This window comes from Streptomyces sp. NBC_00986, assembly GCF_045162565.1.
Taxonomy (GTDB): domain Bacteria; phylum Actinomycetota; class Actinomycetes; order Streptomycetales; family Streptomycetaceae; genus Streptomyces.
This window is the reverse complement of record NZ_CP108733.1, coordinates 2,063,514-2,120,402: the sequence shown is the minus strand read 5'-3', so window position 1 is coordinate 2,120,402 and position 56,889 is coordinate 2,063,514. Positions and strand designations below refer to the sequence as shown.

At 70.0% G+C, this 56,889-nt stretch carries 50 protein-coding genes, 1 tRNA gene and 1 pseudogene (2 of these 52 running past the window's edge); 24 read left to right on the top strand and 28 right to left on the bottom strand.

Annotation, left to right across the window (positions count from 1 at the left end; genetic code table 11):
• Together OG504_RS09290 and OG504_RS09285 are read right to left on the bottom strand one after the other, a co-directional pair.
• A protein-coding gene (locus tag OG504_RS09290) for a hypothetical protein (RefSeq protein WP_405989344.1) crosses the window boundary here: on the bottom strand, window positions 1–870 show its 5' portion. The gene continues 21 nt to the left of window position 1, outside the view; 870 of the gene's 891 nt are visible here — the first part of the coding sequence; its start codon is at window positions 868–870; the stop codon falls past the left edge of the window.
• Window positions 871–1,022: 152 nt separating this feature from the next.
• Entirely contained in the window at window positions 1,023–1,361 is a 339-nt protein-coding gene (locus OG504_RS09285; protein ID WP_405989343.1) for a hypothetical protein, read from the bottom strand.
• 192 nt (window positions 1,362–1,553) lie between these two features.
• Between OG504_RS09285 and OG504_RS09280 the strand changes: the two genes are divergently transcribed.
• On the top strand, window positions 1,554–2,027 hold the full coding sequence (locus OG504_RS09280; RefSeq protein WP_405989342.1) for a potassium channel family protein: 474 nt from the start codon (window positions 1,554–1,556) through the stop codon (window positions 2,025–2,027).
• A gap of 192 nt (window positions 2,028–2,219) precedes the next feature.
• Here OG504_RS09280 and OG504_RS09275 read toward each other — a convergent pair whose 3' ends face one another.
• The 4 genes from OG504_RS09275 to OG504_RS09260 all read right to left on the bottom strand — a co-directional run bounded on the left by OG504_RS09275 (window position 2,220) and on the right by OG504_RS09260 (window position 7,803).
• Complete coding sequence (locus OG504_RS09275) at window positions 2,220–3,773, bottom strand: carboxylesterase/lipase family protein (RefSeq protein ID WP_405989341.1); 1,554 nt, start codon at window positions 3,771–3,773, stop codon at window positions 2,220–2,222.
• 106 nt (window positions 3,774–3,879) lie between these two features.
• A complete protein-coding gene (locus OG504_RS09270; protein WP_405989340.1) occupies window positions 3,880–5,361 on the bottom strand; it encodes an MFS transporter in 1,482 nt (493 codons plus the stop codon).
• Window positions 5,362–5,445: 84 nt separating this feature from the next.
• Window positions 5,446–6,663 (bottom strand): sensor histidine kinase, encoded by a 1,218-nt coding sequence (locus tag OG504_RS09265; protein ID WP_405989339.1) that lies wholly within the window; start codon window positions 6,661–6,663, stop codon window positions 5,446–5,448.
• A gap of 102 nt (window positions 6,664–6,765) precedes the next feature.
• Window positions 6,766–7,803, bottom strand: coding sequence for a zinc-binding dehydrogenase (locus tag OG504_RS09260; RefSeq protein ID WP_405989338.1), 1,038 nt, complete (start codon window positions 7,801–7,803; stop codon window positions 6,766–6,768).
• A 252-nt stretch (window positions 7,804–8,055) separates the two neighbouring features.
• Here OG504_RS09260 and OG504_RS09255 point away from each other — a divergent pair, with 252 nt between their 5' ends.
• Window positions 8,056–8,559, top strand: coding sequence for a MarR family winged helix-turn-helix transcriptional regulator (locus OG504_RS09255; RefSeq protein WP_405989337.1), 504 nt, complete (start codon window positions 8,056–8,058; stop codon window positions 8,557–8,559).
• A gap of 32 nt (window positions 8,560–8,591) precedes the next feature.
• On the opposite strand, the gene OG504_RS09250 is transcribed toward OG504_RS09255, so the two are convergent.
• Window positions 8,592–9,404: an SAM-dependent methyltransferase gene (locus OG504_RS09250; RefSeq protein ID WP_405989336.1), complete on the bottom strand. Its 813-nt coding sequence runs from the start codon at window positions 9,402–9,404 to the stop codon at window positions 8,592–8,594.
• Between the two features lie 90 nt (window positions 9,405–9,494).
• Window positions 9,495–10,319 (bottom strand): alpha/beta hydrolase, encoded by an 825-nt coding sequence (locus OG504_RS09245; RefSeq protein WP_405989335.1) that lies wholly within the window; start codon window positions 10,317–10,319, stop codon window positions 9,495–9,497.
• Between the two features lie 116 nt (window positions 10,320–10,435).
• On the opposite strand from OG504_RS09245, the gene OG504_RS09240 reads away from it, so the two are divergent.
• Window positions 10,436–11,227, top strand: a complete 792-nt coding sequence (locus tag OG504_RS09240) for a sulfite exporter TauE/SafE family protein (protein ID WP_405989334.1) — start codon at window positions 10,436–10,438, stop codon at window positions 11,225–11,227.
• A 33-nt stretch (window positions 11,228–11,260) separates the two neighbouring features.
• Window positions 11,261–12,010 carry a cobalt-precorrin-6A reductase gene (locus OG504_RS09235; protein WP_405989333.1) on the top strand — a complete coding sequence of 250 codons (750 nt, stop codon included), beginning with the start codon at window positions 11,261–11,263 and terminating at the stop codon, window positions 12,008–12,010.
• Here the strand turns inward: OG504_RS09235 and OG504_RS09230 are convergent.
• The 4 genes from OG504_RS09230 to OG504_RS09215 form a co-directional block, all read right to left on the bottom strand.
• Complete coding sequence (locus OG504_RS09230) at window positions 11,994–12,458, bottom strand: hypothetical protein (protein ID WP_405989332.1); 465 nt, start codon at window positions 12,456–12,458, stop codon at window positions 11,994–11,996. The genes OG504_RS09235 and OG504_RS09230 overlap by 17 nt on opposite strands.
• 43 nt (window positions 12,459–12,501) lie before the next feature.
• Window positions 12,502–14,580, bottom strand: a complete 2,079-nt coding sequence (locus OG504_RS09225) for an MDR family MFS transporter (protein ID WP_405989331.1) — start codon at window positions 14,578–14,580, stop codon at window positions 12,502–12,504.
• 74 nt (window positions 14,581–14,654) lie between these two features.
• Window positions 14,655–15,428 carry a precorrin-6A synthase (deacetylating) gene (cobF, locus tag OG504_RS09220; protein WP_405989330.1) on the bottom strand — a complete coding sequence of 258 codons (774 nt, stop codon included), beginning with the start codon at window positions 15,426–15,428 and terminating at the stop codon, window positions 14,655–14,657.
• Between the two features lie 78 nt (window positions 15,429–15,506).
• Complete coding sequence (locus OG504_RS09215) at window positions 15,507–16,028, bottom strand: DUF309 domain-containing protein (RefSeq protein ID WP_405989329.1); 522 nt, start codon at window positions 16,026–16,028, stop codon at window positions 15,507–15,509.
• 99 nt (window positions 16,029–16,127) lie between these two features.
• Between OG504_RS09215 and OG504_RS09210 the strand changes: the two genes are divergently transcribed.
• Together OG504_RS09210 and OG504_RS09205 are read left to right on the top strand one after the other, a co-directional pair.
• A tRNA-Pro gene (locus OG504_RS09210) sits at window positions 16,128–16,201 on the top strand.
• A 552-nt stretch (window positions 16,202–16,753) separates the two neighbouring features.
• Entirely contained in the window at window positions 16,754–17,974 is a 1,221-nt protein-coding gene (locus OG504_RS09205; RefSeq protein ID WP_405989328.1) for a cytochrome P450, read from the top strand.
• Between the two features lie 97 nt (window positions 17,975–18,071).
• On the opposite strand, the gene OG504_RS09200 is transcribed toward OG504_RS09205, so the two are convergent.
• From OG504_RS09200 to OG504_RS09190, 3 genes are all read right to left on the bottom strand, one after another.
• On the bottom strand, window positions 18,072–18,887 hold the full coding sequence (locus OG504_RS09200; protein WP_405989327.1) for an SAM-dependent methyltransferase: 816 nt from the start codon (window positions 18,885–18,887) through the stop codon (window positions 18,072–18,074).
• 62 nt (window positions 18,888–18,949) lie between these two features.
• On the bottom strand, window positions 18,950–19,186 hold the full coding sequence (locus tag OG504_RS09195) for a DUF397 domain-containing protein (RefSeq protein ID WP_405989326.1): 237 nt from the start codon (window positions 19,184–19,186) through the stop codon (window positions 18,950–18,952).
• A 1-nt stretch (window position 19,187) separates the two neighbouring features.
• Entirely contained in the window at window positions 19,188–20,063 is an 876-nt protein-coding gene (locus tag OG504_RS09190; RefSeq protein WP_405989325.1) for a helix-turn-helix domain-containing protein, read from the bottom strand.
• Window positions 20,064–20,390: 327 nt separating this feature from the next.
• On the opposite strand from OG504_RS09190, the gene OG504_RS09185 reads away from it, so the two are divergent.
• The 8 genes from OG504_RS09185 (at window position 20,391) to OG504_RS09150 (ending at window position 32,779) form a co-directional block, all read left to right on the top strand.
• Entirely contained in the window at window positions 20,391–20,915 is a 525-nt protein-coding gene (locus tag OG504_RS09185) for an ATP-binding protein (RefSeq protein ID WP_405989324.1), read from the top strand.
• Window positions 20,916–20,982: 67 nt separating this feature from the next.
• Window positions 20,983–21,477 (top strand): hypothetical protein, encoded by a 495-nt coding sequence (locus tag OG504_RS09180; protein ID WP_405989323.1) that lies wholly within the window; start codon window positions 20,983–20,985, stop codon window positions 21,475–21,477.
• A gap of 396 nt (window positions 21,478–21,873) precedes the next feature.
• On the top strand, window positions 21,874–24,972 hold the full coding sequence (locus OG504_RS09175; RefSeq protein ID WP_405989322.1) for a carbohydrate-binding protein: 3,099 nt from the start codon (window positions 21,874–21,876) through the stop codon (window positions 24,970–24,972).
• A 256-nt stretch (window positions 24,973–25,228) separates the two neighbouring features.
• Window positions 25,229–28,789 (top strand): choice-of-anchor D domain-containing protein, encoded by a 3,561-nt coding sequence (locus tag OG504_RS09170; RefSeq protein ID WP_405989321.1) that lies wholly within the window; start codon window positions 25,229–25,231, stop codon window positions 28,787–28,789.
• A 72-nt stretch (window positions 28,790–28,861) separates the two neighbouring features.
• A complete protein-coding gene (locus OG504_RS09165; RefSeq protein WP_405989320.1) occupies window positions 28,862–30,835 on the top strand; it encodes a discoidin domain-containing protein in 1,974 nt (657 codons plus the stop codon).
• Between the two features lie 135 nt (window positions 30,836–30,970).
• Window positions 30,971–31,624, top strand: a complete 654-nt coding sequence (locus OG504_RS09160) for a hypothetical protein (protein ID WP_405989319.1) — start codon at window positions 30,971–30,973, stop codon at window positions 31,622–31,624.
• A gap of 44 nt (window positions 31,625–31,668) precedes the next feature.
• On the top strand, window positions 31,669–32,085 hold the full coding sequence (locus tag OG504_RS09155) for a DUF6153 family protein (protein WP_405989318.1): 417 nt from the start codon (window positions 31,669–31,671) through the stop codon (window positions 32,083–32,085).
• A 73-nt stretch (window positions 32,086–32,158) separates the two neighbouring features.
• Window positions 32,159–32,779, top strand: a complete 621-nt coding sequence (locus tag OG504_RS09150) for a DUF305 domain-containing protein (RefSeq protein ID WP_405989317.1) — start codon at window positions 32,159–32,161, stop codon at window positions 32,777–32,779.
• Window positions 32,780–32,827: 48 nt separating this feature from the next.
• Here OG504_RS09150 and OG504_RS09145 read toward each other — a convergent pair whose 3' ends face one another.
• A complete protein-coding gene (locus OG504_RS09145) occupies window positions 32,828–33,955 on the bottom strand; it encodes a DUF5954 family protein (protein ID WP_405989316.1) in 1,128 nt (375 codons plus the stop codon).
• Between the two features lie 165 nt (window positions 33,956–34,120).
• Between OG504_RS09145 and OG504_RS09140 the strand changes: the two genes are divergently transcribed.
• Window positions 34,121–34,783: an NUDIX domain-containing protein gene (locus tag OG504_RS09140; RefSeq protein ID WP_405989315.1), complete on the top strand. Its 663-nt coding sequence runs from the start codon at window positions 34,121–34,123 to the stop codon at window positions 34,781–34,783.
• 87 nt (window positions 34,784–34,870) lie between these two features.
• Window positions 34,871–35,856, top strand: a pseudogene (locus OG504_RS09135) (aldo/keto reductase).
• A 1-nt stretch (window position 35,857) separates the two neighbouring features.
• Here OG504_RS09135 and OG504_RS09130 read toward each other — a convergent pair.
• From OG504_RS09130 to iolC, 6 genes are read right to left on the bottom strand one after another with little or no spacing between them, the layout of a single operon-like run.
• Complete coding sequence (locus tag OG504_RS09130; protein WP_405989314.1) at window positions 35,858–36,643, bottom strand: GntR family transcriptional regulator; 786 nt, start codon at window positions 36,641–36,643, stop codon at window positions 35,858–35,860.
• A 33-nt stretch (window positions 36,644–36,676) separates the two neighbouring features.
• Window positions 36,677–38,170: a CoA-acylating methylmalonate-semialdehyde dehydrogenase gene (locus tag OG504_RS09125; protein WP_405989313.1), complete on the bottom strand. Its 1,494-nt coding sequence runs from the start codon at window positions 38,168–38,170 to the stop codon at window positions 36,677–36,679.
• Between the two features lie 29 nt (window positions 38,171–38,199).
• A complete protein-coding gene (gene iolD, locus OG504_RS09120; protein WP_405989312.1) occupies window positions 38,200–40,077 on the bottom strand; it encodes a 3D-(3,5/4)-trihydroxycyclohexane-1,2-dione acylhydrolase (decyclizing) in 1,878 nt (625 codons plus the stop codon).
• On the bottom strand, window positions 40,077–40,973 hold the full coding sequence (gene iolB, locus OG504_RS09115) for a 5-deoxy-glucuronate isomerase (protein WP_405989311.1): 897 nt from the start codon (window positions 40,971–40,973) through the stop codon (window positions 40,077–40,079). The genes iolD and iolB overlap by 1 nt, the downstream gene beginning before the upstream one ends.
• Before the next feature lie 14 nt (window positions 40,974–40,987).
• Complete coding sequence (locus tag OG504_RS09110; RefSeq protein ID WP_405989310.1) at window positions 40,988–41,866, bottom strand: deoxyribose-phosphate aldolase; 879 nt, start codon at window positions 41,864–41,866, stop codon at window positions 40,988–40,990.
• A gap of 39 nt (window positions 41,867–41,905) precedes the next feature.
• Window positions 41,906–42,874: a 5-dehydro-2-deoxygluconokinase gene (gene iolC, locus OG504_RS09105; protein WP_405989309.1), complete on the bottom strand. Its 969-nt coding sequence runs from the start codon at window positions 42,872–42,874 to the stop codon at window positions 41,906–41,908.
• A 288-nt stretch (window positions 42,875–43,162) separates the two neighbouring features.
• Between iolC and OG504_RS09100 the strand changes: the two genes are divergently transcribed.
• The 6 genes from OG504_RS09100 (at window position 43,163) to OG504_RS09075 (ending at window position 49,947) form a co-directional block, all read left to right on the top strand.
• Entirely contained in the window at window positions 43,163–44,182 is a 1,020-nt protein-coding gene (locus OG504_RS09100; protein WP_405989308.1) for a sugar ABC transporter substrate-binding protein, read from the top strand.
• Window positions 44,182–45,258, top strand: a complete 1,077-nt coding sequence (locus OG504_RS09095; RefSeq protein WP_405989307.1) for an ABC transporter permease — start codon at window positions 44,182–44,184, stop codon at window positions 45,256–45,258. Before OG504_RS09100 ends, OG504_RS09095 begins: the two co-directional genes overlap by 1 nt.
• Before the next feature lie 5 nt (window positions 45,259–45,263).
• Entirely contained in the window at window positions 45,264–46,178 is a 915-nt protein-coding gene (locus tag OG504_RS09090) for an ATP-binding cassette domain-containing protein (RefSeq protein WP_405989306.1), read from the top strand.
• A 1-nt stretch (window position 46,179) separates the two neighbouring features.
• Window positions 46,180–47,088, top strand: a complete 909-nt coding sequence (locus OG504_RS09085; protein WP_405989305.1) for a sugar phosphate isomerase/epimerase family protein — start codon at window positions 46,180–46,182, stop codon at window positions 47,086–47,088.
• A 19-nt stretch (window positions 47,089–47,107) separates the two neighbouring features.
• Window positions 47,108–48,133, top strand: coding sequence for a Gfo/Idh/MocA family protein (locus tag OG504_RS09080; protein ID WP_405989304.1), 1,026 nt, complete (start codon window positions 47,108–47,110; stop codon window positions 48,131–48,133).
• A gap of 104 nt (window positions 48,134–48,237) precedes the next feature.
• Entirely contained in the window at window positions 48,238–49,947 is a 1,710-nt protein-coding gene (locus OG504_RS09075; RefSeq protein WP_405989303.1) for a hypothetical protein, read from the top strand.
• On the opposite strand, the gene OG504_RS09070 is transcribed toward OG504_RS09075, so the two are convergent.
• From OG504_RS09070 to OG504_RS09055, 4 genes are all read right to left on the bottom strand, one after another.
• A complete protein-coding gene (locus tag OG504_RS09070) occupies window positions 49,896–50,918 on the bottom strand; it encodes a Gfo/Idh/MocA family protein (RefSeq protein ID WP_405989302.1) in 1,023 nt (340 codons plus the stop codon). The genes OG504_RS09075 and OG504_RS09070 overlap by 52 nt on opposite strands.
• Window positions 50,915–51,919, bottom strand: coding sequence for a Gfo/Idh/MocA family oxidoreductase (locus OG504_RS09065; protein WP_405989301.1), 1,005 nt, complete (start codon window positions 51,917–51,919; stop codon window positions 50,915–50,917). Before OG504_RS09065 ends, OG504_RS09070 begins: the two co-directional genes overlap by 4 nt.
• A 79-nt stretch (window positions 51,920–51,998) precedes the next feature.
• Window positions 51,999–52,811, bottom strand: a complete 813-nt coding sequence (locus OG504_RS09060) for an SDR family oxidoreductase (protein ID WP_405989300.1) — start codon at window positions 52,809–52,811, stop codon at window positions 51,999–52,001.
• Window positions 52,812–52,819: 8 nt separating this feature from the next.
• Window positions 52,820–53,995 carry a phytanoyl-CoA dioxygenase family protein gene (locus OG504_RS09055; protein ID WP_405989299.1) on the bottom strand — a complete coding sequence of 392 codons (1,176 nt, stop codon included), beginning with the start codon at window positions 53,993–53,995 and terminating at the stop codon, window positions 52,820–52,822.
• Between the two features lie 107 nt (window positions 53,996–54,102).
• On the opposite strand from OG504_RS09055, the gene OG504_RS09050 reads away from it, so the two are divergent.
• On the top strand, window positions 54,103–55,134 hold the full coding sequence (locus OG504_RS09050) for a LacI family DNA-binding transcriptional regulator (protein WP_405989298.1): 1,032 nt from the start codon (window positions 54,103–54,105) through the stop codon (window positions 55,132–55,134).
• A gap of 23 nt (window positions 55,135–55,157) precedes the next feature.
• On the opposite strand, the gene OG504_RS09045 is transcribed toward OG504_RS09050, so the two are convergent.
• Window positions 55,158–55,502, bottom strand: a complete 345-nt coding sequence (locus tag OG504_RS09045) for a cupin domain-containing protein (protein ID WP_405989297.1) — start codon at window positions 55,500–55,502, stop codon at window positions 55,158–55,160.
• A 122-nt stretch (window positions 55,503–55,624) separates the two neighbouring features.
• Here OG504_RS09045 and OG504_RS09040 point away from each other — a divergent pair, with 122 nt between their 5' ends.
• Complete coding sequence (locus OG504_RS09040) at window positions 55,625–56,137, top strand: hypothetical protein (RefSeq protein ID WP_405989296.1); 513 nt, start codon at window positions 55,625–55,627, stop codon at window positions 56,135–56,137.
• A 49-nt stretch (window positions 56,138–56,186) separates the two neighbouring features.
• Here the strand turns inward: OG504_RS09040 and OG504_RS09035 are convergent, their stop codons facing one another.
• Window positions 56,187–56,889: the 3' end of a helix-turn-helix domain-containing protein gene (locus OG504_RS09035; protein ID WP_405989295.1), read on the bottom strand. The gene runs 1,430 nt beyond the window's last position; only the last 703 of its 2,133 coding nucleotides appear in the window; its start codon lies off the right edge, out of view; it ends in the stop codon at window positions 56,187–56,189.

The following is a 56,889-nucleotide window of genomic DNA, read 5'->3' as shown; positions in this document are numbered from 1 at the left end:
GGCCGGAGGCGTCCGTCCCGCCAGGACGTCCTTCAGGTGCGAAGTGCCGGACTGCACGGCAGCCTTGGTCGTGTCGGTCTCCGTGCCGTCGAGGCCGCCCGACGTGACGGTGATCGCGTCGGTACCGACCCGGACGACGGCCAACTGCAGCGTGAGCGTGGTGGGTTCGTCGCCGCTCATGCCCGTGACGGTGACCTGGAGACCCTGGCGGGCGTCGCCCACGGAGGGCAGCGGGTCCTCGATGACCTGGACCGTCCGATGGCCGCCCTTGGAGTCCGTCGCGGTGAACTGGTCGCACTTCACCGGCAGTGTCTTCAGCCAGTTCAGGGAGGTGCCGAGCTTGGCCCGGTCGTAGGCGGCGACCTGGTACAGCAGCCGCGAGTTGCTCTCCTCGAACCCGGTCAGCGCGGACGCGCCGGACGGCTTGCCGAGAAGGGTGTCGTCGTAGAGCGCGTCGAGCAGTTTCTGGCAGTCGGCGGCGTTGGTCTTCGCGGTGAGGAAGTCGGCGACGTCGACCTTGCCGATGACCAGCTTGTCGCGCCAGACGTCGGCGCCCTTGACCTGCGTCCAGCTGTCCTCGAGATCGGCCTCGGTGATGAGCGCGGCTTTGGCTCCGGCCGGGGTGAGGACGGGGGCGGCGGATTTCGTGGCGCGGGGCGAGGCGGATCTCCCGGTACGGGCTGAGGCGAGCGGGGACTCGGCGGCGAGGGGGGAGGCGGCCACGTCCGAGGCGCTGTCGTGGACCGTTCCACTGCCCTCGCTGTCGCCTCCGCCGGAGCAGGCCGCGCAGGTCAGCAGGGCGCCCGCCGAGAGGAACGAGGCGAGGACACGGAAGGGACGGGCGGCTCGGGAGGGCGGGCGACGGTGCATGGCGGGGCCTCCGGGGGAGTGGCAGGTGTGTCCCCAGCGCACCATCGGGGCGCCGGGGCCTCCAGTGCAGGGGGCCGTTCGGGTGAGTCACGGGGGGTTAGGGGGCGCGTCTTCTCGGGTGAGAGGCCCTCCGGAGGTGAGGGCGCGGCGCGTCAGCGGGTCTCGTCCTCCGGCGGGCCGGAATGCCGGTGCGGCAGATGGAGACGGTGCTCGTGCGGTGGCTGGGGTTCGTGCTCCGCGCGGCGCGCCCGTGCCGCGAGTCCCGCCTCCAGCACGTGCACCGTGCGCCCGTCGCACTTGGGGCAGATCGCGTCGGCGAGGGGTGACCTGAGGGCCTTCCCCTCCTCGTCGACGTACTCCTGCGTGGTGAGGCCGGAGGCGTCCGTCGGGTTGGTAAAGAACATCACCTGGAAGGTGGCCTCCCAGCAGTGGCCGCAGTCACCACAGGTGAACGCGAAGGTCTCCGGCACGGCTCGGGGTTCCGCGGTCATGGCAGGGTCCTCCGTCGTGTGGGGCGGTCGGGGTCGGGCGGCGGGGCAGTGCCCCCAGCGCACAACGCCGCACGTCGTACGGCAACTCGAACGCCCCGCCCCGCGTGCCCGCGCCCCCGCCCGCCCCGACACTGGCCCCAGGCCGGGACGGGCTCCGGCCACCCGCCGGCACCCCCACGCGAAGGAGTGACCATGCTGCCCGGATTCCTCACCAGGGCGGTCCAGTTGCTGCTCGGCAAGGAGGGCCGCTCGCTCCACCTGAAGACGGCGGGCGCGGCGACGGCGGTACTCGGCGTGGTGATGCTCGTCGGCTCCTGGGCGGTGGTCGCCGCCGAACAGGGAGCGCGCGGCGCCAATCTGACGACGTACCCGAGGGCCCTGTGGTGGTCGATCGAGACGGCGACCACCGTCGGATACGGCGACTTCTACCCGGTGACCCTGTGGGGCCGCGTAGTCGGCTCGGTGGTGATGGTCAGCGGCATCACCACCTACGGCCTTGTCACGGCGGCGCTGGCCACGTGGTTCGTCGGGCGGGAACAGCGGCGCCGGCATCATCTCGCCCACGGGGTGGAGGAGTTGGGCGAGGAGACGGTACGGGCTCTGCACGAGCGCTTCGACCGGCTGGAGCGGATGGTGGCCGGGAAGGGCGAGGACTCGGGCAGGTGAGGTGACGGGTGTACCGCCAGGTGGGGCGAGGAACTGCTCGCCGACCGGGCCCGGGTGTGGCGCCCTCCGGGCATGGGCGTGGTCCTCACGACTGTCCACGCCCGCGTGGCGCCACCGACCGCAGCACCTCACCCCGAGTTCCCGCCGATCACGGGCGACCCCGCGCCCACCGAGGCAGACGTGTTGCTCGGGTTACTTGGCCAACGTCACCGCACCGAAGGCGTACCCCTCCCACAGCCGCCGCGAGGCCTCCTCCGGATACGCCGTGACCACCGGCTCCGCGTCGAGCACCTGCACTGCCCGCCCCTCGGTGTCGTACGCGGGCCACCCCGGGTCACCCGTCCGCGCGAACGCCGTCCAGGACGCCCGGAAACGGGACGACAGGGCCAGCGCCTCGGGCGAGGGCACCACATCGGCGAACAGCAGATTGCCCAGGTCGGCGGTGAACGTGCCGAACAGCAGCGGGATGTCGAGGCCGTGGCAGGAGCCCAGGACTCCGCCCAACCCCGGGGCGGGCCAGGTGAGTTCGTAGACGTGCACGCGTCCGCCCGCGGCGACCTGCGCATCCGCGAGGTGGAGGCACGGCATGCGGAACACCCGGTCGGAGTGGACGAGTTCGTACAGTTCACCCGGGGAGGCGTCCGGGAAGGCGGTGCGATAGGCCTGTTCGGCGTCGGGGCCCGGGCCGAACCAGCGCAGTGCGGACGACGCGTCCTCCTCGGTGATCTTCCCGAGCTGGCCGCCGAGGGCGGTGAACAGGCGGAACTCGTCCCGGTTGTGACCGAGGATCAGCTCCACGTCCCGGGCGGCGCCCGCCGCGACACCCTGCCAGGGCGTGGTGGGCAGCACCTCGCCGTCGACGACGGGTGCGAAGGGGCTCAGTGTGTGGGCGAGGCCGCCCCACCGGTCCTCGTACTGGTGCATCTTGCTGGTCAACGTCTCGCCCGCCGTGGGCAGTTGACGCGGGTCCACGGTCGCGAGGTCGGCGGCCGTGGGGCGCAGTCCCGCCTCGGCGGCGATCGCGGTCGCGATGTCCTTGGCCAGTGGGTCGGAGAAGATCGGGCTCGGCACGCTCTGCGCGATGGCCCGGCGGAACAGTCCGGCAGCGCTCGGCATCACCAGCAGCGAGGCCACCGACCCGGCACCGGCCGACTCGCCGAAGACGGTGACCTGTTCGGGGTCGCCGCCGAACGCCGTGATGTTGTCCCGCACCCACTCCAGCGCGGCGACCTGGTCGAGCAGCCCGCGGTTGGCGGGGGCGCCGTCGATCCGGGCGAACCCCTCGATCCCGACACGGTAGTTGAAGGTCACGACCACCAAGTCGCCGTCCCGGGCGATGTGTTGGGCGTCGTAGCCGGGGCTGCCCGCGTGTCCCAGCTTGTAGGCGCCGCCGTAGATCCACACCATGACCGGCCGGCGGGCCGCCGGATCGGGAGCGGGTGTCCACACGTTGACGGTCAGCCAGTCGTCACCCGTCGCCGCCTCCAACACGCCTCGGCGGCCCTGGAATCCGGACTCCTGCGGGGGTGGCGGGCCGAAGTCGAAGGAGTCCCGCACGCCGTCCCAGCCGCGCACGGGTCGCGGTGCCTGGAACCGGGCTTCCCCGACGGGCGGTTCGGCGAACGGGATGCCGCGGAAGACCGCCAGCCCGTCCTCCAGCCGCCCGCGCACCGCACCGGCGCCGAACCGCACCACGGGTGCGTCGGCCGAACCAGCCGCCGTGTCACGGGAGTTGGGTGTCGTCATCGTGGACTCCTCGTTGGGTGCCGGGGAAGTGCGGGTACGCGGAGGGCGGTCGCCGTCCCACGTCACGCGGGACGGCGACCGCCGTGTGCTCGATGGCCAGAATGCCTTAGGCCTTGGCCTCGGCGACCTCGGGAGCCGGGGTCGGCTCCCCGTCGGCCGGTGCCTCGACTGCCTTACGGGCCTTGGGGATCAGGCTCGCGAGGAAGAAGGCCAGCAGCGCGGCTCCGGCACCGATCGCCATGACCACCTTGAAGCCGTTCTCCGACGGGAGGGCGGAGCCGCCGAAGTCCGTGGTCATCTGGGCCAGGATCACTCCGGCGATGGCGCTGGCGAAGGAGGTGCCCAGGGACCGCATCAGGGTGTTGAGGCTGTTCGCCGCGCCGGTCTGGGACGGGTCGACCGCGCCCATGATCAGGGCGGGCAGGGCGCCGTAGGTGAAGCCGACACCGGCACCGATGATGCAGGACACCAGGACGAGGTGCCAGACCTCGGACATCAGCAGGATGTTGAGGGCGTAGCCGGAGGCCACGATCAGTGCGCCGATCATCAGGGTGACCTTCGGGCCCTTGGCCTTGGTGACGCGGGCGGACACGGCGGACATGGCCATCATGACCAGGCCCTGCGGGGCGAGCACCAGGCCGACCGCCAGCATCGACTTGCCCAGGCCGTAGCCGGTCTGCGAGGGCAGTTGCAGCAGCTGGGGGAGGACCAGGGACATCGCGAACATCGAGAAGCCGAGGGCGATCGAGGCCAGGTTGGTGAACAGCACCTGCGGCTTCGCGGTCGTCCGCAGGTCGACCAGCGGTTGCGTGCTGCGCAGCTCGTACCAGCCCCAGGAGAGCAGGATCGACACGGCGGCGATGCCGAGGATCAGGGTGGTCGCGCTGGTCCAGCCCCAGTCGGAGCCCTTGGAGATCGCGAGCAGCAGGGAGATCAGTCCGGCGGAGAGCCCGAGGGCGCCGACCAGGTCGAAACGGCCGCCGGTGCGGACCTTGGACTCGGGCACGACCAGCAGGACCAGCAGGAAGGACACGGCGCCGAGGACGGCGGAGACCCAGAAGAGGAGGTGCCAGTTGTAGTGGTCGGCGATGAAGGCCGCCGAGGGCAGGCCCAGGGCGCCGCCTACGCCGAGCGAGGCGCTCATCAGGGCGGTGGAGCCGGCCAGCCGGTCGCTGGGCAGCACATCGCGCATGATGCTGATGCCGAGCGGGACGACCGCGGCGGCCAGACCCTGGAGCGCGCGGCCGATGACCATCGGGACCAGCGAGTCGGCCAGGGCGCAGACGACCGAGCCCGTCACCAGCAGGATGATGCTGGTCAGCAGCATGCGGCGCTTGCCGAACATGTCGCCCAGGCGGCCAACGACCGGAGTGGCCACGGCGGCGGCCAGCAGTGTGGCGGTGACCGCCCACGCCGTGTTCGACGCGGAGGCGTTCAGGTACTTCGGCAGCTCCGGGATGATCGGGATGACCAGGGTCTGCATCAGCGAGACGACGATTCCGGCGAGGGCCAGCACCGCGACGACGGCGTTCGACCTCGGCGGAGCGGAGGAACCCGCTTCGGCGGGTCGGGCAAGGGCGTCGGACATGGCAGTGCCTCCATCTGGAACGAGCATGACGATCTGGACGAGTCGACTTGCTTGACTCACTCAACCATAATGAGATTGATTGACTTACGCAAGTGAATTCTGGGTGCGGGGCAGCAGCGGCAGTTCGGTGACGACCTCGAAGCCGCCCTCGGGCCGGTGCCCGGCCCGGAGCCGGCCACCGGCGGACAGGGCACGCTCGCGCATGCCGATGACGCCGTAGCCGTCGGCCGGAACGGGGGAGGAGGGCCGCGCGGGGGAGGCGGGTGTCGCCGTACCGCCGTGATCGGTGACGGTGATGCCCAGCCGGTCGTGCGCGTAGCTGAGCCGCACCTCCGCCGAGCCGGTGCCCGCGTGCTTGGTCACGTTGGTGAGCGCTTCCTGCACGATGCGGTACGCCGTGAGATCCGCACCGGCGGACAACGGCCGTGGCCTGCCTTCGGTGTTGATGGTGACGGACAGTCCGGCGGGCTCGAACGAGGCTGCCAGCTCGGCGAGTTGGGCCAGTCCGGGCGCGGGCCCCGACGGGGTCTCCGAGTCGTCGGCGTGGCGCAACAGGCCGACGGTGGACTTGAGTTCGCGTACGGCCGACAAGGTGGTGCCCGCGAGTTCACCGGCGATTCGCTCGGCCTCCTCGGGCCGGCTGCGCATCAGCCGTACGACCGTGCCCGCCTGGAGATTGGCCAGGACGAGGTGATGGGCGACGACGTCGTGGAGGTCGCGGGCGATCCGCATGCGTTCCTCGGTGACGCGGTGCCGTGCCTCGTTCTCCCGGGTCCGTTCCGCGTGCTCGGCACGGGCCTGCACCGCCTCCAGATAGGCCGCGCGGAGCCGGGTCGTGGTGCCGAGGGAGGTCGGCAGCAGCAGCCAGAAGGCCGGCCCGACCAGCTTCAGGACCAGCGGTTCGGTGTCGGGTCCCACGACCAGGGACGTGCCCAGGAGCAGGGTGATGCCGGAGACGGTGAAGAGGTTCGCGGTGGTCCGGTCGGAGCCGCGGGCCAGTGTGTAGAGCGCGACCATCAGCGGTCCGATCACCAGGACCGTGAGGATGTAGCCGAGCGCGGCCACGGCCATGGCACCGCAGAGGGTGACCACCACCGTGGTGCGCGGCAGGGTGCGCCGCCACAGCAGGGCGAGGGAGGAGATGCCCGCGACCAACACGCCTGGCCACCAAGGGACTTCGAGGTCGCGGCCCGGGAGCGTCATCACGCTGCCCGGGAAGGAGCCGGCGAAGAGCGTGGCGGCGACGACCAGGTCGACAGTGCGGGGATGGCAGCGCAGCAGCCGCCGCAGATTGTGGATCATGGGGTGGGGATCATGACGTGGGGGTTCCCGTCCGAGAGGGCAGGCCGTCCGCGGGTTCCCGCCGCCGACCGCGGCCGACGCTGGGAACCCGCGCGCCCGCGGCTACTCGTCGAAGGTGACGACGATCTTCTCCGCCGCGCCCGGCGTCAGCGCGAGCTCGAAGGCCCGGTCGACCTCGGCGAAGGGCACCCGGTGGCTGATCAGCTTGGCGAACCGCTCGTGGTGCTCGACGATCTCCCGCGTGACCTCGAAGATCTCGGTGGGGTAGCCCTGCGAGGCGATCAGCGTCAGCTCGCTGCGCAGCATCCCGCCGAGGTCGATGTCGGCGCCCTTCTTCTGTACGGCGACCATCACCAGCTTCGCGCCCCACTTCGCGGAGTCGACCGTGGTGTTGACGACCGCGGCGACACCGGCGGCGTCGATGTAGATGTCCGTACCGGGACGGGGCTGGCCCAGCGCGTTCGCGGCCCGGCCGTGCAGCTCGGTCAGCCGGGCGGTGACGTTCTCCTCGGCGGAGTTGATCACGGCGTCCGCGCCGACGGCGAGCGCCGTCTCCAGGCGCGAGGCGATGACGTCCGCGACGACGACGTGCTCGACCCCGCGCAGCTTCAGCCAGATCGCCGCGCCGAGACCGATCGGCCCGGCACCGAAGATGACGACCCTGTCGCCGGGCTCGGCCCCGGAACGGTTCACGGCGTGCCGGGCCACGGCCATCGGCTCGTTGAGCGCGGCGACGTCGAACGGCACGGTGTCCGGGAAGACCGTGACGCTCTTGCCGATCTCGCAGTCCTCCAGGATCAGGTAGTCGCTCATGGCGCCGTGCCTGCCGCCGCAGCCGATGATCCCGGTGGGGGCGCCCTGCGGGTTGACGACCACCCGGTCGCCGACCTTCAGGCCGTCGACCTCCGCGCCGACCTCGACGATCTCACCGGCCGGCTCGTGACCGAGGGGGACCGGGGCCATGGCACCGCCGGGCCCGAAGGGGCCGCCGCCGAGGTGCAGGAAGAAGGTGTCGGTGCCGCAGATCCCGCAGGCGCGGATCTTCATGAGGGCGTCCTTCGGCCCGGGCACCGGACGCTCGACGTCCACCACGTCGATCTTGTCTACGGCGCCGGTCTGCACGGACTTCATCGTGGCCATGAGGGGACTCGCTTTCCATGTGCGTGAGGGGTGTCACCGGCCCGGCGGCGGACAGGGGGGAGTACTCCGCTCGCCGGGCCGGTGGCTGCGCCGTACTCCGTCCCCACGGCGTACGGCGCGACGGGGACGCCTCCGCTTGGGCGGCCCCAGCTCTGGACTTGCTTGAGTTAGGCAACCATAAATGCATTACTTAAGTCAAGCAACCGTTTCCGACCTTGCTTAACTCAGGCAAGTAGCTGTTACGGTGGACGCATGTCCACACTGCCACCCGTAACAGCGCCCGTTCCGGAGGACGTAGCCGAGATCGAGCGGGTTCTCACCCGTATCGCCTACCTGGCCGGACGGGCCCGGCAGCACGAGCGTCTGATGGCGCTGGCCGGGCTGCCGCTGGACCGGGCCGCCGTGTCGATCCTCCGCTACATCGCCGAGAGCGAGCCGCTGCGCCCCGGTGTGCTGGCGGTCCGGATGTCCGTGGAGGCATCCCATGTCACGCGCCAGCTACGGCAGTTGGAGCAGCTCGGCCATGTGGTCCGCATCCCGGACCCCGACGACGGTCGCGCCCAGCGCGTCCAGCTCACCGACAGCGGCCTGGCCGCCGTCAACCGCATCCGGGACGCGAGCCGCCGCGGCATCGAGATGGCACTGATCCACTGGTCCGCCGAGGATCTGCGGCACCTCGCGGGACTCTTCCACCGGCTGGTCGACGACTTCGTCACCCACGCCGAGGCGGCCGTGGATCCCGCGCCGTCCGCCTGACGGCTAGGGAACCCGGCCGCTCCGGGGGAACCTCAGACCTTGAAGCCGACCCCGCCGTACAACGAGACCGGCCCCTCGCCGAGCGGGGTCTCGCCCTCCGCGAGCTCGGGATGCCACTCGGACACGGACACGATGCCGGGGTCCATCGGCTCAAGTCCCTTGAAGATGCTGCTCACTTCGGTGTGCGAGCGGGCCACCAGGGTCACCCCGCCCGCCGCGTAGGCGGCGATGCCCCGCTCGACCTTCTCCCGTTCGAGGTCGGCCGTCATCGCCGACAGCACGAGGCAACTCCCCGGCGCCAGCGCGTCGAGGAGGGTGTCCACCAGCTCGTGGGCGCCGTCCTCGTCCGGGATGAAGTGCAGCAGGGCGATCAGGGACAGGGCGATCGGGCGGTCGAAGTCCAGGACGCGGGCCGCCTGTTGGAGGATGGTGAGCGGTTCGCGGGCGTCGGCCTGGATGTACTCCGTCGCACCCTCGGGCGTACCGCGCAGCAGCGCCGCCGCGTGGGCGAGCACGATCGGGTCGTTGTCGACGTACACGACCCGCGCGTCCGGCGCGGTGGACTGGGCGATCTGGTGGAGGTTGGGCGCGGTCGGTATGCCGGTGCCGACGTCCAGGAACTGGCGGATGCCCGACTCCCGGACGAGCATCCGCGTCGCCCGCTGCATGAACCAGCGGTTGGCACGCGCGGTCCGCGGGGCACCCGGGTCAAGTGACGTGATCTGCCTGCCGAGTTGCTCGTCGACCGGGTAGTTGTCCTTGCCGCCGAGGAACCAGTCGTACACCCGCGCCGGATGCGGCTTCGACGTGTCGATCCGTCGGACGGCCGGCTCTGTCCCGGTCACGCGAGACTCCTCTGCTCGACTGTGCGCTACGACGACCCGCACGGGCTGGGTACGGCGGCTCCCGCGGGCTGTGCGAGAAGTTTGGCACGGTCATGCCGACCGGGTGACGCCGTTCGACACCTCGTCCAGGAAACGGATCAGGTCCCCGAAGACCTCCGCCCGGTTCGTCTCGTGGAACACCTCGTGCCGGGCGCCGGCGTAGACGCGCTCGGTCAACTCGCCGCCGCTCAGCCGCTCCACGCCGACCCGGCTGCCGTCGAGCGGGACGAGCCGGTCGTCGGCGCCGTGCAGCCAGAGCAGGGGAAGCCCGCCGATGTCGCCCGACTCGCCCACGGTCTTGAGGGTTTGGACGAAGGCCTCCAGCGTCGGCCGCTTCATCGGACCGTGCCAGACCAGCGGATCCGCCGCGTACGCCGCACCGACGCCGGGGTCGCGGGACAGCGCGGCCGGGCTGATCGGGATGTCGGGGATCTCGTCGAAGGCGAGCAGTCGGCCCGGCAGTTCCCAGGTGCCGATCACCGGCCCGGACAGCACTAGCGCGGCCAGTTCGTCGCCGTACCGCTGTGCGAAGCGGGATGCGATCAGCCCGCCCATGGAGTGGCCGATCAGGACGAGGGGGACACCCGGGTGTGTGGCGCGGGCCAGGTCCGCGACGGCGTGCAGATCCGTGACCACGTCCTCGAAGTCCTCGATCAGCACACGCTCGCCGGCCGATGCGCCGTGGCCCTGGTGGTCGGGGCCGAACACGGCCGCACCGTGTGTCCGCAGTACGGCGGCCAACTCGGCGTAGCGGCCGAGGTGTTCGCCGTATCCGTGCGCGACGAGGGCGATGCGGCGGGGGAGTTCGTGCGGCCACTCGTGTGCGGTGACCGCGCCTCGGGTGCCGGAGAGGACATGCTCGCGGGTGTCGTCCACACCCGAAAACTAGCATCGCTCATCTGGTGCCCCGGTACGCCGAGGTGTGGTGCAGGGGCCATCTGACGAGACACTCCTTACGCGGGCAGATGTAAGGACATACCATCGGTCCTCGCATGAACACGATGACTCTCTGGCACATATCCGGCTGGGAATTCGCCGCCCTCGCCGCCGCGGCCCTGCTCGTCGGCTTCTCGAAGACCGCCGTGAGCGGGGCCAACACGGTCAGCCTGGCGATCTTCGCGGCCGTCCTGCCCGCCCGTGCCTCCACCGGCGTCCTGCTCCCGATCCTGATCGTCGGCGACGTCCTCGCCGTCCTCACCTACCGGCGGCACGCCCACTGGCCGACCCTGTGGCGGCTGTTCCCGGCGGTCGCGGCGGGAGTCGTGATCGGGACGCTGTTCCTGGTGTGGGCCGACGACGCGGTCGTACGGACGTCGATCGGGGCGATTCTGCTGTTCATGGCGGGGGTCACGCTGTGGCGCCGGCGCAAGGCGGAGGCCGGGGCCGAGGCAGGGGACGGTGACGAGCCGGACTCCGTCACCACGAGGTCCGGGCGGGCGAAGGCGCGCTCGTACGGTGTGCTCGGCGGATTCACCACGATGGTCGCGAACGCGGGCGGCCCGGTGATGTCGATGTACCTGCTCTCCGCCGGTTTCCGGAAGCTGGGCTTTCTCGGCACGTCGGCGTTCTTCTTCCTGATCGTCAACGTGACCAAGGTGCCGTTCAGCGTCGGGCTCGGCCTGATCGACGGGCACTCGCTCCTCCTTGACGCGGCGCTCGCGGCATTCGTCGTGCCCGGTGCGTTCATCGGCAAATGGGCTGTGAACCGAATCAACCAGCGATTGTTCGAGCAACTGGTGATCGCGGCGACGATCATCGGCGGACTGCAACTGCTCCTCCGCTGATCCCTCGGCCCCCTGACCTCGTACGCTCGCTGCATGTCCCCGCACATCCTGATCCTCGGCGGCACCACTGAGGCACGTGAGCTGGCCACCGAGCTGACGGCACGTCCCGAGGCGAGGGTGACCACGTCCCTCGCCGGGCGGGTGTCACGGCCTGGGGCGCTCGCCGGGGACGTACGGATCGGCGGGTTCGGCGGAGCCGAGGGGCTGGCCGCATGGCTGCGGGAGCACCACGTGGACGCCGTCGTCGACGCCACCCACCCCTTCGCCGAGACGATCACCGCGAACGCGGCGCGGGCCGGTGCGGCGACCGGAGTGCCCGTGGTCGTGCTGCGCCGACCGGGCTGGCAGCCGGGGCCGGGGGACCATTGGCACCTGGTCGCTTCGCTGGAGGAGGCCGCGGACGTGCTCCCCGGACTCGGGCGGCGCGTCCTGCTCACCACCGGCCGGCTCGGACTCGCCGCCTTCGCCCACCTCGCCCAACTGCACTTCGTCGTACGGTCGGTGGAGCCGCCCGAGCCACCGATGCCGGCGGACGCCGAGGTGCTGCTGGCCCGCGGGCCCTTCACCGTGGCCGATGAGGCGGCGCTGCTCCGCGAACACCGGATCGACGTGGTCGTGACGAAGGACAGCGGAGGAGCGGCGACCGCGGCCAAACTCACGGCCGCGCGGGAGGCGGGCGTCCCCGTCGTGGTCGTACGACGGCCGCCGTTGCCGGACAGGGTGAGCGCGGTGCCCGATGTGGCAGGGGTGCTGGAGCGGCTTGGGCTCAGCCCGGGGCGATGACCGTGGCCCGGAGGCGGTCCACCGCGCGCAGTATCTCGTCGCGGTTCTTGGCGCTCTTCATCCAGGCCGGGAGCCGGGCGACCAGCGACATCCTCTGGCCGGTGTCGTAAAAGGGCGCGCGTTCGCGCAGGTCGGCAGCGACGAACCGCCTGATCAGGTCCAGGTGTTGGAGGTTGTACGCCCACAACTCCCCGTGTCTGGTGCCGGTCCGCAGCCACAGGGACGGCCGAGGGCTCGTTGAGGGGCCCGTGTCGATCCGGCACAGGCCGCAGGACCGGCAGACCAGGCGGGTGTGCGGATACCTCTTGCCGTCGGCGTCCGGAGGGGTGCACGGGCGCCGCTCGAAGTGGGCGATCCGTTCGCAGCGCGGGCAGCGGACCAGTACCGACGACGCGAAGTCGGCGCGGGTGGCGCGCGGGTCGTGGAAGCGCACGGGCGTCGGGGACATGCCGTGAGTATGACCACCGGCCCACTCACCCGGCATCCGGTTTTCAGGAGGCGGTGCTTCCCTCCAACTCCGCCGCGCGCTGCGGCAGTCCGGAGGAGAGGTCCTCCACCAGGAGGCGCTTGGCGATGGAGTCGACCGCGGCGCGCAGGTCCGTGCCCGAGGGGCGGCCGATGTCCTGCTGGACCCGGTCCTCCAGCCAGCTGCCCCACGCCTTGCCGATGACCTCCGCCTCGCGTTCGCCCGCCGCGGTGTGGGAGAGGAGGTAGCCGTCGCGGGTCAGATAGCCCTCCTCGACCATGCGGTCGAAGACCGGGAGGAGTACCTCCGGCGGCATGTGGCGGCGGGCGGCGATCAGGCCGAGGCTCGCGTGGCCGACCATCCTGCTGAACAGTTCGACCTGCATCACGGCCCAGGCACCGGCGATGTCCAGCCGGGTGTCGGAGCCCGTGATGATCCGCCGGGCGGTGTCCAGGTCGGTACTGCCGATGACCTTGCCCACGGCCGTTTCGAGGAGCCGTTGCGAGTCCCCGCCACGAGGTTGCGCGAAGCCCTCGCCCATGTCGGTGGAGCCCTTCCGCGCGCTGTCCCGCAGTTCGACCTGCTTGAGGAACAGGGCGACGACGAAGCCGACCACGGCGACCGGGACCGTCCACCGGAACACCGTGTGGATGGTGTCGGCGTACGCGTTGATGATCGGCGCGGCGGCGGCGTGCGGCAGCTTGTGCAGGCCCTCGGGGCTGGTCGCGGCCTTGGTGATGACGGCCGGGTTCAGCGCGCTCGTCCGCACGGCGGACGCGATCCCGTCCTTGAGGTTGGGGGCCAGACTGTTGGCGTAGATCGTGCCGAAGACTGCGGTGCCGAACGAACTGCCCAGCGTACGGAAGAAGGTGACGCCGGAGGTCGCGGTGCCGAGGTCGGTGTACTCGACGGTGTTCTGCACGGCGATCGTCAGCACCTGCATGCACAGCCCGATGCCGGTGCCGAGCACGAACATGTACACCGATTCCAGGAACGCGCCGGTGCCCGGGCCCATGAGGGACATCAGATACAGCCCGACGCCCATCACCGCGGAGCCGATGATCGGGAAGATGCGGTACTGGCCGGTCTTGCTGACCACGTTGCCGCTGAAGACGGACGCGATCAGCAGCCCGATCACCATGGGCAGCGTCCGCACCCCGGAGACGGTGGCCGAGTCGCCGTCGACGTACTGCAGATAGGTCGGCAGATACGTCAGCGCGCCGAGCATCGCGAAACCGACGATGAAGCTGAGGATCGAGCAGACCGTGAACACCGGGTTGCTGAACAGCCGCATGGGCAGCATGGGTTGGGCCGCCCGGGTCTCCACCCAGCAGAACAGGCCGAGCGCGATCACACCGCCCACGAACAGGCCGATGATGGTCGACGAACCCCACGCGTACTCGTTGCCGCCCCAACTCGTCGCCAGGATCAGCGAGCTCGCGCCGATTGCGACGAGCGCGATGCCCAGGTAGTCGATGACGGGCCGCACCGCCGACTTGACCACGGGGATGGTGCGGGCCGCCGCGATGACGACGATGATCGCGATGGGCACGTTGACGTAGAACGCCCAGCGCCAGGTGAGGTGGTCCGTGAACAGGCCGCCGAGCAGCGGTCCGATGACCGTGGCGACGCCGAACACCGCGCCGATCGCGCCCTGGTACTTACCGCGTTCCCGCAGCGGGATGACGTCGGCGATCAGCGCCATCGCCGTCACCATCAGGCCGCCCGCGCCGATGCCCTGCACCGCGCGCCAGGCGATCAGCAGCGTCATGTTGGTGGACAGACCGCACAGGAACGAGCCCGTGATGAACACGATCGCCGAGACCTGGAAGACCACCTTGCGGCCGAACAGGTCGCCGAACTTGCCGACCAGCACGGTCGCGACGGTCTCCGCGAGCAGATAGGCGGTGACCACCCACGACATGTGCTCGGCACCGCCCAGGTCGGACACGATGGTTGGCAGGGCCGTGCCGACGATCGTCTGGTCGAGGGCCGCCAGCAGCATGCCCAGCATGATCGTCACGAAGACGACGTTGCGGCGGCGGGAGTCCAGCACGGGGGGCTGCTGCGCGGAAGGCAGCGCGGTTTCCTCGGCGACTGTCACGGGGTCACTTTCACACCGGTAGGCCCCTCCTGCATACGGGGCGGTCCACTCGGGTGCCCCGCTGCCCCTGCCCGCTACTCGTTCCTCGGATGCCGGCGCAGCAGATACGTGTCCATGATCCAGCCCTTGCGCTCACGGGCCTCCGCACGCAGCCGCTCGATGCGCGGGGCGGCCTCGGCTATCGGACCGGAGGCGAGGATCTCGTCGGGGGTGCCCAAATAGGCGCCCCAGTAGATGTCGATGTCCTGGTCCGCGTACCGCCGGAACGCCTGGTGCGCGTCCAGCATCACGACCACGTCGTCCACGTCTTCCGGGAACCCCTCGGACAGCCGCCTGCCCGTGGTGATCTGCACCGGCCGGGCGACCCGGTTCAGCCCCGTGCGGTGCCGGGCGACGAGCGCCGAGACACTGCTGATGCCGGGCACGACGTCGTACTCGAAGGCCACCGCGCCCCGCTCCAGGATCTCCTCCAGGATGCCGAGCGTGCTGTCGTACAGCGAAGGATCGCCCCACACCAGGAACGCGCCGCTCTGGTCCTCGCCCAACTCCTCGGCGATGAGCCGCTCGTAGATCTCCGCGCGGGCACTGCGCCAGTCCCCGACCGCCGGCGAGTACGCGGCGCCCCCGGCCTTCCGGTCCCGCTCCGGGTCGCGCGCCTCGACCAGGCGGTACGTCCCCTCCGGTATGTGCGCGTCGAGCATGTCCCGGCGGAGCTGCGTGAGGTCCGACTTCACCTCGCCCTTGTCGAGGAGGAAGAACACGTCCGTGCTCCGCAGCACCCTGATCGCCTGCAGGGTCAGCTGCTCGGGGTCGCCCGCGCCGATACCGATGACATGAATCTTTCGCACACCCCCGAGTCTGCCCCACGCCACTGACAGTCCGTACACCGCACCGGCACGGACCGGGACGATTCCGTGCCGGCTCGGCTACGACGTCCCGCGCAGCCGAGGTGCCCGCGCCCGCGCGTCGACACTCCCGCCGCCCCGCTCCACGTCGTCCCCGAGCCTCCGCGCCCAGGCCGCGACCCCCGCGAGATCCATCCCGTACGGCCGCTCCCGCCCCGACCGGGACGCCCACTCCTCGACGCCCCCGGCGCCGCGCCGCAGCAGCCGGGCCCCGCCGGTGATGTTGCCCCGGGCCGCGTGCGTGAGGCCCACGGCGAGCTGGGCGAGGCCGCGCCACAGGGCACGTTCCTCATCCGGCCCCGACTTCCAGGCGTCCTCGAAGACCTCGTGCGCGTGGAACGGTTTCCCCTCGTCGAGCAGCGCCTGCGCCTCGACGACGGTCACCTCCGGCGCGCGCACGACCCCCTCGGGCTGCCGTGCCACACCGTCCGCGTCGTACGGCAACGGCCGCCCGAGCCCGTCCCGCGGCCGGGCGTTGCGTGCCCGCCCCTCGCCGTCCCGGTCCCGCGCGCCGGCCGTACCGCCTGAGGTCGTGTCGCTCATACGACGATTGTCCCGCGCCCGGCACCGGCTTCGGCGCACCCCCGGGCGTGGGGTAAAGTGCTGTTCGCGCGATCACACGGTTTTCTGTGGGAAGCGCATCGGGACGTGGCGCAGCTTGGTAGCGCACTTGACTGGGGGTCAAGGGGTCGCAGGTTCAAATCCTGTCGTCCCGACTTTTCGAAGTCGCAGGTCAGAGGCCGTTTCAGAGGAGATCTGAAGCGGTCTCTTGATCATTTCTGGGGACCGTTTGGGGACCAGGGCGCGGCTCCCTGAGGAAGCGCTTGGTTGGCGGCGCACCCCGGACTACTCCCGTCGTCGGTGCGGGACGCAGGCCGAACACGACCGCCGGTCATCCGGGAACCGGTGCCGGCGCCGCGGCCGCCGCTCACACGTAATAAAGCACCTGAGCAGTCACCCTCGATCCACCGCGTGAACTCCGGTGATCCTCTTCGGTCGGTTTCCGGATACTTCTCCAGTCCGAGGCGGCGCGAGTCGCCGGGTGGCCGAAATGCCGACCTTGTCGAGACTCCACTCGCGCCTCCCAGCTTGGCGAGGACGAATCGGGCATCGCCGAGGCGCGCTTCGGCCGCCTTGCCCGGCGGTTCCTTGGGGATCTCAACAGGAAGTGCCGGAGCCTTGCGCATCACGCTGAATCTCTGGAGGATCTGGAGAGTTGACGCTCCATCAGATAGTTCCGGCCCGAGTATCTACCTGGGAGGAGCTCCATGGTGCCGGACACCACCGAGACGACCAGCGGCGAGGCCACGTTCCCGTTCCCGCCGGGACCTCATGGCAGTCCGCCCGGAGCGTACGAGAGCAGACGGCGTGGCTGCCCACTGGCACCCGTGGTATTGCCCAGCGGCGACGAAGTCCTCCTGGCCACCACCTATGACGATGTGCGAGAGGTCTACGCGGACCCGCGCTTCAGCCGGAACCTGCGCTACGCCGGCGCTCCGCGCATGCTGCCTGACGCCGACTTCTCCGACGATCCGAGCGCACTGGTCAACATGGACCCGCCGGATCATGCCCGGCTTCGGCGCATAGTGCAGGCGGCGTTCACTCCCCGGAGATCGGAGAGTTGGCGGCCCCGGATCCAAGCCGTCGCGGACCAACTGCTCGCGGAGACGCGTGGCGGGTCGCGTCCGGCGGACCTGATGGCCGCCTTCGCCTTTCCGCTGCCGATCAACATCATCTGCGAATTGCTCGGTGTCCCGGCTGAGGACAGTCCTTACTTCCGCAGCTGGTCGGACACGTTCCTGTCCACCAGCACCGCTTCCGCACCGGAGCGCTCCAAGACCGCCACGGAGTTCATCACCTACGTCGATGACCTCATCGCAGCGCGCCGCGGAAACCCGGGCGAAGATCTGCTGGACGACCTCATCAACGCACACGACGAGGACGACCGGCTCAGCTCGGACGAACTGGCCCGCATGGTACGGGGGTTGATTGTCGCGGGCCACGAGACCACCGGCAACGTCATCGGCCGCGGCATCCTCACTCTCCTGCGGCACCCGAACCAACTCGCCGCGGTCCGCCACGATCCAGGACTCGTGCCTGTTGCCGTAGAAGAGATCCTTCGCATGGAAGTTCCGGGCCACGGAGGGTTGTTGCGAGTGGCCACCGAAACCGTGTCGCTTCCCTCAGGGGCCACCGTCGAGCAAGGCCAAGGTGTTCTCGCCCCTGTCGTGGCCGCGAACTTCGATCCGCGGCATTTTCCCGACCCCGATACGTTCGATATTCACCGCGTCGACGACAAGCATCTCGCTTTCGGGCACGGCCCTCACTACTGCCTCGGAGCCAACCTCGCTCGCGTCGAGTTGCAAGTGGCCATCGGTTCGGTGATTCGGGAATTCCCTGCCCTCGCCCTCGCGGGTGCGGTGCAGGATCTCGCCTGGACCAACGGAAGTCGGGTGTGCGGTCTTCTGAGTCTCCCTGTCACCTGGTAGCGGGGAACTCGTGGGTCAGATTCGAAGGCCCGTCGGTGCCGGACTGACGGGCCGTGTGCCGGGAACGGCTGTGCGGCCGGCCCCGGCACCGGGATGGTCACGGCTTGCGCGCGACCGCCCCGTACATCGCGATGTCCTCATCGCGTATGTTCTGCTCGCCCGTGCCGTCCGGGTGCCACTTGTGGACCTGGACGATGCCGGGTTCGACAAGCTCGAGCCCCTCGAAGAACTCGTGGGCCTCGTCGATGGTGCGCAGCCGCATCGGCATGTCGCGGGCCGCGTACTCGCGGGCGACGCGGCCCACCTCCTGCGGCGCGAACTCGGCGGTGCCGATCGACATCGCGAGGTAACTGCCCGAGGGGAGAGGCTCCAGCAGGCGCCGTACGACACCCACCGCGTCGTCCGCGTCGAGCATGAAGTGCACGATGGCGATCACCGTCAGGGCCACCGGCCGGGAGAGGTCCAGGGTCTCGCGCAGCTCCGGCGCGTCGAGGATCGTGGCCGGTTCACGGAAGTCGGCCTCGATGTACGACGTCCTGCCCTCGGCCGTGCTGGAGAGCAGACCCTGGGAGAGGGTGAGGACGATGGGGTCGTTGTCGACGTAGACCACCCGTGACTCGGGAGCCACCTGCTGGGCGATCTCGTGCAGGTTCGGGGAGGTGGGGATGCCGGTGCCGACGTCCAGGAACTGGCGCACGCCCGCCTCTTCGGCGAGCCAGCGCACGGCCCGGTTCATCCAGTCCCGGTTGGCGACCATGTGGATCGGGAGCGCGGGCCACTCCCGGGACATGGCGTCGCCCGCCTCCTTGTCGGCGGGGTAGTAGTCCTTCCCGCCCATGATGTAGTCGTAGATCCGCGCGGAGTGCGCGTGTTCGGTGTCGATGCGGTCGGCCGGCCATCCGTTGTCGGGCAACGCCGTCTCTCCCATTCGAGTGGTGGAGGTTCGGGATGAACGCTCAGTAAAAACAATGGAGTTCACAGAAGGAAGTCGGCGTCACCCGCCTTCACGCCCGAAACGAAGCTCGTCATCTCATGGGGTGTGAAAACCAGCGCCGGGCCGTCGGGGTCGGTCGACTGACGTACGGCGACGCGGCCGTCGGCGAGCTTCTTCACTTCCACACAGGCGCCGCCGGCGTCGTCGCTCCACGGCTTGGTCCAGCCGCGTGCGCCCAGGTTCCGGGACGGTATGCCGTTGCGTATGTGGTGGTGCACGTCAGAGCTCCTTGCGAATCGCACCGAGGAGGGCCTCGGTCTTGCGGGCGGGCGCCGCCTGGGCACCCAGCCGGTCCAGGGCCTCGCGGTACACCACGACGTCGTCGCCCTTGTCCAGGTAGACAGCGCCCACCAGGCCGTTGAGATAGACGACGTCGGGCAGCTCGGCAGCCCGGAACCGGAAGAGGTGGAACGCCCCGGCTCGCATGGCCGGGTGCGGGCCGTTGGCGAACGGCATGATCTGCAGCGTCACATGAGGCAGCCGGTTGACCTCGATCAGGTGGTCGATCTGGGCGCGCATCACCGCGGCACCCCCGACCGGCCACTTCAGCACCGTCTCGTCCATCACGACCCACACCCGCGGTGGCGCTTCGCGGGTCAGCAGTTCCTGGCGGCGCATACGAAGGGCGACCCGGCGCTCCGTGGCCTCGGAGGGGGCGTGCGGGTTGCCCGCGCCGAGCAGGGCCCGTGCGTACTCCTCGGTCTGCAGCAGCCCGTGGACGAACTCGTTCTCGTAGGCGCGGACCTGCAACGCCGCCTGCTCCAGGCTCAGATACGCGGCGAACCAGTCCGGCATGACGTCGCGGTACGTGTGCCACCAGCCGCGCTTGCTGGCCTCGCGGACCGACTTCAGGAAGGTGTCGATCTCCTGACGGTCCGTCACCCCGTAGACCTGCAGCAGCTTTTCCGCATCCGGCAGGCGCAGCCGGGCCACCTTCGCGGCCTCCATCCGGCGGATCGTGGAGTGGCTGACACCGATGGCATCGCCCGCCTGCTCGTACGTGAGTCCCGCGCGGGTCCGCAGTTCCTCCAGCTGGCGGCCGAGGATCATGCGCAGGACGGAGGGGACGCCACCCCAGTCGGTCTCTGCGGTCACGGTCTACCTCCCTTGCGCCTCCAGCTCCGGGCGGCAGTCTGGCAGGCTTTCGCTCTTCACAGACTCTTTCGATCACTTCCTGGCGGAAGCAGCATGCACTTCGCTACGTGCAATTTTCAACTTGCCGGTTGCGATGGGTTGTTGGCAGGTGCCACAGTAAGCAGGTCGTCACAGCTCGTCCAAGAGTGAGACGGCGCAGCCCAGTTGGGGGAAACGGGCTACGACCTGCGTTGGCCCGGCAGGGCCGCCATCCGCGCCTCGTGCGCGGCCGGTCGGCGCGGTACCGGCACCGCCCAGGGTGCGAAGGCACACGAAAGGCGTACGGCGATGGCTCCGCCCTCCTTCCCCCAGCCGTTGGACCGACCTCCCGGAGGCGGGCGTCATGGCCGACTCCCTGGGCCCCAAGGCCCCGGCCGGCTCGCCTCCGGGAACCAACACCCCCGCCACAGCCATCTGTTCGGCCTGCCGGCGACCCCGGCGTCAGTCGGTCTGGCCCGCAGAACCGTGGACGAACTGCTCATCGCGTGGGGCGTCCGCGAAGTCGTCCGGGACAACGCTGTCGTCGTGACCTCAGAACTCGTCACCAACGCGCTCACACACTCCGCGAGTGACTGGATCGTCTGTGAGGTGCGGAGCGCGGACGGAGTCCTCCGGATCGAGGTCGAGGACCAGAACCGCGGTTCCACGCTCCCGGTACCCGGTCGGCCCGGTCCCGACGACCAGGGCGGGCGCGGTCTCCTGCTCGTCGCAGAGCTCAGCAGCGACTGGGGAACGGCGGACATCCCACACCGGTCCGGGCGGATCGTCTGGGCCGAACTCGCCACGGACGCCGACGAACCCGTCCCGCCCTGACGCCCACCTGGCCGGCCCCGGCTCCCCGCCCGGCCCATCCCCCCACTCGGCCGAAGGGTCCCCCCCCATGTACCTATCGCGCAGCCGCGATCCGATCCCGTCCCCCTCCGAGCCGTTGGCTCACAGCTTCACTCCGCCCCCGAATCCCGCCGAGCCGCCGACGCACGACCGCATCCGGTCCGGACGCCTGGTGATCCCCGCGCCGTTACGCGCGAGCCTCGGATACGACGCCGTGGGCATGCCCCGGGAACACGGGGAACGCATCCTGGACCATGTGCAGCGTGTCGGCTGCATCTTCGCCGACGCCCGGCGCTGGTGGTGGATCGTGCCGGCCGGCTCGCACATCGGCGTCATCTGGCCGCCGTCCATCAGCTATGCGATCGGCGCCCAGGTGGCCGACCCCTCCTGGACGAGCACCCGCCCGAAACCGGGCCTGGAGCATCCCCGTCTGATCCATTCCCCCGAGACCGGGCAGCCCTACACGCCGCCGATACCCCTGTACTTCCTCACCTGCCGTGTCGCCGGCAGCACTCCGCTCTGGTCACTGGACGAGCCAAACTGACCAGCCGCATCCGGCAGGCCCCGCCGAGTCGGTCTCTTGTCCTGGCGGCGACCGTTGGATGCGCATCACGGACGTGCCCCATGATTTCTGGCCGAATGTGCGGATGAGGAAATCCTGTCGTCCCGACTCGACAGAGTCGCAGCTGAGGGGCGGTTTCGGAGAGATCCGAAACCGCCCCTTCGTCATGTCCGGGACCAGGTGGGGACCGCCACGCCCACCCCGTGGACTCCAGCCGTCCGCATGCGGCAAGCCATCAGGGATTTGCAGATTTAAGCAAGAAACTTGCAATGGCTTGCGTGATTAATTCTTTACTTCGTCGGAATCTAGCGGGGTCGAAAGGGTCTCTGTACGGTCGGGGCGCCGGTCTCCTCCCCCCACTCCGTGAAGGAGCCTCACATGCTGACGATCCTCAGACCCCGGCGACTGGCGGTGGCCGTCGCCGCGGTCGGTGCGCTGTGCGTGTCCGTCCTGCCGGCCGCCGCCGTACAGCAGGCGGCACCGACCAAGGCCGCGGCGAGCGTGGCGGTGGGTGCGACGACGCCGTTCTCGGTCTATGAGGCCGAGGGAGGAACTCCCGGCGGCGGCGCGGCCGTTCGGTCGCTGACCTCGGCGCCGGCGACGCAGTACTCGAGCGCCGTCCTGGAGGCGTCCGGCCATTCCTATGTCCACCTGGGCGACACGGGCCAGTCGGTGCAGTGGACGAACACCACCGGCCAGCCGATCTCCTTCCTCAACGTCCGTGCCGGCATCCCGGATTCGGCGTCCGGCGGCGGTGTCACCGGCACGCTGAACCTGTACGTCAACGGCGTGTTCCGGCAGGCGCTGAACCTCAACTCCCGGCAGAGCTGGGTGTACGAGGGCAACGGCAACTACAACACGAGCGACGACCAGAACCCGGCCGACGGCGACCCCAGGGTCTTCTGGGACGAGTCGCACGCCTTCGTCACCGGGGCCCCGATCCCGGCGGGCGCCACGTTCTCGCTGCGGAAGGACGCCGACAACAGCGTGTCCTTCTACGACGTGGACTCCGTCGACGTGGAGAACCCGCCCGCGCCGCAGGCACAGCCCGCGAACTCGATCTCGATCACGAGCTGCGGTGCGGTGGCCGACAGCAATCCGACCAACGGCGCGGCCGACAGCCGGTCCGTGGACAGCCGGGCCGCCATCCAGAGCTGCATCGACCAGGCCGAGCAACAGGGAAAGATCCTCTGGATCCCGCAGGGCACCTTCTACGTGAAGGGCACCGCGGGACTGAACGCGCAGGGCATCACCATCGCGGGCGCGGGCCTCTGGTACAGCACGGTCTACCGTGACGTCCCGGTCCCCAACTCCACACCGCTGGCAGCCCTGTTCGACCTGACCTCCTGCACTGTGCGCAACTTCCACATCGACGCCAACGCCGTCAGCCGCAGCACCATCGGCGGCGACGGTGGCGCGATGGACACCACCGGCACCGACTGGTCGGCCGACGGCATCTGGACCCAGCACACCATGTCCGGCTTCTGGGCCTCCGGCACCGGCGGAACGGTGAAGAACAGCAGGCTGACGTCGATCTGGGCCGACGGGATCAACGTCAACAACGTGTCGCTGAACGCGGACACCGGCAACGACCTGACGGTCACGAACAACTTCGTCCGCGGCACCGGGGACGACGCGATCGCCATCAACTCGGTGGCGTACAACACCAACAGCGACGGTTCCCAGACCCACTACAACCCGATGACCGATGTCACCGTCAGCAACAACACCTCGATCGCGCCCTGGGGCGGCAAGGGCATCGGGATCTACGGCGGCAGCGGCCACCAGGTCGAGGACAACTACATCAGCGACACGGCCCGTTACATCGGCCTGGGCGCCGGCCGCTTCGGTGTCAACGGCAGCGACCTGCTGTCCGCGACCGTGAGCGGCAACACCGTGGTCCGCTCCGGCGGCAACGCCTACAGCCAGGGCCAGCCCGCCCTGCACATCGGCAACGGCGGCGACGGCCAGAACACCGGGACCGTCGACAAGGTCACGGTGACCGGCAACACCGTCACCGACTCCCTCTACGACGGGATCGCCTTCTCCACCTCGACCAACACCCTGTTGCAGGACAACACCGTCAGCAGTTCCGGCCGCAACGGCATCGTGATCTCGCCGCCGTTCTACCCCGCGCCCACCGGCTCCGCGACGATAACCGGCAACACGGTCACGGGACTTGAGGCCGGCACCTCGGCCTACGTCAACAACTCCACCGGTTTCGTCGCCACGTTGAGCGACAACCACTGGCCGCCGCCCGCGCCCGAGGGCCCCTACGGCGGCACTCCGGCCGCCGTGCCTGGAACGGTCCAGGCGGAGGACTACGACACCGGCGGCCAAGGGGTCGCCTACAACGTCACCTCCGTCAACGGCAACGCCAACTCCTACCGCGCCGACGGCGTCGACCTCGACAACACCTCGGACGCGGGCGGCGGTTACAACCTGGGTTGGACCGGTCCAGGACAGTGGTTCCGCTACACGGTCGACGTCGCCACGGCCGGCACATACACCCTAGACCTCCGTATCGCGGCCCCGTCCGCGGTGCCCGGCGCGCTGCACCTGTCGGACGCCTCCGGTACGAACCTCACCGGCGCCGTCGACCTGCCCGCCACCGGCGACTGGCAGACCTGGGGCACCGCGACCACCCAGGTGACCCTGCCGGCCGGCCGACAGGTTCTGACGCTCGACCAGGACAGCGGTGGCTGGAACATCAACAACTTCGCCTTCGCCACGGGGAGTAGCGCACCGTCGGCCACCCTGACCGCGACTCCGGGATCACTCACCTTCGCCGACCAGACGGTGAACACGACCAGCGCCGCACAGACCGTCACGGTCACCAACTCGGGTACCGCCACTGCATCGTTGACCGGAATCACCGCCGGCGGTGACTTCACCCAGACCGACACCTGCGGCAACTCCCTGTCCGCGGGCGCGAGTTGCACGGTCTCCGTCACCTTCACACCCACCGCCTCCGGTACCCGCACCAGCACGCTCACCCTGGCCGGCAACCAGTCCAACGGCCCCACCGCGGTGGCCCTTTCGGGCACCGGCACCGAGGCCACGAACACCAACCTCGCCGCCGGGAAGCCCGCCGGCGAGTCCAGCCACACCGACGTGTACCCGTCGTCGAACGTGACGGACGGCAACCAGAACTCCTACTGGGAGAGCGCCAACAACAGGTTCCCGCAATGGGTCCAGGTCGACCTCGGCTTGGCCCGGAGCGCCTCCCGCGTAGTGCTGCAACTGCCCGCCGCCTGGGGTGCCCGCACCCAGACCCTGGCCCTGAGCGGCAGTACTGACGGCGCCACCTTCACCACCCTGAAGTCCTCGGCCGCCCACACCTTCGACCCGGGCACCAAGAACACCGTGACGCTCACCTTCCCCGCCGCCACCGAGCGCTACTACCGCGTGACCGTCACCGCCAACACCGGCTGGCCCGCGGGCCAGGTGTCCGAATTCCAGGTCTGGGCCGCCTGACCCTGCCCTCTTCCCTCTGACCCCACCCTCCCCACGGTGCCGCCGCACAACCCGTCCGGCGGCACCGTCGTGTCCGAGGGCGCCTGAGATCTTGCGGGATCCAAATTTGTTTGTTGCAAAGCCCTGTCGAGATATTGCGTGATCATGTCAACGATATTACGGTCCCCCATGCATCGGCACGAACCCCCCGTCTCCCCTCCCTCTCCGGCGGCACCAGCGGGACAGTTCCGGCATTTCATTACGTAAGGAGTGGCACGTGTTCCATTCCATCCGAGACCTGAGACGAGCCCTCGTCTGGGTGGTCAGCACCGTGATGCTGGCCGCCGTAGGCGTCTTCGCTCTGGCTGTCCCACCCGCCGCGGCGGCGTCCACCGCCACCGGCGGCAGCGGCGCGAGCCTGCCGTACGTCGAGGTGCAGGCGGAGAACTCCGCCACCAACGGCTCGGCGATCGGCCCGAGTTACACCGCGGGCCAGCTGGCCGACGAGGCGTCGTACCGCAAGGCGACGACCTTGCAGGGCACCGGCCAGTACGTCACCTTCACCACGCCGGTGGCGACCAACTCGATCAACTTCCGCTACAGCATCCCCGACACCTCGGGCGGCTCGGTCTACACCGCCGCGCTGTCGCTGTACGTCAACGGCGTCAAGCAGCCCGACTTCACCCTGACCAACGCCTACAGCTGGTACTACGGCAGCTACCCCTTCACCAACACGCCGGGCAGCAACCCGCACCACTTCTTCGACGAGGCCCACCGCCTGTTCTCCACCACCTATCCGGCGGGCACGACCTTCAAGCTCCAGGTCGACGCGGGGGACACCGCCTCCTCGTACACGATCGACTTCGCCGACTTCGAGCAGGTCGGCGCCGCCCTGACCGCACCCTCGGGCGCGGTGTCGGTGACCAGCAAGGGCGCCGACGCGACCGGTGTGGCCGACGCGACCAGCGCGTTCAACGCCGCGATCAGCTCGGCGGGCCCCGGCGGCACCGTGTGGATCCCGCCGGGCACCTTCAACATCCCCGGCCACATCAGCGTCAACAACGTCACGATCGCCGGCGCGGGCATGTGGTACTCGACCGTCACCGGCACGGCCCCCGGCTTCTACGGCAACTCCGCGCCCAACGCGAGCACCGATGTGCGCCTGCAGAACTTCGCGATCTTCGGCAATGTGCAGGAACGCGACGACAGCGCCCAGGTCAACGGCATCGGCGGCGCGCTGAGCGACTCGACCGTCTCCAATCTGTGGATCGACCACATGAAGGTCGGCGCCTGGATGGACGGGCCGATGGACGGCCTGACGTTCACCGGCATGCGCATCCGTGACACCACCGCCGACGGCATCAACTTCCATGGCGCGGTGACCAATTCGAAGGTGACCAACAGCGACATCCGCAACACCGGCGACGACGGCATCGCCACCTGGGCGGACTCCGGCATCGGCGCCGACGCCAACGACACGATCTCCAACAACACCGTGTCACTACAGATCCTGGCCAACGCCATCGCGATCTACGGCGGCCACGACAACACCGTCAGCGGCAACCGCGTCGTGGACACCGGCATCGCCCAGGGCGGCGGCATCCACGTGGGGCAGCGCTTCACGTCGACGCCGGTCGGCACCACCACCATCTCCGACAACACCATGGTCCGGGCCGGCAGCCTCGACCCCAACTGGCAGTTCGGCGTGGGTGCGTTGTGGTTCGACGGCAGCCAGGGCGCGATCACCGGCCCGATCAACGTGACCAACGCGCTGATCCAGCAGAGCCCCTACGAAGCGGTCCAGTGGGTCGAGGGCACCATCAGCGGGGTCAACCTCAACAACGTGACCATCGCCGGCACCGGGACCTTCGCCCTCCAGGAACAGACCGGCGGCGCCGCCAAGTTCACCAACGTCACGGCCACCGGCGTCGGTTACTCGTCCCCGGTGTACAACTGCTCGGGCGGCAACTTCGTCATCACCGATGGTGGCGGCAACTCCGGTATCAGCGGCACCCCGTACTGCGGCGGCTGGCCCGCCCCGGTTTACCCGCCCTACCCGTCGGAGGGCGTGACGGCCACCCCCGGCGCGCTCAACTTCGGTTCGGTGGCGACCGGTTCGACGAGCGCCGCGCAGACCGTGACGGTCTCCAACCCGACCAACACCGCCGCGTCCGTCTCCTCGATCTCCACCAGCGGCGACTACGCCCAGACCAACACCTGCGGCTCGTCGATCACGGCGAACGGCTCCTGCACGGTCAGCGTGAGGTTCTCGCCGACGGCGACGGGCAGCCGTAACGGCGCGCTGACCGTCAACGCGGGCGGGACGACCAGCACGGTCAGTCTCTCCGGTACCGGCACCGCGCCGGGCCCGGTGCTGAACACCGACCCGGCGAGCCTGTCCTTCCCCGCCACGGTGGTCGGCTCGTCGGCCACCGCGCAGACCGTGACGGTGACCAACTCGGGCACCGCGTCGGCGACCGTCTCGGCCGTCGCGGCGACCGGTGACTTCAGCCAGACCAACAACTGCTCCACCCTCGCCGTCGGCGCGTCCTGCACGGTCACCGTCGGCTTCAAGCCCACCGCGGGCGGAGCGCGCGCGGGCACCCTGACCGTCACCAGCAACGCCAACAACAGCCCGACTGCCGTATCCCTGACCGGCAGTGGCATCGACAGCACCACCAACATCGCCGCCGGGCGTCCCGCGTCGGCGAGTTCGAGCACGAGTCCCTACGTCGCCTCGAACCTCACCGACACGGACGCGTCGACGTACTGGGAGGGCACGGACGGTTCGTTCCCGCAGTGGGCCCAGGTCGACCTAGGCCAGAACTACGGCGTCGGCAAGGTCGTGCTCAAACTCCCGCCCGCGACCGCCTGGTCGGCCCGTACGCAGACCCTGTCGGTACAGGGATCGACGGACGGCTCCAGCTTCTCCACGCTCAAGGCCTCGGCCGGGTACACCTTCGACCCGAGCGCCAACGCCAACACCGTGACCATCACGTTCAGTTCGGCCACGGCGCGATACGTGCGGGTCAACATCACCGCCAACACGGGCTGGGACGCTGCCCAGTTGTCGGACTTCGAGGTGTTCCCCAGCAGCGGCGGCTCCTCACCGGCGACCCTGTCGGCCGACCCGACGTCACTGTCGTACGCCACTCAGGCGCTCAACACCTCCAGCGGCGCGAAGACGGTCACGGTGACCAACTCCGGCACGGCGGCGACGACCGTCTCCGGCATCACCGTCACGGGCGACTTCGCGCAGACCAACACCTGCGGTTCGTCGATCGCGGCGGGCGCCTCCTGCACCGTGAGCGTCACGTTCACGCCCACCGCGTCCGGCACCCGCTCCGGTGATCTCAGCATCGCCAGCAACGCGTCGAACGGCACAACCACGGTCGCGCTGACCGGAGTCGGCGCCGGCACGGTGAGCCGGAACCTGGCGGCCGGCGCGGCCACCACCGAGTCCAGCCACACCGACGTGTACGCGTCGTCGAACGTCACGGACGGCAACCAGGGCACCTACTGGGAGAGCGCCAACAACGCCTTCCCGCAGTGGGTCCAGGTCGACCTCGGTTCGGCGCAGAGCGCGAGCCGGGTCGTCCTCCAGCTCCCCGCGACCTGGGGCGCCCGCAACCAGACGCTGACCCTGTCGGGCAGCACCGACGGCGCCGCCTTCACCACCCTCAAGTCGTCGGCGACGTACACCTTCGATCCCACCACCAACAACACGGTCACCATCACGTTCACCGCGACCACCCAGCGCTACCTCCGGGTGAACATCACGGCGAACAACGGCTGGCCGGCCGGTCAGATCTCCGAGTTCCAGGTCTGGAACAGCTGACCTGCCCCTGAAGGTGCCGCCGAGCGCGAGCGTGAGCGCGCTCGGCGGCACCGACCACCGAAAGGAGTCGAGATGGGTGTCACACGCAGAGTCTTCTTGAGGGCCGCGGTCGCGGCCGGCGCGGTGGGAACCGTGGGAGCGACCGGGACCGTACTCGCCCCGAGCGCGTCGGCGGCCGGCGCGCCGGGCGACGTCGTCGGCAAGATCACCGTGGGCTACCAGGGCTGGTTCGCCTGCGTCGGTGACGGCGCGCCCATCAACGGCTGGTGGCACTGGACCCAGAACTGGAGCCAGCCGCCGTCCCCGACCAACACCGGCATCAGCTGCTGGCCCGACGTGCGCGAGTACACCACCACGTACCAGACGTCGTACGCCGCCCTGGGCAACGGCCAGCCCGCCAAACTGTTCTCCTCCTACGACCAGCAGACGGTGAACACCCACTTCCTGTGGATGCAGCAGAACAACATCGACACCGCCGCGCTCCAGCGCTTCAACCCCACCGGCGGCGAGGGCCCCACCCGCGACGCCATGGCGACCAAGGTGCGCTCCGCCGCCGAGTCGTACGGGCGGAAGTTCTACATCATGTACGACGTCTCCAACTGGACGAACATGCAGTCCGAGATCAAGACGGACTGGACGAACAAGATGTCCGCGCACACCGCGAGTTCGGCCTACGCGAAGCAGAACGGCAAGCCGGTCGTCTGCATCTGGGGCTTCGGCTTCAACGACCCCAACCACCCCTTCACCCCCGACGCCTGCCTCGACGTCGTCAACTGGTTCAAGTATCAGGGCTGTTACGTCATCGGAGGCGTCCCGCGTGAATGGCGGACGGGCACCGGGGGCTCGCAGCCCGGCTTCTCGGGCGTCTACCACGCCTTCAACATGATCTCGCCGTGGATGGTCGGCGCCATCGGCAACGTGACCGAGGCCGACAACGCCTACACCACGTACACCGTCCCCGACCAGGCCGACTGCAACGCCAACGGCATCGACTTCCAGCCCTGTGTCCTGCCCGGTGACGTCTCCGGCCGGCAGCGCGCGCACGGCGACCTCATGTGGCGGCAGTTCTACAACATGGTGCGGGCCGGGGTGCAGGGCATCTACATCTCCATGTTCGACGAGTACAACGAGGGCAACCAGATCGCCAAGACCGCCGAGACCCAGGCCTGGGTGCCCACCAACTCCGGGTTCCTCGCCCTCGACGAGGACGGCACCGCCTGCTCCTCCGACTACTACCTGCGGCTGACCGGCGATGGCGGCCGCATGCTCAAGGGGCAGATCGCGCTGACCGCAACTCGCCCCACTCAGCCCGTAGTTCCGAACGGAGGCGACACCACACCGCCCGCCGCGCCGGGCGGCCTGACCGTCACCGGGCACACCAGCGCCTCCGTCTCGCTGAGCTGGAACACGGCGACCGACAACGTCGGCGTGAGCGGCTACCGCGTCCTGCGGGTCTCCGGCTCGACCAGCACCCAGGTGGGCACCACCGGCTCAACCTCCTTCACCGTCACGGGACTTGGCGCGTCCACCGCCTACACCTTCGACGTCGTCGCCTACGACGCGGCGGGCAACGTGTCCCAGCCCTCCAGCCAGGTCACCGCCACCACCGACCCACCGTCCAGTACCACCAACCTGGCGCTCCACCAACCCACTTCGGAGAGCAGCCACACCCAGACGTACGCCTCGGGCAACGCGACCGACGGCGACACGAACACCTACTGGGAGTCCGCCAACAACGCCTTCCCGCAGTGGATCCAGGTCGACCTGGGCGCCGCGACCGGCGTCAAGCGGATCGTCCTGAAACTTCCCCCGGCCACCGCCTGGGCCACCCGTACTCAGACGATCTCCGTCCAGGGCGGCACGGACGCCGGCACTTCCACCCAGCTGCTCGCCTCGGCGGGCTACACCTTCGACCCGGCGACCGGCAACAGCGCCACCCTCACGCTCCCCACCACCGTCACGACCCGCTACGTACGACTCAACATCACCGCCAACAACGGCTGGCCGGCCGGTCAGGTCTCCGAGTTCCAGGTCTTCGGCGCCTGATCCCTCCGCGACAAGTTCAGGGGGTGTCGTCAGGAACACCCCTGATCCGGTCCTCAGGCCCAGGGACCGCGAGTGCCGTCGGCGGCAGGATTCAAGGCGTACCGAATCCACCACACGGAACCTCCGGGGGACCCCATGAACGAAATGTCGGCCAGGCGTCTGGCGGGCGGTGCGGGTATCGCCGCCGCCGTCGCTCTCATCGTCGAAGTGCCCCTGTACTTCGTCTATTCGGGACCGCCGCCGGACGCCAACGTCCTGGCCCGGCTGCTGATCGGGATCGTCGCGCTGGCGTTCCTGCTCGTGTTCGTGACCGCGTTCCGCGAGCTGGTGAAGCGGGTGAATCCCGAGTACGAGTGGGCCGGTTCGATGGCCTTCACCGCGGGGCTGGTGTACACGACGATCACGCTGGTCTCCAGCGGACTGGAGGCCGGCGCGGTCATCGCCGCCGACCATCCCATCGACCCGACGATCGACGTCAGCGGCACCTACATCCTCTACGGGTCCATCTCGCGGCTGATGCTGGCGTTCTTCCTGACCGCGCTGGGCTTCGCCGTCTCCCGCACGGAACTGCTGCCACGCTGGACCAGCAGGTCGGCCTACGTCCTGGCCGGGATCAACCTCGCCTTCGTGCCGTCCCTGTTCTTCGGGAACACGCCCGCGCACTTCTACGCGGCGAACGGCTGGGGCACCACCGCCCTGATGGGCGCGATCCTGAGCTACTGGCTGCTGGCCCTGGGCATCTCCACCTACCGCAGCGCGAAGGCACCCGGAGTGGGGGCACTGACGTAGGTGTCCGGTGCGGGCCCAATACCCAGGGTGGGTATGGTGGCCTCATGGCCCGCAGTGAGCAGCCCGTAGGACCGCACCGGTCGGTGCGGTCCTACGGGCTGCTCGTCGCCGCCCTGCTGTTCGGCCTGCTGGGTATGCACGGGCTCGGGCCCGTTCCCATGGTCGACTCCGCGCACGGACACACCATGGTGGCCACGGCCGTAGCGACGGGCGAGAAGGCGTCGACGCCGGACGACTGTGCTCACGACGCGGGCGACTGCGGCGGCAGCCACATGGCACACGCCGACGCGACCTGCGCCTCCGCGTCCGTCGCCGGTGCACCGGCCGTGGTTCCGGTGCTGCAACCCGATGTGGCGGCCTGCGCCGAGCTGCCCGACGGCCGTACGTCCGGGGCGAGCGGCGGTCCCGACGGGGGCCGGGCCCCGCCCTCCCTCGCCGAACTCCAACTCCTGCGGATCTAGAGCGGCCCGCGCGACACGTCAGCGTGCGCGCATCGGCATGCCCTGAACGGATCCACACACCAGGAGTTCCCCCATGACCGCACAGCGCAGGTTCGTCCGTCGTACCGTTCTCGCCGTCACCGTCTCGGTGGCCGCCCTCACGCTCGCCGCGTGCGGCAGCGACGGCGACGGCAAGGCGAGCGGCGGGACCGCGTCCGCCACCGCGACCGGTGGTCACAACGCCGCGGACGTCTCCTTCTCGAAGGAGATGATCCAGCACCACCGCCAGGCCGTGGAGATGGCCGGACTGGCCGCCGGTCACGCCTCCTCGGCGCAGGTCAAGAGCCTCGCCACGAAGATCGAGGGCGCGCAGGCCCCGGAGATCAAGACCATGTCCGGCTGGCTCACCTCGTGGGGCGAGCAGGTCCCGAAGGACATGTCCGGCATGGACTCCGGCACGGGCCACGACATGTCGTCGTCCACGCCCGGCATGATGAGCGACGCCGACATGGGCAAGCTGGAGAAGGCCTCCGGCGCCGACTTCGACACCATGTTCCTCACCATGATGGTCGAGCACCACGAGGGCGCCGTCGACATGGCCAAGACCGAGAAGGCGGACGGGAGTTACGCCCCCGCCACCGAGCTCGCGGCCGACGTGATCACGGCTCAGAGCGCCGAGATCAAGCAGATGAACAAGATGCTCGGCAAGAGCTGACACCAGAGGTGGAGGGTGGGGCCGGCCGGTCCCGCCCTCCACCCCGGCTCAGCCTTCTTCAGCCGCCTCGCGCCGTTTCCGCTGCTCCTCGAACAGCCGTAGGAACTCCTTCGCCTGTTCCTCCGCCACGCGGCGCTGCTCGGTCTCCTTCTCGTTCAGGACCCGGTACTCGTCGAAGACGCCCTCCTCGCGGAGCTGCTTCTCCTGGACGGCGGTGGGGAGTTCGGGGTCGGGGTCGGAGGGGCGCGGGCCCTCGGGACCGTCGGGGCCGATACGGACGAGGCGTTCCACGCGCACGATCCGCGTCCGGCAGCCGTCGATCACGATCTCGTCGCAGCGCTCGGCGTCGATCCGGTCGGCCAGCCGGCCGTACTCCGCCTTGGTCTCCTCGTCGAGCTGCTCCATGACCGGCGCCATCACCCGCAGATAGGTGGTGAGCGTGTCCCGCGACCCCTGCGGGCTCGCGTTCGTCATCTGCGTCGGCGCCCAGTGGCCGTCCGTGAACTCGGCCGCGGTGAACTCGGCGGGCAGCAGCACGCCCCCGGGATGCGTCTCCAGCGCGCGCAACGAGTCCTTCCGTACGGCGGAGGGAGCGGTGCCCTTGGCCTGCACCAGCGACAGGAGTTCCATGCGCAGGATGCCTTCGGACATTCCCGTCGGGGTGAAGGGGTCGATCACGAATCCCTTGGTACGGCCGCGGTATTCGTGACCGTGCCCCACCTTGGCCGGGTCGGGGTCGGACGGCCGGGGCGGCTCCGGTCCCGTGGGCCCCATCCGGATGAACTGATCGCCCCGCACGATCCTGAACCGGCGCCCCAGCACCGTGAGTTCGTCCAGCGCCTCCCAGTCCAGCCGCTCCGCGTTCCGCAGCCACTCCTGCTGGGTCTCCGTGTCGCCCGCGTCCTCGGCGGCCCGCGCCTGTTCGCGGAAGGTCATGGCCATGGTGTCGCGTGCGCCCTGCGGGTAGGGGGTGGAGAAGAGGGAGACGATCTTCCAGCCGCCGGTCTCGATCTCCTCGACCACACCGAATATCGCGCCACCACCGCCGAGGACGTCCGGATAGGCCTTTCGGGCCTGCCACGCCTCCACGTCCGCGAGGGCCGCCGCCGGGGCGTCCGGCTGGGCCTCCATCCTGATCATCCGGTATCCGGGTACCTGATCACCGTGCTCAGACATGCTTCCAGCATGCCCGGGGCGGGGGACGACACGCGACGAATCAACGCAACCGGCACACCAGTTGAACTCGCGGGGCACAGGTTCCGGCCATGCGTTCCCGACCCCGGGGTGATAGACGTCGGACATGAACAACTCGATCGTCCCCTCCCGTCCGGCCGGTGTCCGATGACCGCGGGCGCCGACACCCCCGACCGCCGGGGCCGCACCGGCCTGGACCGCACCGGCCTCGACCTGACCGGAAATCCGCGCGTCAAGGTCCGCGACGTGACCCTGCTGTCCAGCCACTGGTACGTCGAGCGGACCACGACCTTCGACTTCCGGCACGGCGACGGCACCTGGACCACCCAGGAGCGCGAGACCCACGACCGCGGCAACGGCGCGACCCTGCTCCTCTACGACGCCGAGCGCGAAATGGTCCTGCTCACCCGCCAGTTCCGCTTCCCCGTGTACGTCAACGGCCACCCCGACGGCATGCTCGTCGAGACCCCGGGCGGACTCCTCGACGACGAGGACGAGCACCCGGAGGAGGCCGTACGGCGCGAGGTGGTGGAGGAGACCGGCCACACCGTCGGCGAGGTCGAGCACGTCTTCGACGTCTACATGAGCCCCGGCTCGGTCACCGAACGCATCGGTTTCTACGCCGCGTCCTACGGCCCCTCGACCCGCACCCACGACGGCGGCGGCCTCCAGGAGGAGGGCGAGGACATCGAGATCCTCGAACTGCCCTTCCGCAGAGCCCTGGAGATGATCCGGAGCGGGGAGATCGCCGACGCGAAGACCATCATGCTGCTCCAATGGGCGGCGCTGGACGGGCCGTTCGCCAAGTAGCCGCGCGGGGCCTTGACTTGAAGCGCGCTTCAAGAGGAAGACTCCCGTTCGCGCCCGGAGAACCGGGTGTGAACGGGAGGGATCACCATGAAGTACCGCACGATCGGCGCCGATCCGGCGCATCGCCGTGAGGTGAGCGTGCTCGCGCTCGGCGCGATGCTGTTCGGCTCCCGCACCGACGAGGCGACCTCCTTCGCCGTGCTCGACCGCTATGTCGAGGCAGGCGGGAACTTCATCGACACGTCCGACAACTACGCGTTCTGGGTCGACGGGAGCCAGGGCGGCCAGAGCGAGAAGCTGCTCGGCCGGTGGCGGCGCAGCCGCGGCATCGGCGACGAGATCGTCATCGCGACCAAGCTCGGCGCCCGCCCGCTGGCACCAGGCTCGGGTTTCGTCGACAACCCGGAGGGCCTGTCCGCGAAGGCCATCCGCGAGTCGGCCGACCGCAGCCGCGAACGCCTCGGTGTGGACAAGCTCGATGTGCTGTACGCGCACATCGAGGACCGGAACGTTCCGCTGCAGGAGACCGTCGAGGGGTTCGCCGAGCTGGTGGCCGGGGGCACCGTCGGTCTTCTCGGCGCCAGCAACCACGCGGTCTGGCGCGTGGAACGGGCCCGCGCGCTCGCCGCCGCGGCCGGCCTGCCCGGCTACGAGGTCCTCCAGTACCAGCACAGCTATCTGCGCCCCGGACCGACCTGCCGTCCGAGCTCTTCCCCGACGGCAGCCTCGGCAGCGCCGGCCCGGACCTGCTCGGTTATCTGCGCGCCGAGCCCGCCCTCACCCTCGTCGCCTACTCACCGCTGCTGGCCGGCGCCTACACGCGGCAGGACAAACCCCTGCGCGCCGAGTACGACCACCCGGGCACCCCCGCCCGCCTCGCCGCGCTGCGGGAAGTGGCGAAGGACACCGGGGCGAGTGTCAATCAGGTGGTGCTGGCCTGGCAGTTGGGCGGGCCGCTGCCGATCGTGCCGCTCGCGGGGGCGTCGTCGGTGGCCCAGCTGGAGGAGAACCTCGCCGCCGTGGACCTGGAGTTGACGGCGGAGCAGCGCGAACTCCTGGACTCCGCCGGGTAGTTCAGGGCCTGACCAGCAGCTGGAAGTCGAACGCGTACCGCGACGCCCGGTAGATGTGCGTGCCGTACTCGACCGCCCGCCCCGTGTCGTCGTACGCCGTGCGCTGCATCGTGAGCAGGGCGGCGCCCTCCTTCTCGTCGAGGCGAGTGGCCTCCGCAGGGGTGGCCGAGCGGGCTCCTATCGTCTGGCGGGCGCTGTGCAGGGTGATGCCGGCGGTGCGCAGCATCCGGTACAGGCCCGTCGACTCCAGCCGGGCGGTGTCGAGTTGGAGCAGGTTCGCCGGGAGGTAGTTGCAGAGGAACGCCACCGGCTGGCCGTGCGTGGAGCGCAGCCGTTCCAGGAGCGTCACCTCGCTGCCCTCCGGGACGCCGAGGGCGGCCGCGACATCCGCGGTCGCGGGCACGCCCTCGTTGCGCAGCACCTCCGTGGTCGGGCCCTGTCCGGCCGACTCCAGGTCGTCGTAGAGACTGCTGAGTTCCAGCGGTCTCTTGACCTGGCTGTGCACCACCTGCGTGCCGACCCCCCGCCGCCGGACCAACAGCCCCTTGTCGACAAGGGATTGAATGGCCTGGCGGACGGTGGGGCGGGACAGGCCGAGGCGTACGGACAGGTCGATCTCGTTGCCCAGGAGGTTGCCCGGCGCCAACGTCCCGTGCTCGATCGCCGCCTCCAGCTGCTGCGCGAGCTGGTAGTACAGCGGCACCGGGCTGTTGCGGTCCAGGGCGAAATGCAGGGCGTCCAGCGGGGACCCGGTCACGGCGCGGGAATAGCCACCGGTCTTCGCCACTGAGGGCACCTCCTCACGGATCGTGACGGATGGTCAGGAGTTGCTGGGGAAACCGAGGTTGATGCCACCGTCGGCCGGGTCCGGCCAGCGGGTGGTGATGACCTTGCCCTGCGTGTAGAAGGCGATGCCGTCGTTGCCGTAGACGTGCAGGTCCCCGAAGAGGGAGTCCTTCCAGCCGCCGAAGGAGTGGTAGCCGACGGGCACCGGGATCGGCACGTTCACGCCGACCATGCCCGCCTTGACCTCCATCTGGAAGCGGCGGGCGGCGCCGCCGTCCCGGGTGAAGATCGCGGTGCCGTTGCCCCAACGGGAGCTGTTGATCAGGGTGATGGCCTCGTCGTACGACTCCGCGCGGACGACGACCAGGACCGGGCCGAAGATCTCGTCCTTGTACGCGTCCGCCGTCAGCGGCACCCTGTCGAGGAGGGAGACGCCGAGGAAGAAGCCGTCCTCGTGGCCCTCGACCGAGAAGCCGGTGCCGTCGACGACGACCTCGGCGCCCTGTGCGGCGGCCGACGCGACGTAGGAGGCGACCTTGTCGCGGTGCTCGCGGGTGATGAGCGGGCCCATCTCGGACGCCGGGTCGTTGCCCGGGCCGATGCGCAGGTTGCCGGCGCGCTCGGCGATCTTGGCGACCAGCTCGTCGCCGGTGTCGCCGACCGCGACCACGACGGAGACGGCCATGCAGCGCTCGCCGGCCGAGCCGTAGGCCGCGTTGATCGCCTGGTCTGCCGCGAAGTCCAGGTCGGCGTCCGGCAGGACCAGCATGTGGTTCTTGGCGCCGCCGAGGGCCTGCACGCGCTTGCCGTGCTCAACTGCCTTGAGCTGGATGTACTTCGCGATCGGCGTCGACCCGACGAAGGAGACGGCCTCGACGTCCGGGTGCTCCAGGATGCGGTCGACGGCCGCCTTGTCGCCCTGTACGACGTTCAGGACACCCTGCGGCAGGCCCGCCTCGGAGGCGAGTTCGGCGAGACGGTAGGACGCCGACGGGTCCTTCTCGGACGGCTTCAGGACGAAGGTGTTGCCGGTCGCGATGGCCAGCGGGAACATCCACATCGGCACCATGGCCGGGAAGTTGAAGGGCGTGATGCCCGCAACTACCCCCAGCGGCTGCCGGATTGAGGCCACGTCGACGCGGGTCGAGACCTGGGTCGACAGTTCGCCCTTGAGCTGCACGCTGATGCCGCAGGCGAGTTCGACGATCTCCATGCCGCGCGCGACCTCGCCGAGCGCGTCCGAGTGGACCTTGCCGTGCTCGGCGGTGATCAGCTCGGCGATCTCGTCGCGGTGCGCGTCCAGCAGCTCGCGGTACTTGAACAGGATCGCGGTGCGCTTGGCGAGGGAGGCGACGCCCCAGCTCTCGAACGCGGCCTTCGCGGAGGCGACGGCGGCGTCCACCTCGTCGACGGTCGCGAAGCCGACCTGCTTCTCCTGCGCGCCGGTCGCCGGGTTGTACACGGGACCGAAGCGGCCCGAGGTGCTCTCGACGGGCTTGCCGTCGATCCAGTGAGTGATCGTCTTCATGGTGCAAGGGCCTTTCGGGGGAGGGGAGTTCAGAGGTGGCGACGACGGTCGGCGACCTGGCGGTCGTACTCCTCGCGGGCCTGTACGGCCGACTCGCGCGAGGCGGTCTCGGCGACCGGCACGTCCCACCAGGCCTCGGCCGGGGGAGCGGTCGGGGTGGCGGTGTCGGTCTCGACGTAGACGCACGTCGGCCGGTCGGAGGCGCGGGCCGTGGCGAGCGCCTCGCGCAGTTCGCGGACCGTCTTGGCGCGCAGGACGTCCATGCCGAGGCTGGCCGCGTTGGCGGCGAGGTCGACCGGGAGCGGGGCGCCGGAGAAGGTGCCGTCGGCCGCGCGGTAGCGGTAGGCGGTGCCGAAGCGCTCGCCGCCGACGGACTCGGAGAGGCCGCCGATGGAGGCGTAGCCGTGGTTCTGGATGAGGACGAGGTTGACCGGGAGGCCCTCCTGGACCGCCGTGACGATCTCGGTCGGCATCATCAGGTACGTGCCGTCGCCGACCAGGGACCACACGGGGGTGTCGGGGGCGGCCTGCTGGACGCCGATGCCGGCCGGGATCTCGTAGCCCATGCAGGAGTAGCCGTACTCGAGGTGGTACTGGCGCGGGCTGCGGGCCCGCCACAGCTTGTGCAGGTCGCCGGGGAGGGAACCGGCCGCGTTGATCACCACGTCGTCGTCGCCGACGACCGCGTCGAGAGCGCCGAGGAGTTGGGTCTGGGTGGGGACGGCGTTCTCGTCGGGCGCGGTGAACGCGGTGTCAACAACCCGCTCCCAGCGCTCCTTGCCCTCGCGGTACTCGGCCTCGTAAACCGAGTTCACACGGTGATCGGCGAGTGCCTCGGTCAACGCGGCGAGTCCCGCCCGCGCGTCGCACACAAGGGTGCGCGCGGCCAGCTTGTGGGCGTCGAACGCGGTGATGTTGAGGTTGACGAAGCGGACGGCCGGGTTCTGGAACAGGGTGTGGGAGGCCGTCGTGAAGTCCGTGTACCGGGTGCCGACGCCGATCACCAGGTCCGCGGTGCGCGCGATGTCGTCGCTGACCGCGGTGCCGGTGTGGCCGATGCCGCCGAGGTCCGCCGGGTGGTCGTAGCGCAGCGAGCCCTTGCCCGCCTGCGTGGAGGCGACCGGGATGCCGGTGGCGTCGACGAGGGCCTTCAGCGCCTCCTCGGCGCGGCTGTGGTGGATGCCGCCGCCCGCGACGATCACCGGGCGCTCGGCGGACCTGATGGCCTCGACGGCCTCCGCCAGCTCGAAGACGTCCGGCGCGGGACGCCGTACGTGCCACACGCGGTCGGCGAAGAACTCCTCAGGCCAGTCGTACGCCTCGGCCTGAACGTCCTGCGGCAGCGCGAGAGTTACGGCTCCGGTCTCCACCGGGTCGGCCAGGACGCGCATCGCGTTCAGCGCGGCCGGGATCAGGGCCTCGGAGCGCATGACGCGGTCGAAGTAGCGGGAGACCGGGCGCAGGGTGTCGTTGACCGAGAGGTCGGCCTCGACCGGGTGCTCCAGCTGCTGGAGCAGCGGGTCGGCGGCGCGGGTCGCGAAGTAGTCGCCGGGGAGGAGCAGGACCGGCAGGCGGTTGATCGTGGCGAGCGCGGCGCCCGTGACCAGGTTGGTGGCGCCCGGTCCGATCGATGTCGTGACGGCCTGCGCGGAGAGCCGGTCGAGCTGGCGGGTGTAGCCGACTGCCGCGTGCACCATGGCCTGTTCGTTGCGGCCCTGGTGGAACGGCATCGTGTCCTCGCCGGCTTCGAGCAGCGCCTGGCCGAGTCCGGCAACGTTGCCATGGCCGAAGATGCCCCAGGTGCCGGCGATCAGTCGGTGCCGTACGCCGTCGCGTTCGGTGTACTGGACCGACAGGAACTGCACCAGGGCCTGGGCGACGGTCAGGCGGCGGGTGGGGGTGCTCATCAGGACTTCTCCGGTGCCGTGTAGAGGGGGAGGCGGGGGTCGACGGGCTGCTCGGGCCAGGTGCCGCGGACCCAGGCGTGATCGGGGTGGTCGCAGATCAGCCAGGAGCGGTCGTCCTCGGGACCCGCCATGACGTTGAGGTAGTACATGTGGTGACCGGGCACCGCCATCGAGGGCCCGTGCCAGCCGTCCGGGATCAACACGACGTCCCCGCCCCGCACTTCGGCCAGGACGTCCGTGTTACGGCCCTGCCCGGAGGGGGAGACGCGCTGGTAGCCGAGTCCGGGGGTGCCCTCGTGGTCGGCGAACTCGAAGTAGTAGACCTCTTCGAGGACGGACTCCTCGCCGGGCCGGTGCTCGTCGTGCTTGTGCGGCGGGAAGGAGGACCAGTTCCCGCCGGGTGTGATCACTTCTACGGCGATGAGCTTGTCGCACTCGAAGACGCCGGCCGCGCCGAAGTTGTTGACCTGGCGGCTGCTGTTGCCGGTGCCGCGCAGCTCCACCGGCACCGACGAGGCCGGGCCGTAGCGGGCAGGCAGCCTGCGGGTGCAGCGGGCACCGGTCAGCGCGAAGCGGCCGCCGCCGGGCGACGAGATCGTCGTACGGGAATCGCGTGGCACGTACGCGAAGTCGCTCACGCCGGTGAACACGCTCTCGCGGCCGGTGAGTTCAAAGGTGTCGTGGCCGAAGTCGTCGGCGGCGGAGACCGCGCAGGCGCCGCTGAGCGGGACGACGATCCACTCGCTGTCGTCGGTGTCGAAGGTGTGGGTGCCGCCCGGCGGCAGCTCCAGGACCCGCAGGCTGGAGTAGCCCCAGGCCGCCGACTCGGGGGTGACGTCCACGACGTAGGGGCCGCCGAGGGCCTTGCCCGCGGGAAGGTGGTAAGCGCTCGTCATGGTGTGCCTCCGGTTCACAACAGGCCTACAGCGGTGTCCACCGCCGTCTCCACGCCACCATCGGCGGGGTACAGCAGGGAGCGGCCCACGACCAGGCCCTGGACGGTGGGCAGACGCAGCGTCTTGCGCCACTTCTCGTACGCGCCCTCCTGGTCGTCGCCGACCTCGCCGCCGAGCAGGACGACGGGCAGGGTCGACGTCTCCAGGACCTCGGCCATGTCGTCCGGGTCGTCGGTGACGGGCAGTTTCAGCCAGGTGTAGGCGGAGGTGCCGCCCAGGCCCGAGGAGATCGCGATCGAGCGGGTCACGGCCTCCGCGGACAGGTCGTTGCGGACCTTGCCGTCGACCCGGCGGGAGATGAACGGCTCTACGAACAAGGGGAGTTGGCGCGCCGCCATGTCGTCGATCGCCCGCGCGGTGGACTCCAGGGTGGTCAGCGAGCCCGGGTCGTCGTAGTCGATACGGAGCAGCAGCTTGCCCGCGTCGAAACGGAGGCGGGCGATGTCCTCGGCGCGGTGGCCGGTGAACCGGTCGTCCATCTCGAAGGAGGCACCGGACAGGCCGCCGCGGTTCATCGAGCCCATCACGACCTTGCCGTCGAGGACCCCGAGCAGGAGCAGGTCCTCGAGTATGTCGGCCGTGGCGAGGACCCCGTCGACACCGGGCCGGGACAGCGCGACGCACAGGCGTTCCAGCAGGTCGGCGCGGTTCGCCATGGCCGTGCGGCGGTCGCCGACGCCGAGCGCGCCGCGGGCCGGGTGGTCGGCGGCCACGATCATCAGGCGGCCGCTGTCGCCCAGCAGCGGGCGGCGCACCCGGCGGGCGGCCGCCTCGGCGATCGCTTCCGGGTGCCGGGCTCTGACCGTGACCAGGTCGGGAATGCTGATGCTCAAGAGAAGCTCCGTTCAGGGGTGGCTGTGGCGGCCACGCGATCAGTCACTCACTCGCGCGCCGACGAGGAGGTCCTCGACCTCGGACTCGGTGGGCATCGCGGTGGAGCAGGCGAGGCGGGAGGCGACGAGGGCGCCGGCCGCGTTGGCGAACCGCATGGACCGTTCCAGGTCCCAGCCGGACAGCAGGCCGTGGCACAGTGAACCGCCGAACGCGTCGCCCGCGCCGAGGCCGTTGAGCACCTCGACCGGGACCGGCGGCACCTCGGCCGTCGTGCCGTCGCGGTGCACGGCCAGGACGCCCTTGGGGCCCTGCTTGACGACGGCGAGTTCCACGCCCGCGTCGAGCAGTGCCTCGGCGCAGGCACGCGGCTCGCGGACGCCGGTGGCGATCTCGCACTCGTCGAGGTTGCCGACCGCGACCGTCGTGTGCCGCAGGGCCTCCGCGTAGTACGGGCGGGCCTCCTCAGGGTCCTTCCAGAACATCGGGCGCCAGTCCAGGTCGAAGACCGTGGTGCCCGCCTTGTCGCGCGCCTTGAGGGCGGCGAGCGTGGCCGAGCGGCTCGGCTCCTCGCTCAGTCCGGTGCCGGTGATCCAGAAGACGCGGGCCTGGCGGATCGCGAAGTAGTCCAGCTCCTCGGTGCGGATCTCCAGGTCGGGCGCCTTGGGCTGCCGGTAGAAGTACAGCGGGAAGTCGTCCGGTGGGAAGATCTCGCAGAACGTGACCGGCGTGGGGTAGTCCGCGACGGGCGTGACCCAGCGGTCGTCCACCCCGAAGTCCTTGAGGGCTTCGTGCAGGTACGTCCCGAAGGGGTCGTCGCCGGTGCGGGTGATCACCGCGGTGGTCCGGCCGAGCCGGGCGGCCGCAACCGCCACATTGCTCGCGGAACCCCCGAGGAACTTGCCGAACGTCTCCACACGGGCCAGCGGTACGCCAGACTGCAACGGGTAGAGATCGACCCCGATGCGGCCCATGGTGATGAGATCGAAGAACTGGGCTGACTCGGCCATGCGCGACACTCCTCTGAGCTGCTGGGGGTGGGCGGGTCCCAGGGGCCTGCCGCCTCCCAGGTGTAGGTCTCGGAGGGGCTCCGTGTCAATAGTTTGTACTTACATTCGGACCTGCTCGTGAAATGATGTCTTAACAAAGTATTGACAGCGGACGCGACCGGGGATTTGATTCCGTCCCAGCGCAACAGCCGTGTTTCGCGGCAAAGGACCCAGGGCCGACAGGCCCCGAGCCCGGATTTCTGCGATCATGACTCCCTTTCCCCTGAAGCACAGTGAGGTGCAGGAAAGATGGACCGTTCCACTTACTCCCGCTCGCGCAGAATGGCCCCCTTCGTGGCGGTGGCCGCGGCAGCGGCCCTGACCCTCGCCGGCTGCTCCAGCAGCTCGGGCGGAAAGAAGGCCACGGAGGACAGCTCCGGCGCCTCCGCGGGCAAGGCGAGCACTCCTCGGATGACGGTCGCCCTGGTCACGCACCAGGCACCCGGCGACACGTTCTGGGACATCGTCCGCAAGGGCGCCCAGGCCGCCGCCGACAAGGACAACATCAAGCTCATCTACTCGGCCGACCCGAACGCGGGCAACCAGTCGAACCTGGTGCAGAACGCGATCGACCAGAAGGTCGACGGCATCGCGGTCACCCTCGCCAAGCCCGACGCCCTGAAGGACGTCATCGGCAAGGCGAAGACCGCGAACATACCCGTCGTCGGGCTCAACTCCGGTCTCAGCGACTGGAAGAAGCTCGGACTGCTGGAGTTCTTCGGCCAGGACGAGACGGTGGCCGGCGAGGCGCTCGGCAAGCGGCTCAACGAGGAAGGCGCCAAGAAGGCCGTCTGTGTCATCCAGGAGCAGGGCAACATCGGCCTGACGCAGCGCTGCGCCGGTGTGAAGAAGACGTTCACCGGCACCACCGAGGTGCTCAACGTCAACGGCACTGACATGCCGTCGGTGAAGTCGACGATCACCGCCAAGCTCACGCAGGACAAGGCGATCGACTACGTCGTCACGCTGGGCGCCCCGTTCGCCATGACGGCCGTGCAGTCGCTGTCCGACGCGGGCAGCAAGGCGAAGGTCGCGACCTTCGACCTGAACAGCACCCTGACCGGCGCCATCAAGAAGGGCACCGTCCAGTTCGCGGTGGACCAGCAGCCTTACCTCCAGGGCTACTTGGCCGTCGACTCGCTGTGGCTCTACAAGAACAACGGCAACTACAGCGGCGGCGGTGAGCAGCCCGTACTGACCGGCCCGGCCTTCGTCGACAAGACCAACGTCGACGCCGTCGCGAAGTACGCCGCCAACGGAACCCGGTGATGAGCATGACCCAGCACGCCGAGCCGGCGGTGACCTCACCGCCGGCCCCCGGCCCGAGGGAATCCGACGGCCGGACCTCTGAACGGCCTCTGGCGCTAAGGTTGTTGGCGCGTCCCGAGGTGGGTGTCTTCCTCGGTGCGGCCGCGGTGTACGTGTTCTTCCTGATCGCGGCTCCGCCGGTGCGCGAGGGCGCCGCGATGGCGAACATCCTCTACAGCTCGTCGACGATCGGCATCATGGCGCTGCCCGTCGCCCTCCTCATGATCGGCGGGGAGTTCGACCTCTCCGCCGGTGTCGCGGTCATCACGTCGTCGCTGACCGCGAGCATGCTCAGCTACCAGCTCACCATGAACGTGTGGGTCGGTGTGATCGTCGCGCTCCTGGTCTCGCTGGGGATCGGGTTCCTCAACGGCTGGATGGTCGTCAAGACCGGCCTGCCGAGCTTCCTGATCACGCTGGGCAGCTTCCTGATCCTGCAGGGCGTGAACCTCGCCGTGACGAAGCTGGTCACCGGCAATGTGGCGACCGATGACATCAGCAACATGGACGGCTTCAGCCAGGCCAAGAAGATCTTCGCGACGTCCTTCAATATCGGTGGCGTCGACGTGAAGATCACGATCTTCTACTGGCTGGTGTTCGCGGCGGTCGCCTCCTGGGTGCTGCTGCGCACGAAGTACGGCAACTGGATCTTCGCGGTGGGCGGGAACAAGGACTCCGCGCGGGCTGTCGGTGTGCCGGTGGCGTTCACGAAGATCTCGCTGTTCATGCTGGTCGGTCTCGGTGCCTGGTTCGTCGGGATGCACCAGCTGTTCACGTTCAACACCGTGCAGTCGGGTGAGGGTGTGGGCCAGGAGCTGATCTACATCTCGGCGGCCGTGATCGGTGGCTGTCTGCTGACCGGTGGTGCCGGCTCCGCGATCGGCCCGGTCTTCGGGGCGTTCATGTTCGGCATGGTGCAGCAGGGCATCGTCTACGCCGGCTGGAACCCCGACTGGTTCAAGGCGTTCCTCGGCGTGATGCTGCTGGGCGCCGTCCTCATCAATCTGTGGGTCCAGCGCACCGCGACCCGGAGGTGACCTTCATGGCAAGCAACGAATCCGGTACTCACGGCGCCATCCTCGAAGACAGTGCGCCGAGCGACGCCGATGCGCCGATCGTCCAACTGCGCAACGCGGGCAAGTCCTACGGCAACGTGCGTGCCCTGCACGGCGTGGACCTCGCGGTCCGCCCGGGCCAGGTCACCTGTGTGCTGGGTGACAACGGCGCGGGCAAGTCGACGCTGATCAAAATCATCTCCGGGCTGCACCAGCACACGGAGGGCGAGTTCCTCGTCGACGGCGGGCCCGTCCACTTCACCACCCCGCGTCAGGCGCTGGACCGCGGTATCGCGACGGTCTACCAGGATCTGGCCGTCGTGCCGTTGATGCCGGTGTGGCGCAACTTCTTCCTCGGCTCCGAGATGACCAAGGGCCCCTGGCCGGTCAGGCGTCTCGACATCGAGCGGATGAAGAAGACCGCGGACGAGGAACTGCGGAACATGGGCATCGTCCTGGACAACCTGGACCAGCCCATCGGCACCCTCTCCGGCGGCCAGCGACAGTGTGTGGCGATCGCCCGTGCCGTCTACTTCGGGGCCCGTGTCCTGATCCTGGACGAGCCGACCGCCGCCCTGGGTGTCAAGCAGTCCGGCGTGGTGCTCAAGTACGTGGCAGCAGCCCGTGAACGCGGTCTCGGCGTCATCTTCATCACGCACAACCCGCACCACGCCTACATGGTCGGCGACCACTTCAGCGTCCTGCGCCTGGGCACCATGGAACTCTCCGCCGAACGCAGCGAGATCACCCTCGAAGAGCTCACCAACCACATGGCCGGCGGCACCGAACTCGCCGCACTCAAGCACGAGTTGTCCCAAGTCCGCGGCGTAGACGTCGAGGAGCTCCCCGACGCGAAGACCCTGAAGGCGCCGGTGGCCGCGTCTCCCGAAGGGACCGCCTGACATGTCGGACCGTCCCTTCCTGGACCGCATCCGGGTCGGCTCCGCCCCCGACTCGTGGGGCGTGTGGTTCCCGGACGACCCCCAACAGGTGCCGTGGCAACGGTTCCTGGACGAGGTCGCGCAGGCCGGCTACCCGTGGATCGAACTGGGCCCGTACGGCTATCTGCCGACCGACCCGGCCCGGCTCACGGACGAGATCGCCCGGCGTGACCTGAAGGTCTCCGCCGGTACGGTCTTCACCGGCCTGCACCGGGGCCCGTCCGTCTGGGACGCGACGTGGGAGCACGTCAGCCAAGTCGCCGCGCTCACCCAGGCGATGGGCGCGCGGCACCTGGTCGTCATCCCCTCGTTCTGGCGGGACGACAAGACCGCCGAGATCCTGGAGCCGCCGGAGCTGACCGGCGAGCAGTGGGCCCACCTCACCAAGGGCATGGAGCGGCTCGGGCACGAGGTGAAGGAGGCGTACGGGCTCGACATCGTCGTCCACCCGCACGCCGACACCCACCTCGACACCGAGGACCACGTCGAGCACTTCCTCGACTCGACCGACTCCGAACTGGTCAACCTCTGCCTGGACACCGGGCATTACGCCTACTGCGGCGGCGACAGCGTCAAGCTGATCGAGACGTACGGCGAACGCATCGGCTATCTGCACCTCAAGCAGGTCGACCCGGAGATCCTCGCCGACGTCGTCAGGAACGAGGTGCCGTTCGGGCCGGCCGTGGCGCGCGGGGTGATGTGTGAACCGCCGTCCGGCGTACCGGAGTTGGAGCCGGTGCTGATCGCGGCGCAGCGCCTGGGCGTGGAACTGTTCGCGATCGTCGAGCAGGACATGTACCCGTGCGAGCCGGACAAGCCGCTCCCCATCGCGGAGCGCACCCGCAAGTTCCTCCGTTCCTGCGGTGCCTGACCATGTGAAAGGACGGCCGATGGCCATCAGCCCGCGCGACACGCTCGGAGTGGCAGTCGTCGGAACCGGCAAGATGGGCGCCGACCACGTCCGCCGGATCGGGGACGTGGTCAACGGAGCCCGGGTGACCGCCGTCGTGGACGTCGACGCCGAGCGCGCCAAACGGATCGCGTCCGGTGTCGACGGCTGCACCGCGTACACCGACCCGGCCGCCGCGATGGCGGCGGCCGACGTCGACGCGGTCCTGATCGCCTCACCGGGTCCCGCCCACGAGGCGGCCCTGCTGACGGCCTTCGAGCACGACCTCCCGGTCCTGTGCGAGAAGCCGCTCACGCCGGACGCGGCCTCGGCGCTACGGGTGATGGAGGCGGAGACACGCCTCGGCCACCGCCGGGTCCAGGTCGGCTTCATGCGGCGCTACGACGCCGAGTACATGAAGCTCAAGTCCCTGCTGGAGACAGGCCAGTTGGGCCGCCCGCTGATGCTGCACAACCGGCACCGCAACGCGGCCAGCCCGCCCTTCTTCACCAGCTCCATGCTGATCAGCGACTCCGTGGCACACGAGACCGACGCGACCCGTTGGCTGCTCGGCCAGGAGATCACGGCCGTGCAGGTGCTGCGTCCGCGGCCCTCGGCGAGCGCCCCGGACGGCCTCCAGGACCCGCAGTTCGTCGTCTTCGAGACGGACGGCGGCGCGATCGTCGACGTCGAGATGTTCGTCAACTGCGGCTTCGGCTACCAGGTCCAGGCCGAGATGGTCTGCGAACGCGGCACCGCCCGCATCGGCGACGGCCACGCCATGGTCACCAACATGGCCGGCCGCTGGGGCGGCACCATCGCCCAGGACTTCGTCGAACGCTTCGCCGACGCCTACGACCGCGAGGTCCAGACCTGGGTCGACGCCACCCGCCGCGGGGAGGTCACCGGCCCGAGCGTGTGGGACGGGTACGCGGCGGCGGCCGTGTGCGAGGCGGGAGTTCGGGCGTTGGAGGAGGGGGTTCGGGTGGAGGTGGAGTTGGTGGAGCGGCCCGGGTTCTACCGATAGCCGCATGGCGGCGCGGTGCCCGTGCAACCACCGCGCGCTCCCCGGTGTCCTCCGTCATGAGCCGTCCCTGAGCTGTGGTCGGGCACGGATGCCAGGGGGTGCGGATGGGGCCGGTACGCATGCTGCTGCCGTTGCTGCGCGCGACGGCACGAGTGACTCCCGGTGTGGGCGGTGCCCTGCTCGGGTCCGCGCTGCTGCACTGCGCGGCCCCGGGCTGGGTGCTGCTGCGCGAGCCGAGCTTCGCCCGCCGGTCGGCCTGGGCCGAGGAAGCGGTCGCCGTGTACCGGCCCATGACCGACCGGGCCCACTCCGCGCAACGCCACCGGGACGTGCTGAGCCGCGCTCTGGTTGTGCACGCCCGCGTCCTGGTGCTGTCGGAGCGGTTGGCGGAGGCGAGCACGGCGGCGGACGCGGCGGAGGCCGTACCGGGCGCGCGGCTGTCGCCCGCGCTGACCGCGTGCGCCGTCCAGACGCGGGCACGGGCCCTCGTCCACGGCGGCCGGGCGGAGGAGGCTCTGACACCCGCCCGGGAGTGCGTGGAGCTGTACCGCGGCATGGTGCCACCCCGGCGCCGCGACCGGCAACTGGGCACGCTGGCGGGCGCCTTGCACACGCAGGCGCTCGCGTTCGCGGCCCTCGGCCGTACGGCGGAGGCCGTCGCCGTGTACCAGGAGTGCGCCGCGCTGCTGCGGGCCATGTCGGTGCGGGAGTTGGCGCGTCACATGCGTCTACGGCCCCAGGTACTCGTCGAGTTGACCGGCGGACTGCGGGCCCTCGGCCGGTACGAGGACGCCTTGGCGCTGGGTCCCGAGGCGAGGGACGAGGTCTACGGGGTGAGCGCGAGGTTCTACCCCGGGTTCGTGCTGCCGTTGCGCGTCCGGCACCTCACGGACCTGGCCTACTGCCACAGAGCCACGGGTGCTTTCGCCGCCGCGCGCACGAGCGCCGACGAGGCGGTCGCCGAGGCCCGTGGACTCACCGACCAGCCCGAGCGGCTCGCCGAGGCGTTGCGCTGCCGGGCCGTCATGCTCACCGAACAGGAGGCGCACGACGACGAGTTGAGCATCCTCACGGAGTTGGCCGACCTGTACAGCCACCTCGCGGCCGACCGCCCGGGGGCCTTCGCGGGGCTGCTCGCCGACGTCCTGGACGACCTGGCCCACTGCCACACGCGAAGCGGCGACCGCCTCATGGCCGTGGCGGACACGGAACGCGCCGTGGCCGCATCCCGGCGCGCCCCGCATCCCGAAGAGCAACTGGCCCGCCTCCTCGCCAACTTGAGTACTCGTCAGCAGGACACGGACGACGTGGAGTCGGCCGTGTCGAACGCCCGTGAAGCCGTGGCGCTCACCCGCCCGCTCGTCGAGTCCGACCGCGAGACCTACCGTCCGCTGATCGCCCGTCGGCTGCGGGTCCTCGCCCGGGCTCTCGGCCGTACCGGCGACCACATGGCCGCTGTGGCCTGCTACGAGGAGGCGGAGTCGTTCCTGCGGGACCCGTCCGGAAACCCCGGTACGGACGCCGACCTGGCGCTCACGGTCTCCGGTCTGTCCATCGCGCTCGCCAGGGCAGCGCTGGCCGCCGGTCGGCCCGAGGAGGCGGTCGCCGCACTGCGTTCCCTGCTCGCCCTCACTCGCCGGAGCGACGCCCCCGACATCCACGCCCGCTGCGTCATCACGTTCGCCCAGGCCTGTGCGGAACGCCCGGACGACATCGTCCGGGCGTGGGAGCAGGCGGTCGGGCTGCCGTACCCGACCTTCGTCTACCGCAGAACCGACACCCGCGGCCGGGGAGCGAGCCCCGCCGCGCGGTAGGCCTCGTCGATGAGGGTCATCGTCGCGACCGCGTCGTCCGGTCCCAGGGGCAGGGGCGCGCCGTTCCTCAACCGGGCGGCGAACGCCTCCAGTTGGTAGGTGTAGGACGAGCGGCGGCCGAGGCGTTCCGTGCGTTCGCCGTCCGTGGTGCGGATGACGATGCGGTCGTCCAGTTGGGGAAGGACGAAGTTCGGGGCGAAGGCCTCGCCCCGGCTGCCGGTGATGCGGCAGCTCATGACCAGTTCGTCGTACGCCATGTGGCAGCGGGCGGTGCCCGTGGCGCCGCTGGGGTAGACGAGGTTGGCGTCCAGCCACTCGTCGACACCGGGGGCGCCCGCGCGTTCGCCGCCGCGGGCGGAGACGAGGCGGGGTGCGCCGCCCGCCCAGGGGGCCAGCGTGCGCACGGCGTGCAGGCTGTAGCAGCCCAGGTCCATCACGGCGCCGCCGGCCAGGTCCAGGGACCAGCGAGGGTCGGTGTCCGGCGGGGCCGGGATCGCGACGAGCGTCTCGACGTGCCGGAGTTCGCCGAGTTCACCGGAGGCCAGCAGCTCGTGCAGGCGCCGGGTGACCGGGTGGAAGAGGTAGTGGAAGGCCTCCATGAAGACCGTTCCGGACTTGGCGGCGGCCTCCCTCACCTCGGCCGCCTCCTCCGCGTTGCTCGCCGACGGCTTCTCCGACAGGACGTGCTTGCCCGCCGCGAGCGCGGCGAGGTTCCACGGCCCGTGCAGGCCGTTGGCGAGCGGGTTGTAGACGACCTCCACCTCCGGGTCGTTGATCAGGTCGGCGTACGAGTCCGCCACCCGTTCGACGCGGTGCGCGGCGGCGTACGCCTCCGCCCTGGACCGGTCCCGCGCGGCCACCGCGACAATGCGGTGGCCGGTCGTCCGGGCCGGACCGATCAGGGACTGCTCGGTGATCCGAGCCGCTCCCAGTACTCCGATGCGCAGTGGTTCCCGGCCAGGACCGCTCATACCTCCCGTACCTCCTGGATGGTGACCGGGCGGTGCTCGTGCAGCGACAGGGTGCAGGCGTCGGCGATCCAGCCGGCCTCCAGGGCGTCGGCGACCGTGCAGGGGGAGGTGCGGGTGCCGGCGACGACCTCGGTGAACGCGGTGAGTTCGGCGCGGTAGGCGGCCGTGAAGCGGTCCATGAAGAAGTCGTGCGGGGTGCCCGCCGGGAAGGTCACGCCGGGCTCGACCGAGCGCAGCGGCAGCTTGTCCTCCAGGCCCACCGCGATGGAGTCCGTGAAGCCGTGGATCTCCATGCGGACGTCGTAACCCCGGGCGTTGTGGCGGGAGTTGGAGACCACCGCGATGGTGCCGTCGTCGAGGGTGAGGATCGCGCCGGTGGTGTCGGCGTCGCCCGCCTCCTTGATGTACTCGGCACCCCGGTTGCCGCCGACCGCGTACACCTCGGTGACCTCACGGCCGGTGACCCAGCGGATGATGTCGAAGTCGTGGACCGAGCAGTCGCGGAAGATGCCACCGGACGCGGCGATGTACGCGGCGGGCGGCGGCGCCGGGTCCAGCGTGGTGGAGCGCACGGTGTGCAGCTTGCCCAGCTCGCCGGACTGCACGGCGGCGCGCGCGTTCACGAAGCCGGCGTCGAAGCGGCGGTTGTAGCCGATCTGGATCGGCACGCTGCTGCCCTCGACGGCCTTGAGGACCTGGACGCCCTCGGCCATCGTCTTGGCGACGGGCTTCTCGCAGAAGACGGGGATGCCCGCCTCCACGGCGGCCAGGATCAGCCCCGGGTGGGCGTCGGTCGCCGCGGCGACGACGACACCGTCGACCCCGGCGGCCAGCACGGCCTCGGGGGAGTCCGCGACCTCGGCGCCGAACCGCTCGGCGGCCTTCTTCGCGGCCTCCGCGAACGGGTCGGCCACGACGAGGGACTCGACGACGTCGAGTCCGGACAGGGTCTCGGCGTGGAAGGCGCCGATGCGGCCGAGGCCGAGGATTCCGATGCGCATGAGGGCTCTTGCTTTCTTGAGGGGTGCGGGTTTCGTGCGGTGGTTGCCTTGGAGCGGTCCAATTGCCGGACGGTGCAGGTCAGTCGAGGGCGCCCAGGACGTTCTGGTCCCAGTCGATCACCGAACCGGTGACCACCCCGGACCGGTCGGACAGCAGGAACACCACGAAGTCGGCGATCTCGTCCGGCTGGCCGAGCTTGCCCATCGGGAGCCGTTCGGCGGCCTGTTGGACCCAGTCGTCGCCGGCACCGTGGAAGGCCCGCTGCGTTGCGTCCTCGCCCTCGGTCGCCGTCCAGCCGATGTTGACGGTGTTGATGCGGATCCGGTCGAAGCGGTGCGCGTGCGCGGCGTTGCGGGTCAGGCCCGCGAGACCGGCCTTGGCCGTGGAGTACGGGGCGAGGTAAGGGGGTCCGCCGTGGGCGCAGTTGGAGCCGATGTTGACGATCGTGCCCGGCGCCTTGCGGGCGGTCATGTCGGCGACCGCGGCCTGCATCGCGAAGAACGGTGCTTTGAGGTTGATCGCCATGTGTTGGTCGAACAGTTCCGGAGTGGTGTCCAGCAGCGAGCCGCGCGAGGTGAGTCCGGCGGAGTTCACCAGACAGTCGACGCGGCCGTGCGCGGCGATCACCTCGGCCACCGCGCCCTTCGCCTGCTCGGCGTCGGACAGGTCGGCCTGTACGAACATCGCCTTGCCGCCCGCCGCGGTCAGTTCCGCCACCAGGGCGTCACCGGGCTCGGCACGGCGACCGGTGAACATCACCACCGCCCCTTCGCGCACCGCTGCCCGGACGATCGCGGCCCCCACGCCCTGGCTGCCGCCGTTGACGAGGACGACCTTGCCGTCGAGCAGCCCCGTAAGGCCCGTGAGCTCAGTGAGTTCCGTGGATCCCATGGTGTTCCTCAGCTCTCGCGCCGCTCGGCACCGGCCCGCAGCTCCCCGCGGAGCGCCTGCGGGTCCCACCCCTCACGCACCGCGCGGCGCACGAGGTCGGCCTGCGAGGGCGGGGCGAGGCCCTCGACCGGCGGGTCGTTGTCGAGGTTCGTCGGGAACGGATAGCCCTCGGCACTCGCCGCGACGACCGTGTCCAGCCACTCCTGGCCCACGCCCTCGGCCTTGCGCTTGAGCAGCACCGGGAAGACCGCGTTGCTGACGGCCTCGCGGTCCACCGTCTCCATCGCCCGCCCGAACGCGGACGACACCTGGAGCAGGTTGGCCATGCGCCGTACGTCCGCGGTGCGGTTGGTGCCGGCCGCGTGGAAGAGTGCCGGGTTGAAGAACGCGGCATCGCCCTTGGCGAGCGGGAGTTGGATGTAGTTGGCCTCGAAGTAGGCCTGGAATTCCGGGAGTCGCCACGCCAGATAGCCCGGCTCGTACTTCTGGGAGTGCGGCAGGTACATCGTCGGCCCCGACTCGACCGGCATGTCGCAGTGCGCGACCGCCCCTTGGAGCGTGAGCACGGGGGAGAGGCGGTGCACGTGCGCCGGATACTCGGCGGCGACCTCGTTCGTGAGGAACCCTAGGTGGTAGTCGCGGTGCACGGTCTGCGCGGCGCCGCCCGGGTGGACCACGTTGATCTGCGAGGTGACCTGGTAGCCGGGGCCGAGCCACGCGACGGACACCAGGGCCAGCATGTCGTTCGCGTAGTAGTCGGCGAACGCCTCCGGGTCGTAGAGCGCGGCCTTCTCCAGCGCGTTCCACACCCGGTCGTTGGCCCCCGGCTTCGCGAAGTGGTCCCCGGCGCCCGCGCCCGACGCGTGCTGCTCGGCGATCAGGGCCCCGAACACCTCGGTGGAACGGTCCACCACCGACAGATCCGGGAAGGCACCCTGAAGGACCACGATGCCCGGCCCCTCGGCGAACGCCCGCACCAGCTCGGCCTGCACCTCACGGCGCTCGCCGGCCGTGACGGACTTGCGAAGTCGATCGCTGTCGTAGACGAGGACGTTCCGCTCGACCGAGGACGCGTACGGGAAGTCGGCCAGGTCCGTCGGCTGCTCGACGAGCGCGCGGAAGACGTCGAGGTCGCAGTCCTGCTCGGTGAGCCAGGCGCGGGTTTCTGCTGATGTGAAGGACATCGTCGTCCCCTCGGGTCACGGAGCGGTGCGGTCCTGTCATTCTTGTCAGTACAAACCCTTCGAACAACCAGCAGCAAGCCATCAAAAACCCCTCAAGGAGACGACCGGTGGGACACCCCTTCCCGATCCGGGAAATCGCACGTCAGGCGGGTCTCAGCGAGGCCACCGTGGACCGGGTGCTGAACGGCAGGGGCGGTGTGCGCGAGAGCACCGAGCGTGAGGTGCGCCAGGCCATCGCCGATCTCGACCGGCAGCGCACCCAGGTCAGACTCGTCGGCCGTACGTTCATGATCGACATCGTGATGCAGACGCCGGAGCGCTTCTCCACCGCCGTACGGAACGCGCTGGAGGCCGAACTGCCCGACCTGCACCCGGCCGTCGTGCGCTCGCGCTTCCACTTCCGGGAGACAGCGCCGGTGAAGGAGCTGGTCGGGACCCTGGACAGGATCGTGCGGCGCGGTTCGCAGGGCGTCATCCTCAAGGCGCCGGACGTCCCCGAGGTCACCGCCGCCGTCGGCCGGCTCGTCGCCGCCGGGATCCCGGTCGTCACCCTGGTCACCGACCTGCCCGCGAGCGCCCGCCTGGCCTACGTCGGCATAGACAACCGGGCGGCGGGCGCCACGGCCGCCTATCTGATGGGCCAGTGGCTCGGTGACCGCCCCGGCAACGTCCTCACCAGCCTGAGCAGCGGTTTCTTCCGCAACGAGGAAGAACGCGAGATGGGCTTCCGCAGCACCATGCGCGCCCGCTACCCGGAGCGCGCCCTCGTCGAGATCACCGAGGGCCACGGTCTGGACGCCACCCAGTACGACCTCGTCCGGGCCGCCCTCAAGCGCGACCCGGACATCCGCGCGGTCTACTCGATCGGCGGCGGCAACATCGCGACCCTGCGCGCCTTCGCCGACCTGGGCCGCGAGTGCGCCGTGTTCGTCGCGCACGACCTCGACCACGACAACACCCGGCTGCTGCACGAGCAGCAACTGTCCGCCGTCCTCCACCACGACCTGCGCCAGGACGTCCGCGAGGCCTGCCGCATCGTCATGCGCGCCCACGACGCCCTGCCGCCCGCGGGCCCGGCCCTGCCGTCCGCGATCCAGGTCGTCACGCCCTACAACTTGCCTACGACACCGGCGCGTTGACCCCGTTCAGAGGTTGAGTCCCCTCACAGACTGATCGCGTACGCCTTGCGCAGTGTCTCGTGCACGGTCCATGTCGTACGGTCGCCCTCGCGCAGCACGGCCAGGTCCCCGGGACCGACCGTCAGCGTCTCGCCGCCCTCGACCTCGATCGTGGCCGACCCGCTGATCACGACGAACAGCTCGTCCGCCTCCGTGTCGGTGACCACACCCGGCGTGATCTGCCAAATCCCGCGGATCTGCTTGCCGTCCTCGGACTCCCACACGACCTTCCCGGTGACCTCGGGCGTACCGGAGACGATCTGCGCCGGGTCGAGCGGCTCGGGTTCGAGCTCGGCGTCGGGAACACGGACTACGAAACTGTGCGTCATGCCGCGACCCTAGCCGGGGTGGACCGGTCCAGGCGTGGACACTGTGTGGGGTATCGGCCCAGGTGGGGGGACACTTCGTCGCGGAGTGGCGGCCCGGGCGGGGCCGGGTGATCGTGGAGGGCATGGCGCAGACAACGGCGGCCGTCTCCGAGCGGCACCCGCACGAGACCCGGGAGAACATCCTCTTCGGCGGCGTCTACGGCTCCGTCCTCGCCTGCTCGATGGTCGCCGCGCTCACCCAGTACGGCCACACCGACAGAGCCAGCCGCCGCTACGACGCCCTGTGGCTGCTGGTGACCGCCGCCGCCTCGGCACTCGCCCACGGGTACGCCCACTACATCGCCGAGCGCGCCCCGCACCGCCGCTGGGACGCCCTGCGCACCCTGCGCGACGAGTGGCCCCTGGTCGCCGCCGCGGTGCCCACCGTCCTGCTGCTCGCCGGGGCCGGCTGGGGCTGGTGGCCCGCGAACGGCGTCGAGTACGCGGCCTTCGTCCTCAACATCGCCCTGCTGTTCTGCCTGGGGTTGGTCACGGCCCGCTGGTCGGCGCGGAGTTGGGTGGCGGCCGTGACCATCGGGGCGGTGGACGCGCTGCTGGGAGTGGTGGTCGTCGTGGCCAACGCCCTGATCAAATAAGCCCGTTCGGCCTGCTCGCGCAACGGCACCCGCCCGCCTACGGGACGCCCTACGGCACGTCCCGGTAACCGCGCAGCTTGCGGTACAGCGTCGCCCGCCCGATCCCCAACGCGGCAGCCGCCCGCGCCTTGTTGCCACCGTGCCGCCGCAACGCGGCCAGGATCGCCGTGCGTTCGGCGTGCTCCATCGGGCTGAGCCGCCGGGCCGCGGGACCCTCCCGCACGGGGTCGGGCAGCTCGGCCCGCCGCACCGGGCCGGTGACCCGCCGGTGTTCCGCCAACGCCCTGACGACATGGGCGAGTTCGGTGACGTTCCCGGGCCAGGGGTGTTCCTCCAGGGCCCGGAGTGCGTCCAGCGTCCAGGTGAGCGGCGGCTGTCCCGGGGCCGGACGGGGTGCCAGGACCGGCAGCAACTCCCTTACGTCCTCCGGGCGTTCACGCAGCGCGGGCACGGTGACCGACCGGGCCGCGAGGGTGTCCAACAGCCGCTGGAAACACGGGCCCGGGGGAGTGCCGGGCGTGTAGGTGACCAGGAGATAGACGTCAGGGTGCTCGTCGAGCAGGGAGTTGAGCGCGGCGACGTCCGGCTGGGCGAGCCGTTCCGCGTGCCGCAGGAGGAGCGGGCGGCCGTCTGCCAACTCGCTGTACTTCACGCCCAGTTCGGGCGACTCGGCGGCATCGGCGACCAGCGGCACGGTCCCGCCGAGCAGTTCACGGGCCAGTGCGGTCTTGCCGCTGCCGCGCTCACCGGTC

Bases quoted from the DNA above. Each gene is read 5' to 3' on its own strand.
- OG504_RS09285 (WP_405989343.1), bottom strand. From the start codon at position 1,361: ATGACCGCGGAACCCCGAGCCGTGCCGGAGACCTTCGCGTTCACCTGT.
- OG504_RS09280 (WP_405989342.1), top strand. From the start codon at position 1,554: ATGCTGCCCGGATTCCTCACCAGGGCGGTCCAGTTGCTGCTCGGCAAG.
- OG504_RS09275 (WP_405989341.1), bottom strand. From the start codon at position 3,773: ATGACGACACCCAACTCCCGTGACACGGCGGCTGGTTCGGCCGACGCA.
- OG504_RS09270 (WP_405989340.1), bottom strand. From the start codon at position 5,361: ATGTCCGACGCCCTTGCCCGACCCGCCGAAGCGGGTTCCTCCGCTCCG.
- OG504_RS09265 (WP_405989339.1), bottom strand. From the start codon at position 6,663: ATGATCCACAATCTGCGGCGGCTGCTGCGCTGCCATCCCCGCACTGTC.
- OG504_RS09260 (WP_405989338.1), bottom strand. From the start codon at position 7,803: ATGGCCACGATGAAGTCCGTGCAGACCGGCGCCGTAGACAAGATCGAC.
- OG504_RS09255 (WP_405989337.1), top strand. From the start codon at position 8,056: ATGTCCACACTGCCACCCGTAACAGCGCCCGTTCCGGAGGACGTAGCC.
- OG504_RS09240 (WP_405989334.1), top strand. From the start codon at position 10,436: ATGAACACGATGACTCTCTGGCACATATCCGGCTGGGAATTCGCCGCC.
- OG504_RS09235 (WP_405989333.1), top strand. From the start codon at position 11,261: ATGTCCCCGCACATCCTGATCCTCGGCGGCACCACTGAGGCACGTGAG.
- OG504_RS09230 (WP_405989332.1), bottom strand. From the start codon at position 12,458: ATGTCCCCGACGCCCGTGCGCTTCCACGACCCGCGCGCCACCCGCGCC.
- OG504_RS09215 (WP_405989329.1), bottom strand. From the start codon at position 16,028: ATGAGCGACACGACCTCAGGCGGTACGGCCGGCGCGCGGGACCGGGAC.
- OG504_RS09205 (WP_405989328.1), top strand. From the start codon at position 16,754: ATGGTGCCGGACACCACCGAGACGACCAGCGGCGAGGCCACGTTCCCG.
- OG504_RS09185 (WP_405989324.1), top strand. From the start codon at position 20,391: ATGGCTCCGCCCTCCTTCCCCCAGCCGTTGGACCGACCTCCCGGAGGC.
- OG504_RS09180 (WP_405989323.1), top strand. From the start codon at position 20,983: ATGTACCTATCGCGCAGCCGCGATCCGATCCCGTCCCCCTCCGAGCCG.
- OG504_RS09175 (WP_405989322.1), top strand. From the start codon at position 21,874: ATGCTGACGATCCTCAGACCCCGGCGACTGGCGGTGGCCGTCGCCGCG.
- OG504_RS09165 (WP_405989320.1), top strand. From the start codon at position 28,862: ATGGGTGTCACACGCAGAGTCTTCTTGAGGGCCGCGGTCGCGGCCGGC.
- OG504_RS09160 (WP_405989319.1), top strand. From the start codon at position 30,971: ATGAACGAAATGTCGGCCAGGCGTCTGGCGGGCGGTGCGGGTATCGCC.
- OG504_RS09155 (WP_405989318.1), top strand. From the start codon at position 31,669: ATGGCCCGCAGTGAGCAGCCCGTAGGACCGCACCGGTCGGTGCGGTCC.
- OG504_RS09150 (WP_405989317.1), top strand. From the start codon at position 32,159: ATGACCGCACAGCGCAGGTTCGTCCGTCGTACCGTTCTCGCCGTCACC.
- OG504_RS09145 (WP_405989316.1), bottom strand. From the start codon at position 33,955: ATGTCTGAGCACGGTGATCAGGTACCCGGATACCGGATGATCAGGATG.
- OG504_RS09140 (WP_405989315.1), top strand. From the start codon at position 34,121: ATGACCGCGGGCGCCGACACCCCCGACCGCCGGGGCCGCACCGGCCTG.
- OG504_RS09125 (WP_405989313.1), bottom strand. From the start codon at position 38,170: ATGAAGACGATCACTCACTGGATCGACGGCAAGCCCGTCGAGAGCACC.
- iolD (WP_405989312.1), bottom strand. From the start codon at position 40,077: ATGAGCACCCCCACCCGCCGCCTGACCGTCGCCCAGGCCCTGGTGCAG.
- iolB (WP_405989311.1), bottom strand. From the start codon at position 40,973: ATGACGAGCGCTTACCACCTTCCCGCGGGCAAGGCCCTCGGCGGCCCC.
- iolC (WP_405989309.1), bottom strand. From the start codon at position 42,874: ATGGCCGAGTCAGCCCAGTTCTTCGATCTCATCACCATGGGCCGCATC.
- OG504_RS09100 (WP_405989308.1), top strand. From the start codon at position 43,163: ATGGACCGTTCCACTTACTCCCGCTCGCGCAGAATGGCCCCCTTCGTG.
- OG504_RS09095 (WP_405989307.1), top strand. From the start codon at position 44,182: ATGAGCATGACCCAGCACGCCGAGCCGGCGGTGACCTCACCGCCGGCC.
- OG504_RS09090 (WP_405989306.1), top strand. From the start codon at position 45,264: ATGGCAAGCAACGAATCCGGTACTCACGGCGCCATCCTCGAAGACAGT.
- OG504_RS09085 (WP_405989305.1), top strand. From the start codon at position 46,180: ATGTCGGACCGTCCCTTCCTGGACCGCATCCGGGTCGGCTCCGCCCCC.
- OG504_RS09080 (WP_405989304.1), top strand. From the start codon at position 47,108: ATGGCCATCAGCCCGCGCGACACGCTCGGAGTGGCAGTCGTCGGAACC.
- OG504_RS09075 (WP_405989303.1), top strand. From the start codon at position 48,238: ATGGGGCCGGTACGCATGCTGCTGCCGTTGCTGCGCGCGACGGCACGA.
- OG504_RS09070 (WP_405989302.1), bottom strand. From the start codon at position 50,918: ATGAGCGGTCCTGGCCGGGAACCACTGCGCATCGGAGTACTGGGAGCG.
- OG504_RS09065 (WP_405989301.1), bottom strand. From the start codon at position 51,919: ATGCGCATCGGAATCCTCGGCCTCGGCCGCATCGGCGCCTTCCACGCC.
- OG504_RS09060 (WP_405989300.1), bottom strand. From the start codon at position 52,811: ATGGGATCCACGGAACTCACTGAGCTCACGGGCCTTACGGGGCTGCTC.
- OG504_RS09055 (WP_405989299.1), bottom strand. From the start codon at position 53,995: ATGTCCTTCACATCAGCAGAAACCCGCGCCTGGCTCACCGAGCAGGAC.
- OG504_RS09045 (WP_405989297.1), bottom strand. From the start codon at position 55,502: ATGACGCACAGTTTCGTAGTCCGTGTTCCCGACGCCGAGCTCGAACCC.
- OG504_RS09040 (WP_405989296.1), top strand. From the start codon at position 55,625: ATGGCGCAGACAACGGCGGCCGTCTCCGAGCGGCACCCGCACGAGACC.